Source organism: Candidatus Omnitrophota bacterium (assembly GCA_028717245.1).
GTDB lineage: Bacteria > Omnitrophota > Gorgyraeia > Gygaellales > Profunditerraquicolaceae > JAGUYA01.
On record JAQUOD010000009.1, the window covers coordinates 1 to 56,925 of the forward strand.

65 protein-coding genes (1 of these 65 only partly in view) are annotated in these 56,925 nt (G+C 44.0%); all 65 read left to right on the forward strand.

From position 1 onward, the window contains the following. Positions 1-272: 272 nt before the first annotated feature. Complete coding sequence (locus tag PHV44_05935; protein MDD5592810.1) at positions 273-452, forward strand: hypothetical protein; 180 nt, start codon at positions 273-275, stop codon at positions 450-452. 7 nt (positions 453-459) lie between these two features. Next, positions 460-1,116, forward strand: a complete 657-nt coding sequence (locus PHV44_05940) for a hypothetical protein (GenBank protein MDD5592811.1) — start codon at positions 460-462, stop codon at positions 1,114-1,116. Continuing rightward, positions 1,103-1,471, forward strand: coding sequence for a YkgJ family cysteine cluster protein (locus PHV44_05945; protein MDD5592812.1), 369 nt, complete (start codon positions 1,103-1,105; stop codon positions 1,469-1,471). The genes PHV44_05940 and PHV44_05945 overlap by 14 nt, the downstream gene beginning before the upstream one ends. Continuing rightward, positions 1,468-1,896, forward strand: a complete 429-nt coding sequence (locus tag PHV44_05950) for a hypothetical protein (GenBank protein ID MDD5592813.1) — start codon at positions 1,468-1,470, stop codon at positions 1,894-1,896. The genes PHV44_05945 and PHV44_05950 overlap by 4 nt, the downstream gene beginning before the upstream one ends. Positions 1,897-1,933: 37 nt before the next feature. After that, positions 1,934-2,404 (forward strand): transcription elongation factor GreA, encoded by a 471-nt coding sequence (gene greA, locus PHV44_05955; protein ID MDD5592814.1) that lies wholly within the window; start codon positions 1,934-1,936, stop codon positions 2,402-2,404. Positions 2,405-2,424: 20 nt separating this feature from the next. Then, positions 2,425-2,781: a hypothetical protein gene (locus tag PHV44_05960; protein MDD5592815.1), complete on the forward strand. Its 357-nt coding sequence runs from the start codon at positions 2,425-2,427 to the stop codon at positions 2,779-2,781. Between the two features lie 76 nt (positions 2,782-2,857). After that, positions 2,858-3,364: a peptidylprolyl isomerase gene (locus tag PHV44_05965; GenBank protein ID MDD5592816.1), complete on the forward strand. Its 507-nt coding sequence runs from the start codon at positions 2,858-2,860 to the stop codon at positions 3,362-3,364. Positions 3,365-3,613: 249 nt separating this feature from the next. Continuing rightward, positions 3,614-4,582, forward strand: coding sequence for a tRNA dihydrouridine synthase DusB (dusB, locus tag PHV44_05970; protein ID MDD5592817.1), 969 nt, complete (start codon positions 3,614-3,616; stop codon positions 4,580-4,582). Between the two features lie 265 nt (positions 4,583-4,847). Beyond that, complete coding sequence (locus PHV44_05975; GenBank protein ID MDD5592818.1) at positions 4,848-5,186, forward strand: DUF4870 domain-containing protein; 339 nt, start codon at positions 4,848-4,850, stop codon at positions 5,184-5,186. A gap of 11 nt (positions 5,187-5,197) precedes the next feature. Further along, positions 5,198-5,518 carry a hypothetical protein gene (locus PHV44_05980; GenBank protein ID MDD5592819.1) on the forward strand — a complete coding sequence of 107 codons (321 nt, stop codon included), beginning with the start codon at positions 5,198-5,200 and terminating at the stop codon, positions 5,516-5,518. A gap of 26 nt (positions 5,519-5,544) precedes the next feature. Next, positions 5,545-6,021, forward strand: a complete 477-nt coding sequence (locus PHV44_05985) for a BatD family protein (protein ID MDD5592820.1) — start codon at positions 5,545-5,547, stop codon at positions 6,019-6,021. Positions 6,022-6,027: 6 nt separating this feature from the next. After that, the gene (gene recG / locus PHV44_05990) at positions 6,028-8,115 is read left to right on the forward strand and encodes an ATP-dependent DNA helicase RecG (protein MDD5592821.1); all 2,088 of its coding nucleotides are present in this window, start codon (positions 6,028-6,030) and stop codon (positions 8,113-8,115) included. A gap of 5 nt (positions 8,116-8,120) precedes the next feature. Continuing rightward, positions 8,121-8,705: a 16S rRNA (guanine(966)-N(2))-methyltransferase RsmD gene (rsmD, locus tag PHV44_05995; GenBank protein MDD5592822.1), complete on the forward strand. Its 585-nt coding sequence runs from the start codon at positions 8,121-8,123 to the stop codon at positions 8,703-8,705. Position 8,706: 1 nt separating this feature from the next. Further along, complete coding sequence (gene coaD / locus PHV44_06000) at positions 8,707-9,192, forward strand: pantetheine-phosphate adenylyltransferase (GenBank protein ID MDD5592823.1); 486 nt, start codon at positions 8,707-8,709, stop codon at positions 9,190-9,192. After that, positions 9,192-9,599, forward strand: coding sequence for a DUF177 domain-containing protein (locus PHV44_06005; GenBank protein MDD5592824.1), 408 nt, complete (start codon positions 9,192-9,194; stop codon positions 9,597-9,599). The genes coaD and PHV44_06005 overlap by 1 nt, the downstream gene beginning before the upstream one ends. A gap of 35 nt (positions 9,600-9,634) precedes the next feature. Continuing rightward, positions 9,635-9,838 carry a 50S ribosomal protein L32 gene (gene rpmF / locus PHV44_06010; GenBank protein ID MDD5592825.1) on the forward strand — a complete coding sequence of 68 codons (204 nt, stop codon included), beginning with the start codon at positions 9,635-9,637 and terminating at the stop codon, positions 9,836-9,838. An 88-nt stretch (positions 9,839-9,926) separates the two neighbouring features. After that, the gene (gene plsX / locus PHV44_06015; GenBank protein ID MDD5592826.1) at positions 9,927-10,913 is read left to right on the forward strand and encodes a phosphate acyltransferase PlsX; all 987 of its coding nucleotides are present in this window, start codon (positions 9,927-9,929) and stop codon (positions 10,911-10,913) included. A 58-nt stretch (positions 10,914-10,971) separates the two neighbouring features. Then, entirely contained in the window at positions 10,972-11,949 is a 978-nt protein-coding gene (locus PHV44_06020) for a ketoacyl-ACP synthase III (protein MDD5592827.1), read from the forward strand. Continuing rightward, positions 11,943-12,875, forward strand: a complete 933-nt coding sequence (fabD, locus tag PHV44_06025) for an ACP S-malonyltransferase (GenBank protein ID MDD5592828.1) — start codon at positions 11,943-11,945, stop codon at positions 12,873-12,875. Before PHV44_06020 ends, fabD begins: the two co-directional genes overlap by 7 nt. A gap of 92 nt (positions 12,876-12,967) precedes the next feature. Continuing rightward, complete coding sequence (gene fabG, locus PHV44_06030; protein ID MDD5592829.1) at positions 12,968-13,711, forward strand: 3-oxoacyl-[acyl-carrier-protein] reductase; 744 nt, start codon at positions 12,968-12,970, stop codon at positions 13,709-13,711. Between the two features lie 140 nt (positions 13,712-13,851). After that, positions 13,852-14,091: an acyl carrier protein gene (acpP, locus tag PHV44_06035; GenBank protein ID MDD5592830.1), complete on the forward strand. Its 240-nt coding sequence runs from the start codon at positions 13,852-13,854 to the stop codon at positions 14,089-14,091. Between the two features lie 175 nt (positions 14,092-14,266). Then, a complete protein-coding gene (fabF, locus tag PHV44_06040; GenBank protein MDD5592831.1) occupies positions 14,267-15,511 on the forward strand; it encodes a beta-ketoacyl-ACP synthase II in 1,245 nt (414 codons plus the stop codon). Positions 15,512-15,628: 117 nt separating this feature from the next. Then, positions 15,629-16,903, forward strand: coding sequence for a 3-isopropylmalate dehydratase large subunit (gene leuC / locus PHV44_06045; protein MDD5592832.1), 1,275 nt, complete (start codon positions 15,629-15,631; stop codon positions 16,901-16,903). 9 nt (positions 16,904-16,912) lie between these two features. Continuing rightward, positions 16,913-17,467, forward strand: coding sequence for a 3-isopropylmalate dehydratase small subunit (locus PHV44_06050; protein ID MDD5592833.1), 555 nt, complete (start codon positions 16,913-16,915; stop codon positions 17,465-17,467). Positions 17,468-17,480: 13 nt separating this feature from the next. Next, complete coding sequence (locus PHV44_06055; protein ID MDD5592834.1) at positions 17,481-18,545, forward strand: 3-isopropylmalate dehydrogenase; 1,065 nt, start codon at positions 17,481-17,483, stop codon at positions 18,543-18,545. Between the two features lie 91 nt (positions 18,546-18,636). Continuing rightward, positions 18,637-19,659 carry an aspartate-semialdehyde dehydrogenase gene (locus tag PHV44_06060; GenBank protein ID MDD5592835.1) on the forward strand — a complete coding sequence of 341 codons (1,023 nt, stop codon included), beginning with the start codon at positions 18,637-18,639 and terminating at the stop codon, positions 19,657-19,659. A 498-nt stretch (positions 19,660-20,157) separates the two neighbouring features. After that, entirely contained in the window at positions 20,158-20,934 is a 777-nt protein-coding gene (truA, locus tag PHV44_06065) for a tRNA pseudouridine(38-40) synthase TruA (protein ID MDD5592836.1), read from the forward strand. A 50-nt stretch (positions 20,935-20,984) separates the two neighbouring features. Further along, entirely contained in the window at positions 20,985-21,416 is a 432-nt protein-coding gene (gene rplM, locus PHV44_06070; GenBank protein ID MDD5592837.1) for a 50S ribosomal protein L13, read from the forward strand. Positions 21,417-21,422: 6 nt separating this feature from the next. Beyond that, a complete protein-coding gene (gene rpsI / locus PHV44_06075; GenBank protein MDD5592838.1) occupies positions 21,423-21,818 on the forward strand; it encodes a 30S ribosomal protein S9 in 396 nt (131 codons plus the stop codon). Between the two features lie 274 nt (positions 21,819-22,092). Then, positions 22,093-23,115 (forward strand): N-acetyl-gamma-glutamyl-phosphate reductase, encoded by a 1,023-nt coding sequence (gene argC, locus PHV44_06080; GenBank protein MDD5592839.1) that lies wholly within the window; start codon positions 22,093-22,095, stop codon positions 23,113-23,115. Beyond that, the gene (gene argJ / locus PHV44_06085) at positions 23,112-24,251 is read left to right on the forward strand and encodes a bifunctional glutamate N-acetyltransferase/amino-acid acetyltransferase ArgJ (protein MDD5592840.1); all 1,140 of its coding nucleotides are present in this window, start codon (positions 23,112-23,114) and stop codon (positions 24,249-24,251) included. Before argC ends, argJ begins: the two co-directional genes overlap by 4 nt. Before the next feature lie 11 nt (positions 24,252-24,262). Then, positions 24,263-25,117, forward strand: coding sequence for an acetylglutamate kinase (gene argB / locus PHV44_06090; protein ID MDD5592841.1), 855 nt, complete (start codon positions 24,263-24,265; stop codon positions 25,115-25,117). Between the two features lie 35 nt (positions 25,118-25,152). After that, complete coding sequence (locus PHV44_06095) at positions 25,153-26,397, forward strand: aspartate aminotransferase family protein (protein ID MDD5592842.1); 1,245 nt, start codon at positions 25,153-25,155, stop codon at positions 26,395-26,397. Positions 26,398-26,501: 104 nt separating this feature from the next. Then, on the forward strand, positions 26,502-27,416 hold the full coding sequence (gene argF, locus PHV44_06100; protein ID MDD5592843.1) for an ornithine carbamoyltransferase: 915 nt from the start codon (positions 26,502-26,504) through the stop codon (positions 27,414-27,416). A 67-nt stretch (positions 27,417-27,483) separates the two neighbouring features. Further along, positions 27,484-27,909, forward strand: coding sequence for a prepilin-type N-terminal cleavage/methylation domain-containing protein (locus tag PHV44_06105; protein MDD5592844.1), 426 nt, complete (start codon positions 27,484-27,486; stop codon positions 27,907-27,909). Between the two features lie 17 nt (positions 27,910-27,926). Next, positions 27,927-29,117, forward strand: a complete 1,191-nt coding sequence (locus PHV44_06110; protein ID MDD5592845.1) for an argininosuccinate synthase — start codon at positions 27,927-27,929, stop codon at positions 29,115-29,117. Between the two features lie 43 nt (positions 29,118-29,160). Next, positions 29,161-30,504, forward strand: coding sequence for an argininosuccinate lyase (gene argH / locus PHV44_06115; protein ID MDD5592846.1), 1,344 nt, complete (start codon positions 29,161-29,163; stop codon positions 30,502-30,504). Positions 30,505-30,668: 164 nt separating this feature from the next. Then, positions 30,669-31,961, forward strand: a complete 1,293-nt coding sequence (gene lysA, locus PHV44_06120; GenBank protein ID MDD5592847.1) for a diaminopimelate decarboxylase — start codon at positions 30,669-30,671, stop codon at positions 31,959-31,961. A gap of 1 nt (position 31,962) precedes the next feature. After that, the gene (gene dapF / locus PHV44_06125; protein ID MDD5592848.1) at positions 31,963-32,763 is read left to right on the forward strand and encodes a diaminopimelate epimerase; all 801 of its coding nucleotides are present in this window, start codon (positions 31,963-31,965) and stop codon (positions 32,761-32,763) included. Beyond that, positions 32,756-33,631 carry a 4-hydroxy-tetrahydrodipicolinate synthase gene (gene dapA, locus PHV44_06130; GenBank protein ID MDD5592849.1) on the forward strand — a complete coding sequence of 292 codons (876 nt, stop codon included), beginning with the start codon at positions 32,756-32,758 and terminating at the stop codon, positions 33,629-33,631. Before dapF ends, dapA begins: the two co-directional genes overlap by 8 nt. Before the next feature lie 100 nt (positions 33,632-33,731). Then, the gene (gene dapB / locus PHV44_06135; GenBank protein ID MDD5592850.1) at positions 33,732-34,442 is read left to right on the forward strand and encodes a 4-hydroxy-tetrahydrodipicolinate reductase; all 711 of its coding nucleotides are present in this window, start codon (positions 33,732-33,734) and stop codon (positions 34,440-34,442) included. A gap of 40 nt (positions 34,443-34,482) precedes the next feature. Beyond that, entirely contained in the window at positions 34,483-35,985 is a 1,503-nt protein-coding gene (locus PHV44_06140) for a hypothetical protein (protein ID MDD5592851.1), read from the forward strand. Between the two features lie 65 nt (positions 35,986-36,050). Next, positions 36,051-37,211 (forward strand): LL-diaminopimelate aminotransferase, encoded by a 1,161-nt coding sequence (locus PHV44_06145; protein ID MDD5592852.1) that lies wholly within the window; start codon positions 36,051-36,053, stop codon positions 37,209-37,211. Between the two features lie 90 nt (positions 37,212-37,301). Beyond that, on the forward strand, positions 37,302-37,700 hold the full coding sequence (gene folK, locus PHV44_06150) for a 2-amino-4-hydroxy-6-hydroxymethyldihydropteridine diphosphokinase (GenBank protein ID MDD5592853.1): 399 nt from the start codon (positions 37,302-37,304) through the stop codon (positions 37,698-37,700). Continuing rightward, positions 37,697-38,557 (forward strand): pantoate--beta-alanine ligase, encoded by an 861-nt coding sequence (panC, locus tag PHV44_06155; protein MDD5592854.1) that lies wholly within the window; start codon positions 37,697-37,699, stop codon positions 38,555-38,557. The genes folK and panC overlap by 4 nt, the downstream gene beginning before the upstream one ends. 45 nt (positions 38,558-38,602) lie before the next feature. Further along, positions 38,603-39,421, forward strand: coding sequence for an aspartate dehydrogenase (locus PHV44_06160; protein MDD5592855.1), 819 nt, complete (start codon positions 38,603-38,605; stop codon positions 39,419-39,421). A 129-nt stretch (positions 39,422-39,550) separates the two neighbouring features. Beyond that, positions 39,551-39,793, forward strand: a complete 243-nt coding sequence (locus PHV44_06165; GenBank protein MDD5592856.1) for a hypothetical protein — start codon at positions 39,551-39,553, stop codon at positions 39,791-39,793. 81 nt (positions 39,794-39,874) lie between these two features. Beyond that, entirely contained in the window at positions 39,875-42,718 is a 2,844-nt protein-coding gene (gene uvrA, locus PHV44_06170; GenBank protein ID MDD5592857.1) for an excinuclease ABC subunit UvrA, read from the forward strand. A 21-nt stretch (positions 42,719-42,739) separates the two neighbouring features. Continuing rightward, entirely contained in the window at positions 42,740-45,238 is a 2,499-nt protein-coding gene (locus tag PHV44_06175; GenBank protein MDD5592858.1) for a tetratricopeptide repeat protein, read from the forward strand. 100 nt (positions 45,239-45,338) lie between these two features. Next, entirely contained in the window at positions 45,339-45,971 is a 633-nt protein-coding gene (locus PHV44_06180) for a MotA/TolQ/ExbB proton channel family protein (GenBank protein ID MDD5592859.1), read from the forward strand. A gap of 11 nt (positions 45,972-45,982) precedes the next feature. Beyond that, positions 45,983-46,384 carry a biopolymer transporter ExbD gene (locus PHV44_06185; protein MDD5592860.1) on the forward strand — a complete coding sequence of 134 codons (402 nt, stop codon included), beginning with the start codon at positions 45,983-45,985 and terminating at the stop codon, positions 46,382-46,384. Then, on the forward strand, positions 46,381-47,016 hold the full coding sequence (locus PHV44_06190) for a hypothetical protein (GenBank protein ID MDD5592861.1): 636 nt from the start codon (positions 46,381-46,383) through the stop codon (positions 47,014-47,016). The genes PHV44_06185 and PHV44_06190 overlap by 4 nt, the downstream gene beginning before the upstream one ends. Next, on the forward strand, positions 47,009-47,236 hold the full coding sequence (locus tag PHV44_06195) for a hypothetical protein (GenBank protein ID MDD5592862.1): 228 nt from the start codon (positions 47,009-47,011) through the stop codon (positions 47,234-47,236). Before PHV44_06190 ends, PHV44_06195 begins: the two co-directional genes overlap by 8 nt. A 44-nt stretch (positions 47,237-47,280) precedes the next feature. Continuing rightward, positions 47,281-47,487 (forward strand): winged helix-turn-helix domain-containing protein, encoded by a 207-nt coding sequence (locus PHV44_06200; GenBank protein ID MDD5592863.1) that lies wholly within the window; start codon positions 47,281-47,283, stop codon positions 47,485-47,487. 7 nt (positions 47,488-47,494) lie between these two features. After that, positions 47,495-47,869 (forward strand): hypothetical protein, encoded by a 375-nt coding sequence (locus PHV44_06205; GenBank protein MDD5592864.1) that lies wholly within the window; start codon positions 47,495-47,497, stop codon positions 47,867-47,869. Between the two features lie 201 nt (positions 47,870-48,070). Continuing rightward, positions 48,071-48,268, forward strand: coding sequence for a helix-turn-helix domain-containing protein (locus PHV44_06210; GenBank protein MDD5592865.1), 198 nt, complete (start codon positions 48,071-48,073; stop codon positions 48,266-48,268). Continuing rightward, positions 48,265-49,812, forward strand: coding sequence for a pilus assembly protein PilM (pilM, locus tag PHV44_06215; protein MDD5592866.1), 1,548 nt, complete (start codon positions 48,265-48,267; stop codon positions 49,810-49,812). The genes PHV44_06210 and pilM overlap by 4 nt, the downstream gene beginning before the upstream one ends. A 4-nt stretch (positions 49,813-49,816) precedes the next feature. Beyond that, complete coding sequence (pilO, locus tag PHV44_06220) at positions 49,817-50,395, forward strand: type 4a pilus biogenesis protein PilO (GenBank protein ID MDD5592867.1); 579 nt, start codon at positions 49,817-49,819, stop codon at positions 50,393-50,395. Beyond that, complete coding sequence (locus PHV44_06225; protein MDD5592868.1) at positions 50,392-50,799, forward strand: hypothetical protein; 408 nt, start codon at positions 50,392-50,394, stop codon at positions 50,797-50,799. The genes pilO and PHV44_06225 overlap by 4 nt, the downstream gene beginning before the upstream one ends. A gap of 13 nt (positions 50,800-50,812) precedes the next feature. After that, positions 50,813-52,462, forward strand: a complete 1,650-nt coding sequence (locus PHV44_06230; protein MDD5592869.1) for a secretin N-terminal domain-containing protein — start codon at positions 50,813-50,815, stop codon at positions 52,460-52,462. Between the two features lie 12 nt (positions 52,463-52,474). After that, positions 52,475-54,196 carry a GspE/PulE family protein gene (locus PHV44_06235; protein ID MDD5592870.1) on the forward strand — a complete coding sequence of 574 codons (1,722 nt, stop codon included), beginning with the start codon at positions 52,475-52,477 and terminating at the stop codon, positions 54,194-54,196. Beyond that, a complete protein-coding gene (locus PHV44_06240; protein ID MDD5592871.1) occupies positions 54,196-55,434 on the forward strand; it encodes a type II secretion system F family protein in 1,239 nt (412 codons plus the stop codon). Before PHV44_06235 ends, PHV44_06240 begins: the two co-directional genes overlap by 1 nt. A gap of 250 nt (positions 55,435-55,684) precedes the next feature. Then, positions 55,685-56,119 (forward strand): type II secretion system protein, encoded by a 435-nt coding sequence (locus PHV44_06245; protein MDD5592872.1) that lies wholly within the window; start codon positions 55,685-55,687, stop codon positions 56,117-56,119. A gap of 12 nt (positions 56,120-56,131) precedes the next feature. Next, complete coding sequence (locus tag PHV44_06250) at positions 56,132-56,566, forward strand: prepilin-type N-terminal cleavage/methylation domain-containing protein (protein ID MDD5592873.1); 435 nt, start codon at positions 56,132-56,134, stop codon at positions 56,564-56,566. A gap of 12 nt (positions 56,567-56,578) precedes the next feature. Then, positions 56,579-56,925: the 5' portion of a prepilin-type N-terminal cleavage/methylation domain-containing protein gene (locus tag PHV44_06255; protein MDD5592874.1), read on the forward strand. 88 nt of this gene lie beyond the right edge of the window; only the first 347 of its 435 coding nucleotides appear in the window; its start codon is at positions 56,579-56,581; the stop codon falls past the right edge of the window.

Genomic DNA, 56,925 nt, shown 5'->3' on the forward strand with positions numbered 1-56,925 from the left:
ACTTTAAGAACGAACGCAGCCTTAACCTTTGGATATTTGGCCTTATTAAACACATAAACCTAAGGCCGATTCAACAACCTAAGAGGATGCTTCAATACGAAAGTGCGAAATAATCCTTGCACTACTAGAGAGTAATTTTACTTGCCCCGTTAGAAATTATGGTGTAAAGTAATAGCAGTATTTCTAATGGGGCTTGGATTTTTGGTTTTAACGGATATAATATAGCTGCTGTGGTAAACAATAACCGGAAAAAAGAAAGGGAGGTAGCTGCCGTGGATAACGAAAATCAGGGTTGTATAGTTGAACGCGGGGAATATAAAGGTAAACCGCTGCTTATTTTAAAGAGGAGCGAAGAGGATAAATATCCGTTTTCCTTTGGCATAAGTAAAGCCAAACTTATCCTGGATAATCTGGATGAAATAAGGAAATTTGTCCAGGAGAACGGCGGGTGATAGAGATATGAATATCTTTGTAGGGAATCTGGCCTTTGAGGCAAAAGAGGCGGATGTGTATAAACTCTTTATGGGTTTCGGAAGAGTGGCTTCTGTATCCATCGTAATGGATAAGAAGGGAAAAAATTCCCGCGGGTTTGCTTTTTTGGAGATGCCCGAGGAAGAAGAAGCGCAGGCTGCCATAACTGCTTTAAATAAAAAAGTATTTATGGCCAGGCCCATTAATGTTGAACCAGCGCGTTCTAAAATAGAGGCAGGTAGGGATAGCAGAAATATAGATAGCGGGAGTAAAAACCAGGCAGCTTTGGGGTTTAATCCGGGTTTAAAAAGAACCGGCAGATATAAGCAAGGCAGGCGTACGCTTAGCTTTTTGAAAAAGCGTGCTCAAGCCGGAATTGAAGGGCCGGTAGTGTCTCCTAAGAAACACCTTGATAATCCCATGCGTTGGCGTAAAAAACGAGAGCAACTAAAGGCTTGGCAAAGAAAGCAGGAAGAATCTAAGCCTTGGCAAAAAAGCCAGGGAGGGCCTAAGCCTTGGAGAAAAACCGAGGGAGAGCCCAGGCATAAAAGCCAGGGAGAGGCTAAGCCCTGGCGGAAAATCAAAAAAAATCAGGCGAGCACGGGATCAAAGAGGTTTAAGGGGCCTGCACATGAAAAGAAATAAGAAGGTTGAATGCCGCGCCTGTAAGAACCAAGAGAAGTGTTGCCGGCTGGGGGCATGGGTAGATTTGGGAGAGGCAAAGAAGATACTGGCGCTGGGGATAAAGGGCGGAGATTTTTTTCATCTGGAGAAAGATGATGATTATCCTTCCGGCTACAGGGTCGGCACGAGCGTAGAGGATGAACCGTGTTCTTTTATCACTCGCGACGGCCTCTGCGCTATCCATAAGATTGATTACAACCTCAAGCCCGCTCATTGCAGGGAGTTCCCCTACGAAAAAGGCAGGCTATCCAGCATTGCCAAGTATCTGTGCGTTGTGGTAAGGGCAAGGCGTAAAAAAAGTAAGGAGGGTAAATGAAGAATAGAATAAAACCAGCTCTCTTAATTTATCTTATATTCCTTTCTATCATATTTATTTTTACTCCCTATTCTTATAGCCGTATGCCTATGGGCAGGAATTCCGAATTTATTGCCGCAGTAACGCTGCTTTATCCTACTACTGATAATGTTGTTTTGACGGGAAAAGATTACCTGGAATTCAGGTGGGAGAGGATCAATACGGCGAACATAGACCATTACGATTTTCGCTTGTATAAAGGATACAATACTACCGCAGAGGGCCTGATTCTAAAACAAAAATTTCCCTCGAATACCTACCCGGTTAAAATCCCCGTTTCGCAATTTGAAGAGGGCCAGGCATACAGCTGGTCTTTGATGCAGGTGCTTTACGGGGGAGCAAAGAGCGACCGCAGCTTCGCTTCTTTTAAAATAATAAAAAAATGACGGGCGCAGGAGCCATTATTATAAAAGAGGATGGTATATGGACGAAGTATATCTGACCAGAAGCGGTTATGAAAAATTAATGGCAGAACTGGAATTTTTAAAAGGGGAAAAACGCAGGCAGCTCAGTAAAGCTATAGGAGAGGCCAGGGCGCACGGCGATATCAGCGAGAACGCCGAATACGACGCGGCAAAAGAAGCGCAGGGAATGAACGAAAAGCAGATCGCGGAGTTGGAATATAAATTGGCAAACGCCCGGATTATTGATGATGAGAATATGCCTAAAGATGAGGTTCTCATAGGAGCAAAAGTCACGCTTAAGGACATGGATTCGGAGAAAACCTTAGAATACACCCTGGTTTCAGAGGTGGAGGCAGATTACGCCGAGGGGAAAATCTCCGTTACCTCTCCCATAGGAGCAGCTTTATTAGGCCATAGGAAAAAAGAGATAGTAAAGGTTGATGTCCCGGCGGGGGCTTTAAGATACGAAATATTAGAAATATCGCGATAGCCGCACCAGGAGATAAAGAGATGAAAAGGTTCCTGTTGTATTTGTTCAGGTGGCAGTTGAGCACGCCGATATTATGGCTGGTGGTCAGGCGCTTAGGGGCAGGCCTGTGGTCCACGGTCTTAGCCAATCTTATCGGAGGAGCGATATTTTTCTGGGTGGACAGGTTTATCTTTACCTCAAAGGCCCTGGAGGTCTGGCATATAAAAGAAGGCAGGTGCGATAAATGCGGGGCTACGTCGCATCTGTGGAGGCTGGTGAAGGCCGCAGGTTATGATAAAAGCGATGCCCGCCCGGTTTTTCTTTGTATGAAGTGTTCCAAGGAGAAGACCGATGAGTTAAGGGCCATGGGTATACCGGTAAGAGGCAGAAGCAAATAGGGGCGGGCTATTGAAGCACGCAAAAGGAGTGAAGATGATAAAGAGGATTTTAGGAATTATATTTTTTATCTTTTTTATGAACAATATTGCGCAAGGAGCCTCGGATATGGAGAATAAAATTATGGTACTGGAAACAAACCAGGGGATAATCGAAATCAAGCTGATGCCGCAGGCAGCGCCAAAGGCCTGCGAAAATTTTACCAAGTTGGCGCAGGAAGGTTATTATGATGGCCTGATTTTTCACCGGGTCATAAAAAACTTTATGATTCAGGGGGGAGACCCCACGGGGACAGGCTCAGGCGGGGAATCCGTCTGGCGCGCCCCTTTTAAAGATGAAGTAAGCACAGATGTCAAATTTGACCGGCCCGGCATACTGGCCATGGCGAACGCCGGCCCGAATACCAACGGGAGCCAGTTTTTTATTACCACAGCGGCGACCCCCTGGTTAAATATGCATCATACGATTTTCGGCGAAGTCATCTCGGGTTTTGACGTGGTGCAGAAGATTGAAAACGCGCCCACCGGAGCCAACGACCGGCCGCAGTCAGAACAAAAAATCATCAAGGCGTATTTGAAAAAGTAATAGTATGATAAAGGATATTAGCGGGTGGCTTGGGTGTTTTCGAACAGCATCTTGAAGATGCGAGCGGCCAGGGTTCACCCGCTAATACGAAGTTAGTGAGAGCGAGCAGAAACTTCAAGCGATCCGCCGTAGGCGGAGAGCGGTGCTGGGAGAAAATACCCAAGACAGGACCCGCTAATAGTTTAATCTATATCCCGAGTTGGTTTTACTTGGGATTTTTATTTTAAGGCAGTATAATTTTTTTAAAATATGTTAAAAATCGGCACCTTAAAACTCAATTCCAACCTTATCCTTGCGCCTATGGCGGGAATAAGCGATCTGCCTTTTCGCATGCTCAACCGTAAATTCGGCTGCGAGCTGGCTTTTGTAGAGATGATTAATTCCCGTTCGGTCAGCTACAAAAGCAAACGCACGCAAAAGATGCTCTCCTCAAATAAAGACGACCAGCCTCTGGGGGTGCAGCTTCTGGGTTGTGAAATAAAATTTGTGCAAAAGGCCATAGATGTGCTCAATAAATACAAATTTGACCTTTTAGATTTTAACGCTGCCTGTCCGGCAAAAAAGGTTATCCGCCGCGGCGAAGGTTCAGGCTTGCTGAAAAACCCCAAGAAATTAAGTGAGATTTTAAAGATCCTGGTGAAGAAAGCCAGGGTTCCTGTGACCGTAAAGATCCGTTCTGGCTGGGATAAGGATTGCGTAAATGCCAAAGAAGTCGCTTCCTATTGCCAGGATGCCGGGGTATCCGCGCTTTTTATCCACGGCAGGACCATGACACAGGGTTATAGCAGCGTAGTGGATTATTGCGCCATCGGGGAAGTCAAAAAGACATTAAAGATTCCTGTGATTGCCAGCGGCAATATCCTTAGCCCCCAGCTGGCCAGGAAGATGTTTGAGGAGACAGGTTGTGACGCTATCATTATTGCCAGGGGCGCTTTGGGTAATCCCTGGATATTTAAAGAGATAAACGAATTCCTGAAAAACGGAAAAATTATTGCCAGGCCTCCTGTAGAAAAGATTGTTCAGGTGATGCTTGAGCATCTGGTTGCGGTGATTGATTTTTACGGAGAGAGGAATGGCGTAGTTATTTTCCGTAAATTCTTCAGCTGGTATACCCGGGGATTCCGTAAGATCAGGCCTTTAAGAGAACTCATCAGCCGGACAAAGACGAGGCAAGAGATGCAGGAAGCTATCCAGAAATGCGTTGGCCTACAGCCATAAACAAAAAAACCCCCGAAATCCCGGGGGTAATTTTGTAGGTGATAGGCCTATGTTAGCTTAGCGCTATCCTCGCCCACCTCCTGTTACAAGTAAAGAGTAAACGCTTATATTAAAATATGTAATATATTTTAGTAAAAATCAAGGCTAAATCAACACTTTTGAGAAAGCGTTTCCTCATAAATTCACCCTTGATTTATGGCTTCCCATGAGGTAAAATAGCTTATATATGGCATGTTTTTTAAGTTATGGCGAAAAGGAGGCAATAATGCCTGAAAAAGATTTAGGTAAGACCTCAATCGGGATGAATGCGAACATTGCTGCGGTTTTAAGCTATCTATTAGGGTTTGCCAGCGGGATTATTTTTTATCTCCTGGAAAAAGAGAATAAGTTTGTGCGTTTCCATGCTATGCAATCTATAGTCACCTTTGGGTTCTTATGGGTGCTGAGCTTTGTGATTATGGTTGTGCCTTCCTTGGGCTGGGTCATTGCGCGGTTTATTTATCTGATAGAGGTCATCCTTTGGGTTATCCTTATGTTCAAGGCCTATCAGGGCGAATATTTCAAGCTACCTGTTGCTGGAGATATAGCTGAAAAAAATTCTTAAAGGAGACTACTGTGGATTTTAAAGAGGCAAGAAAAGAAATCAATAGCATTAATTTTGATACGCTGCGTACGGATGATAAGGATTATCTCGAGGCCGTGCTGGTCAAGGAAGAGATAGATAAACTGAAAGAAAGGCTGAAGAAGATCTTTGGCGACCCCCAGGCTGAAATATCCCCTAAGATGGAGGATACCGTAAAAGGTTTCGGCGGAATCATGCGCGGCCAGACCCTGTATTTCTGGAATGAGGGGCAGAGCGCATTATTTGCCATGCTCTGGCCCTGGCAGGACGGTTCTCACACCACGCTAAAGATGGGAAGAAAGAAAATAGCTTAAAGACCCCGCCCCTTCAAAATTAAAAGATGAGGAAAATAGAATTTTTATCACTAATATTCATTCCCCTGTTTTTATTTACCGTAGCAAACCAGGTAGAGACTTTCTTCAGGGCAGAGGTAGATAAGACCAGCTTAACTACGGACGAAGCCCTTACCTATAAATTGGCGGTTACTTCTTCGGCCAAGATAATCCCGCAGCCTAAATTACCTGCTTTTGAAGGGTTCTCTGTTTTATCTAATGCCCAGACTTCCCAAGTCTCTATTTCACAGGGAATACAGAAAATAACAGCAAACTACGTGTTTGTTTTAGTGCCTGCCGATACAGGTAAATTCAAGATCGGGCCGAGCGAAATTGAAATAGAAGGCAAAAGATATTCCAGCGATGCCTTTGAAATAGAGGTAAAACAGGGTAAGGCCAGGACCAAGGGCGAGAAGCCCGGATTAAAATCACCCCTTCCTCAGAAATCCCAGCCAGAAACAGATAGCCCGCAGTTTACTATTTAATCCGTGATGGAGAAAGCCCTCAATGCATCCATTCAATACCTAAAAGGCATAGGCCCCAAGAGGGCTAAGGTATTTAGTGGGGCCGGGATAAATACCATAGAGGACCTCCTGTATTATTTCCCCAGGCGTTATGAAGACCGCACCAACTTTATCAGTATTTCCAAGTTACAGGAAGGCTCTACCTACACCATAAAAGCCGAGGTCTTGGCCAAAGGAGAACGCCATTCTTATAGGCGCAGGGGATTTGGTATTACTGAAGTAGCTGTAGGGGATGCTACCGGAAAGATATTCTGCGTCTGGTTTAACCGGCCATATCTGAATGAATATTTTAAGGTAGGCCAGACCCTGGTTTTATACGGTAAGATAGAAAAATATGACGCTAGGCTGCAGATGAATTCTCCGGAGTTTGAGATTGTCTCCGCAGGGCCTGACAAATCTTTGAACATAGGCAGGATTGTCCCTATTTATTCTTTACCGCAAAGACTGACCCAGCGCAGTTTGCGGCAGCTGATAAAATATGCGTTGGATGAATACCTGCCTAAGATTAATGATACCCTGCCTTATGATATCCGCTCCCGCAATAACCTGCTTAATTTAGCTAAGGCCCTGCTCAATATTCATTTTCCCGAAAGCCCAGAGATGCAGAAGGAGGCTTACAACCGGCTCTCTTTTGAGGAATTCTTTCTTTTCCAACTGCCCCTGGCCTTAAGAAAATTAAAAAAGAAAGAAAAACCCGGTATTGCCCATCAAGTAGACGGTGAACCGGCCCGGATTTTTATGGAAAATCTCCCCTTTAGTCTGACTTCCAGCCAGCAGAGGGTGGTTGCCGAGATTAAATACGATATGGCCCGGCCAACTGCTATGCAGCGGCTACTGCAAGGCGATGTGGGTTCAGGTAAAACCGTGGTAGCTACTATTGCGAGCTTGATGGCCATTCAGGGAGGATACCAGGTGGCCTTTATGGTGCCCACGGAAATTTTAGCCAGACAGCATTATGAAAAAATCAGGTGTCAGGTGTCAGGTGTCAGGTGTCAGGAAAAAGAAATAAGAATCGGGCTGCTTACCAGCAGCCTGGAGAATAAAGAAAAGGTTTATAAAGAGATAAAAGAAGGGGATATAGATTTAGTAATCGGCACGCATGCTTTGATAGAAGAGGCGGTAAAATTTAAAAAATTAGGCTTAATCGTGATTGATGAACAACATAAGTTTGGCGTGGGCCAAAGGGCATTATTACCGGCAAAAGGGCCTAATGCCGATATTTTGATTATGACTGCCACGCCTATTCCGCGCACCCTGGCAATTACTCTATATGGGGACCTGGATATTTCAGTCATTAACGAAATGCCTAGCGGCCGCGGCTCAATCAAGACGCTGCTTTTCACCCAAGAGGAACAAGCGCAAGCCTATCATATTGCCCGGGAGCAGATAAAACAGGGTAACCAGGCCTACATTGTTTATCCGGTGATTGAGGAATCTTATTCTCTGGATATAGCCGGCGCCAAGAAGATGTATGAAGAATTTAAGAAAAGCGAATTCAAGGATTTCAGGTTAGGGCTCATCCATGGCAGGTTAAAACAGGCAGAGCAGAACGCGGTAATGTCTAAGTTTAAGAATAAGGAGTTGGATATCCTGGTTTCTACTACGGTGTTGGAGGTGGGCATTGATATACCTGCGGCAACCTGCATGATTGTCCAGCATGCCCAGCGTTTTGGCCTGAGCCAGTTGCATCAGCTGCGCGGGCGCATAGGCCGGGGCCCCCGCGAATCATTTTGTATACTCATTTCTAACACGGATACGCCGCAGGCTAAGGCGCGGCTGGATGCCATGGTGAAATATAATGACGGATTCCGTATTGCTGAAGAAGATTTGAAGATCAGGGGCCCGGGTGAATTCTTCGGCAGGCGGCAGCACGGATTAAGCGAATTAAAGATCGCTAATCCTCTATCACAGATGCAATTACTGAAAAAGGCCAGAGAAGAGGCGATAAGACTGGTTTCTCTTGATCCCAAGTTAGGCCTGCGGCCGAATATTCCTTTACGGGAAAAACTCTTGCAAAGGTTCCCGGAATATGAGAAGTTGATGGTTGTAGGGTAGTTTGAATGTTTGAAAGTTTGAATGTTAAAAAAAGGGTGGGGAGCTTGCGTATAACTACAGGACAATATAAAGGCAGGGTAATCCGGATGCCCAAAGGTATCCGGCCGACGCAGGATAAGGTGCGTAAGGCTATCTTTGATATTTTAGGCGATATAGAGGGCTTATCATTCTTGGAGTTGTTCGCTGGCTCAGGGGCAGTCGGTTTTGAGGCTGCATCGCGGGGCGTTAAAGATTTAATCCTGGTAGAATACAACCAGGATTGCCGTCTGGCCATCAATAAGAACATAGAGTCCCTGAAGCTAAGGGCCTGTACCTTATACCCCAAAGAGGTAGAGGTTGCTATCAAGCAGTTCCACCGGGATGGCAGGAATTTCGATATTATCTTCCTCGATCCGCCCTATTATCAGGGCCTTTCAAAAAAAACCTTGCAAACCCTATCTCTTTATGATATATTAGCGCCCGTTGGTTTAATAGTAGTGCAGCATTTTAAAAAAGACATTCTCCCGGATACGCAGGGAGAATTAACTTTATTTAAGCAATCAACTTACGGCGACACGCTATTGTCGTTTTACAGAAAAAGGGAGAGTTAAGGTGTGCCAGAAAGCGATTTACCCGGGCAGTTTTGACCCGGTTACCTACGGCCATATTGACCTGATCAAGCGGGCGCAGGAGATATTCTCGGAAGTTATCGTAGCCGTGGCACACAACCCCCATAAAAAGCCGCTCTTTAGCGTGAAAGAAAGAATAGATATGCTTAAAGAGGCAACTAAGGGCCTGAAAAATATCGTCATTGACGATTTTGACGGTTTAGTGGTGGATTATGCGGCCAAGCATAAAGCGCGCGTGTTAATCCGCGGGTTGCGTATGATTTCTGACTTTGAATACGAATTCCAGATGGCCTTGACCAACAGAAAGCTTAATCCTCATATAGAGACCATCTTTTTGATGCCCCATGAGTCCTACAGTTACCTTTCCTCAAAACTTTTAAAGGAGGCATCCTCTTTGGGCGCAGACTTATCCTCTTTTGTCCCGGATTTCATAGAGAAGGCCCTGAAAGAGAAGCTGCGTAAGGTTTAGTGAAGATAGATATAAATAAAATACCTCTAGAGGGACTAATCATAGAGGAAGAAGTTAGCCCCGCGAAGTTAGATCTGGATACAGACAGCATCAAGTTTCAAAGGCCCATAAAGGTCAGGGCAGATATCTCCAAGATTACTAACGCTGTTACTGCCCGGTTGAGTTTAGAGGGCACAATGCATTTAATCTGCGGCCGTTGCCTGAGCGAATTTGAAATTGAACTAAAGAAAGATTTCGAGTTAGGTTATCAGGCGGATAAGTTTAAGCCTCTGATTGACCTGGACCAGGATATAAAAGAGGAGATAATTTTAGATTACCCGCTAAAGCCTTTATGCAGGCCGGATTGCAAGGGGCTCTGTCCTAAATGCGGCAAGGATCTTAATGAAGGAGCATGCAATTGTCGATAGTTTAAATAATGTTTTGGTAACTAACGGAGGAAAAAGTGCCATTACCTAAGAAAAGACATTCTAAGGCGCGCGGTAGGAAGCGCCGTACGCACTGGAAAATAAGCCAGGCTGATCTTATGCTCTGCCCGCAATGTAAACAGCCAAAACTTTCGCATAGGGTTTGCGGCGTGTGCGGCTATTATGGCGGCAAGCAAGTCATTGAGATAAAGGTAAAAGAGAAGAAAAAGAAAAAACAATAAAAAATCGTTATAGCGTTATAGGGTTATAGCGTTATAGCGTTTGTCAACGCAAGTAACCCAATAACGCAAGTAACGCAATAACGAAAATATGAAAATAGTAGTTGACGCCATGGGCGGAGATCATGCGCCCAGGGTGGTGATTGAGGGGGCGATAGCTGCGGTTAAGGAATACGGCGTGGAGATTATCCTGACCGGAAACGAGGCCCAAATAGCGCCCCTGCTTAAGAAAACAAGGTATAGAGGCAGCGCCATCACTATAGTACATACCGAGGAAGTGATCGGTATGTCTGAATCCGCGGCTACCAGCGTGCGCAGGAAGAGAAATTCTTCTATTGTCGTGGGTTTGGAATTAGTAAAAGAGGGCAAGGCAGAGGCTTTTTTCAGCGCCGGTAATACCGGGGCAGTAGTCTGTGCCGCAGCCTTAGGCTTAGGTTTATTGCCGGGCATTGAACGGCCGGGCATTGCCTTAGTTATCCCTACCTTAAAAGGCATATCCCTGGTGATAGATGTAGGCGCTAATATTGATTCTAAGCCTTCGCAATTATTACAGTACGGGATCATGTCCGACGTCTACTCGCGTTGTATATTAAATAAACCCAATCCCAGCGTAGGCCTATTAAATATCGGAGAAGAAGAAACTAAGGGAACGGAGTTTATGAAAGAGACGCACGAACTTTTTGAGAAGAGCAGGCTTAATTTCATCGGCAACGTGGAAGGCAAAGATTTATTTTCCGGTAAGAGCGATATTATTGTCTGCGACGGCTTTATAGGTAATATAGCCTTGAAGGTTTCAGAGAGCGCTGCCGAGGCCATGGGTGTTTTTTTGAAGCGCCACCTGATGAATAATCCTTTAGGGAAATTAGGTTTACTTTTATTAAGGGGCAGCCTCATGCGTTTTAAGAAAGAAATGGATTATTCGGAATACGGCGGGGCGCCCTTATTGGGAGTCAACGGCGTAGTGATTATCGGCCATGGCCGCTCTAATACCAAGGCCATAAAGAACGCTGTTCGCGTAGCTAAGGAAGAGGTTGAGCGTCAGTTCAACGAAAAGGTCTTGGAAGCGATAAAGCCTTAAAAATGAACCTTTTGACTACGCTCGGGGTTCATACTGAGCGAACGAAGTGAGTCGAAGTATGAAAAAAGTAGGCATAATAGGTGTTGGGGAATATTTACCAAAGAAAGTCCTGACCAATAAGGATTTAGAGAAGATGGTCGATACCTCTGATGAATGGATTACCACGCGCACGGGTATAAAACAGAGGCGCCTTGTTTCCAGCAGCGAAGCAGCTTCGGATTTGGCGATAAATGCGGCCAGGGGGGCGTTGAGGGATGCCAGGATAAAAGCGCAGGATTTGGATTTAATTATTATAGCCACCATTAGCCCGGATATGCAGTTTCCTTCCACTGCTTGTTTGGTACAGGCTGCTCTAGGCGCAAAGAACGCCGCCTGTTTTGATATCTCTGCTGCCTGCGCAGGATTTATTTACGGTATCATTATCGCCCAGCAGTTTATTGCCCGCGGCAGCTATAAGAATGTTTTAGTAGTAGGCACAGAGGTTTTATCCTCCATAACCGACTGGCAGGACAGGAATACCTGTGTTTTATTCGGAGACGGCGCAGGTGCTGCTGTTCTTTCGGAAGTCAAGTCCGGCGGTATCATTTCTACTTATTTAGGCAGTGACGGCGCCTTGGCGGATTTATTAAAGCTCCCCGCAGGCGGTTCGCGTAATCCGGCTACCCATAAGACCATAGATAAAAGGCTGCACTATTTAAAAATGGAGGGCAATGAACTCTTTAAGTTAGCAGTGAAGATTATGACCAATGCAGCACAGATCGCCTTAAAGAAAGCAGGATTAGAGTGCAAGGATATAGATTTAGTTATTCCGCATCAGGCCAATATCCGGATTATCATGGCTATGGCCAGGAGACTGGGTCTGCCCGAAGATAGGATCTATCTGAATATAGAAAAATACGGCAATATGTCTTCTGCTTCTACTGCTACCGCGCTTTGTGAAGCGGTCAGGGGAGGCAGGATTAAAAAGGGCGATATCGTTCTTTTGGATGCTTTTGGCGCGGGTTTGGTCTGGGGCGCCTGCCTGATTAAATGGTGATGGATAAGTCCGCTCTTTTATTTGCCGGACAGGGCGCTCAATATATCGGTATGGGAAAGGATTTATACGAATCTTTTCCTGAAAGTAAATCGGTCTTTGATAAGGCAGATGAGGTTTTGGGTTTTTCTCTTTCCCAACTCTGTTTTGAGGGGCCACAGGAAGAACTGATACGGACCCAGAATTGCCAACCCGCGATATTAACCGTGAGCGTGGCTGCATGGGAAGCCTTTAAAAATAGTGTCAAAGTGTCAGAGTGTCAAAGTGTCAGTTATGTGGCAGGTCTGAGCTTGGGCGAATATTCGGCGTTGGTAGCAGCAGAGGCAATAAGTTTTAGAGATGCCGCGTATCTGGTGAGAAAACGCGGGGAGTTTATGGAGCAAGAGGCCCAGTCCCGGGCGGGTAGTATGGCTTCTATTATAGGATTGGATATCACGGCAGTAAGAGATATCTGCCGTAAGACTAAGACAGAGTTAGCTAATATCAATTGCCCTGGCCAAATCGTTATTTCCGGCGGTAAACCGGAAATTTCCGAAGCCCAGAGATTAGCCGAAGAAAGTGGCGCAAAAAAAGTAATCTTATTGGAAGTAAGTGGGGCGTTCCATTCTTCTTTTATGCAGGGCGCCTCTTTAAAATTAGCCGGGGAATTGGAGAAAATTAAAATAGAGACGCCCCGGATACCGCTGGTGAGTAATGTTACGGCTAGGCCCATGATTAATCCCGCGGAAATCAAGGATAGCTTGATTAAGCAGGTTACGGCCAGCGTCCTTTGGGAAGATTCAATGGAGTTCATTCTCTCTGAGGGTATAAATCAATTTTTTGAGTTCGGGCCAGGTAAAGTCTTAAAAGGCCTGATGCGCCGTATTGATGATAAGGCGCAGGTTGTTAATATAGAAAAGAAAGCAGATATTTTAAGTTTTAAGCCGTAAGTTATAAGCTTTAAGCTAAAAAATCAAAAGCACAGGGATTTTTTTAAAAAGCTTACAACTTAAAGCTTACAGCTTACAGCTGAGGAGAAACAATGAGATTAAAAGACAGGGTAGCTTTTATCACCGGTGGCGCTCAGGGTATCGGCAGGGAGATTGCCTTGAAGCTGGCTGATGAGGGGGCGGACATTGCGGTAGGAGACATAAATCTGGCCAAGGCAACCCAGACTCAAGCTGATATCCAAGCAAAAGGCAGACAGGCCATGGCTATAGAGCTGGATGTTACCGATTCCATGAAAGTCACCGAAGCGGTAAACAAAATTCTTGACAAATTCGGGAAGGTTGATATATTAGTTAACAACGCCGGCATCACAAAAGACGGCCTGATTCTCCGTATGGGAGATACCGAGTGGGATGCGGTCATCAGCGTCAACCTTAAAGGCACTTTTAACTGTACTAAGGCCGTATCCAAGGTGATGATAAAACAGCGTTACGGCAGGATCATAAATATTGCTTCAATCATCGGCATAATAGGCAATATCGGCCAGGCAAATTACTCTGCTTCCAAGGCAGGGATAATCGCTCTTACAAAAACCACGGCTCGTGAATTAGCCAGCCGTAATGTGAATGTTAATGCTATCGCTCCGGGTTTTATCCAGACGGAGATGACCGCCAAGCTTCCCGAGGACCTTAAAGCAAAGATGCTGGGGGTAATACCGCTGGGGAGGTTCGGTAGCCCGGTAGATGTTGCAGCTGTCTGCGTATTTCTGGCATCCGAAGAAGCCAATTATATTACAGGCCAGACTATAATCGTAGACGGCGGCATGGTAATGGTATAAGTGAAGACATAAGTTATGGAGCGTAAGCGACATAACTTATGAGTCTGAACTTATCCGCCTTCGGCGGATTTAATTCGCACCTATAACTTACTCGCACTCCGTGCTCGTAAGTTATGTGCTCATTTAAGGAGGAGAAAAGAATGGCAGTACAAGATAAAGTCAAGGCTATAATAGCAGAGCAGCTGGGGGTAAAACCCGAAGAAGTAACTCCTGAGGCATCGTTTATTGATGACTTGGGCGCAGATTCCTTGGACACGGTAGAGTTGGTCATGGCGTTAGAAGAGGAGTTCGGCATTGAAATATCCGACGAAGACGCGGAAAAGATCGCTACCGTAGGCGACGCAGTCAAGTATATCGAGGAAAAAGCCGGAAATAAATAATTTTTAATATAGATATGTACTTTATGCCCCGCCCCTTGCTTTCGGCGGGGCATTTATACGTTCGCGGCCAAAAAACCGCGCCATTCATGGCGCGGATGAACAATTGAGCCGCTTCAGTATTCCGCCCAATGAACCTCGGGCTTAAGACCGGGTGGGCTCCATTATCGTTAAACTTATGCCAGAAAATAGAGTAGTCATTACAGGTATGGGGATAATTTCTCCGGTGGGTAATAGTGTCCCGGATTTTTGGGGGGCCGTGAAGACCGGAAAGAGCGGTGTAGGTATGCTTACGTCTTTTGATGCTACCGGCTTTGATTCGCGTATCGCCGCTGAAGTCAAGGGTTTTGACTCGGCCTTATACGGTATATCTGCTAAAGACTCAAGGCGCATGGAGAAGTTTGTGCAATACGCTATTGCTTGCGGCCATCAAGCCCTGCATGATTCCGGTATGGACTTGAATAAAGAAGACCGGCATAGAATGGGCGTTTTAATCGGCTCAGGCATAGGCGGTTTATACACCATAGAAGAGCAGCATAAGATTTATATGAATAAGGGGCCTTCCCGTTTGTCTCCGTTTCTTATACCGATGTTAATTGTTAATGAGGCCGCAGGACAGGTGGCCATCAGTTTTGGGTTAAAGGGCCCGAATTCCTGCGTGGCTACTGCCTGCGCTTCGGGAGCGCATGCCATAGGTGATGCCTACCGGATTATTCAGCGCCAAGATGCGGACGTAATGGTTTGCGGTGGGTCAGAGAGTTGCATCGTGCCTACGGGCGTAGGCGGTTTTTGTGCCTTGAGGGCGCTTTCTACCAGGAATGATGAACCAGAGAGGGCCAGCCGTCCTTTTGACTTAGAGCGCGACGGTTTTGTTATGGCTGAAGGTTGCGGCCTGGTAGTCTTGGAAAATTTAGAACACGCCAGGAAGAGAAAAGCCCATATATATGCAGAGTTCTGCGGTTATGGCATGTCTTGTGACGCGTACCATATTACCGCGCCTGACCCCGATGGAGAGGGCGCTGCCCAGGCAATAAATATGGCGTTAAAAGACGCCAAACTTTCTCCGCAGGAGGTAAATTACATTAATGCGCACGGGACATCTACCAAGCTTAATGATAAAATCGAGACGCTGGCAATAAAGAAGGCCTTAGGCAGTTATGCCAAAAAGGTCATGGTTTCTTCTACTAAATCCATGACCGGGCATTTATTGGGAGCATCCGGCGGAGTAGAATTTGTGGTTTGCGTTTTAGCGATAAAAGATGGCGTGATACCCCCCACCATAAATTATGAACATCCTGACCCCGAATGTGACCTGGATTACGTGCCTAATACTGCCCGCGAAATAAAGGTTGAAGCCTGCCTTTCTAATTCGCTGGGTTTTGGCGGGCACAATGCTACGCTTGTAGTAAAAAGATTTAGATAATTAAAGTTCCATAATGTTCCATAAGGTTTCATAACGTTACATAAGGTTACCTCAAAAAAAAGCAACCTTATGGAACATTAGGTAACCTTAGGCAACCTTATGGAATTTGATAATAAAATGCCTCATACTATCGCAGAAAAAATATTGATGGCTCATACCGGCAAAAAAGACATCCAGCCGGGAGAATTCGTCGAGGCCAGAGTAGACCTGGCCTTAGGCAATGATATCACCGCGCCCTTTGCTATAGAAGAATTCAGGAAATCGGGCGCAAAAAAAGTCTTTGACAATAAAAAGATAGCGCTTGTCCCTGATCATTTTGCCCCGGCCAAAGATTTAAAGAGCGCAAATCAATGCAGGATACTGGCAGATTTTGCCCGTGAACAAAAAATAAAAAATTATTTTGAAATAGGCTGTATGGGAATTGAACATGCCCTGTTGCCGGAGATGGGTCTGGTTTCGCCCGGGGATTTAGTCATCGGCGCGGATTCCCACACCTGTACCTACGGCGCGTTAGGCGCTTTTGCCACGGGTGTCGGCTCCACGGATTTAGCCCGCGCCTTTATAGACGGTAAATGTTGGTTCAGGGCGCCGGCTACCATAAAATTCATATATAAAGGTAAGCCAAAGCCATGGGTGGCTGGTAAAGATTTAATCCTTTATACCATAGGCCAAATCGGCGTGGACGGCGCGTTAGAGAAGGTGATGGAATTTAGCGGGCCGTTGATGGGTAAATTAAGCATGGATGATAGATTTACTATGTCCAATATGGCTATTGAGGCAGGAGGAGTTACTGGTTTGATTGAACCAGATGGAATTACGTTAAGATATATAAAAGAAGTTTCAAAGTTTAAAAGTTTAAAAGTTCCAAAGTTAAAATTTAAAAATTTGAAATCAGATAGAGATGTGCAGTATGAAAAAATATACGAATGGGACATTTCTAAATTAGAACCGCAGGTGGCCTGTCCGCATTTACCCGGTAACGTGAAAGCTGTTTCCGGCTTGGGAAAGATAAAACTTGATCAGGTGGTGATTGGCTCCTGCACTAACGGAAGGATCTCGGACTTACGGATTGCGGCTAGGCTATTAAAAGGCAAGAAAGTAAAGGCCGGATTAAGGCTGATTATTATTCCCGCAACCCAAAAGATTTATCTTCAGGCGGTAAAAGAAGGCCTGGCGGAAATATTTGTGGAAGCAGGCGGCGTCTTTTCTACCCCTACCTGCGGCCCGTGCCTCGGCGGGCATATGGGGATACTTACAGAAGGGGAGACATGCCTGGCCACTACCAACAGGAATTTCATCGGCAGGATGGGCAGCCCCAAGTCATTCGTTTATCTGGCTAGCCCGGCAGTAGCCGCAGCTTCGGCAATAAAAGGGAGAATATCTCATCCTTAAAGAAGCATTATGATTATAAAAGGTAAAGTTCATAAATTCGGAAATGATGTAAATACCGACGACATCATCGCTGCCAAATACCTGGTTTCTACCGATGAAAAAGAGCTGGGCAGGCATTGTATGGAAAATATCGCGCCTGAATTTTGCAGTAAAGTAAATAAAGGCGATATCATCGTAGCCGGGAAAAACTTTGGTTGCGGTTCGTCGCGGGAACACGCCCCCCGGGCATTAAAAGGCTGCGGGATTGCCGCGGTGATTGCCCGTAGTTTTGCCGGAATATTTTTCAGGAATTCCATAAATGTAGGTTTGCCGTTTTTGCAATTAGATGAGACAGAAAAAATAAATGACGGCGATTCGCTTGAAATAGATTTGGCAGGTGGTATAATAAAAAATCTGAGCCAAAATCAAACTTATAAAACCACGCCCTTCCCCGGGTTTTTACAGGCGATTATTAAGCGGGGCGGTTTAATGAATTATATAAAAAACCACAGCCGTAGGGACTGTCCCCGTAGGTATCGAACCCGATTAGAAATCAAGGGGACTGTCCCTACTAAACGAGATTAGTCAGGATTGTAAGATGAGCCAAAAAACGTACAGAATAGCAGTAATCCCCGGAGATGGGACCGGCCCGGAGGTAGTAAACGAAGGCCTTAAGGTCTTAGGGGCAGTTAGTGGTAAGTGTAATTTTAAGTATGAGACCAAGGTCTTTGATTTTAGCGGCGAGCGTTACCTCAAAACCGGAAAGACCCCGGAAGATAAAGATATTGAGGAGCTGAAAAAATATTCTGCGATTTATCTGGGCGCAGTAGGGCACCCTGATGTTAAGCCCGGAATTCTGGAGACAGGGGTGCTGTTAAAATTGAGGTTTTCTCTGGACCAGTATATCAACTTACGGCCGGTAAAACTTTATAATGCTACATTCTGCCCCCTGAAGGACAAAAAGCCTGAAGATATTGATTTTGTCGTCGTGCGTGAAAATTCCGAGGGGCTTTATAAAGGCATGGGAGAATTCAAAGATAAAGGCACTAAAGATGAGGTAGCGATTCAGATTTCTTACAATACACGTAAAGGGGTAGAACGCTGCCTGCGTTATGCCTTTGAATATTGCCGCAAACGCAATAGAAAAAAGAAGCTTACTCTTTGCGGGAAAACCAATGTCCTGACCTTTGCCTGGGATCTGTGGCAAAGAATGTTTAATGAAGTTGCTACAGAATACCCTGACATTACCACGGATTATGCCCATGTGGATGCTACGACCATGTGGTTTGTGAAGAACCCGGAGTGGTTTGACGTGATTGTTACGGATAATATGTTCGGGGATATCATTACAGATTTAGGCGCCATGATTCAAGGCGGTATGGGTATTGCTGCCGGAGGTAATATCAACCCGCAGGGCGTATCCATGTTTGAGCCTATCGGCGGAAGCGCGCCTAAATATACGGGTAAGAATGTAATTAATCCCCTGGCTGCGATTTGCGCGCTGGGGATGTTATTGGAGAACTTAGGCGAAGCCAAGGCCGGTAAGGCAGTTGAGGATGCCGTGATAAAGACAGCGAATAAAAAACTAAAATCCCTCGCTGCCGGGAAGATGGGTTATTCTACGACTGAAGTCGGAGATTTAGTTATTAAATATCTAAAATAGCACAGCAGTAGGGACTGTCCCCGCAGATATCGAACCCAATTAGAAATCAAGGGGACTGTCCCTACTAAACGAGATTAGTCAGGATTGTAAGATGAGCCAAAGAAAATATAATGTCGCAGTAGTGGGTGTGGGTGCAGTAGGCATTGAGATGCTGCGTTGTTTAAGACGGCGTAATTTCGCTATCGGAGAATTACGCGTGTTTGCGCGTTCCGGAAGGGCAATACAGGTTGACGGACAGAATTATTCCGTGCAGGCTATTTCACCGGAAGGTTTTCAGGGTATAGATATAGCTTTATTCGCCGGCACCGAAGGCGAAAAAGGCGCAGCTGTTATTTATGCTGTTGAGGCGATCAAAAGAGGGGCGGTGGTAATTGATAATGGCGCGGATTTTCGTATGGACCCCAAAGTCCCTCTGGTAGTCCCTGAAATAAATGCCCAGGACATCAAGAAACATAAAGGGATTATTGCTAATCCGAATTGTTCGACTATCCAGATGGTGATGGCCCTCTGGCCGATTTATAAAAAAGCCGGTATAAAAAGAGTCGTGGTAACAACTTTGCAGGCGTCTTCGGGCGCGGGTAAGGGGGCGGTGGAGCAATTAAGAGAAGAAAATTCTTTGATCGCTTCGGGTGGATACCAGGATCTGCATGTCAAAGCGGGAAATAAAAGTATGCCGCAGCAATTGGCCTATAATGTTTTTCCGCATATCGGCAGTTTCGCCGAAGAAGGCTATACCAACGAGGAATGGAAATTAGTCAAGGAGACCCATAAGATTATGCATGACGCGAAAATAAAAATCTCTGCCACTACTGTTCGAGTTCCGGTCAGGGCCGGGCATTCAGAGGCAGTTTATATCGAAACCGCTAAACCTCTGGCGCCGGAAAAGGCAAGAGATATTCTTTCCCGCTCAGCGGGTATAATCGTGATAGATGATCCCAAAAACAACCTTTATCCCATGCCTAAAGATATAGAAGGTAAAGATGAAGTCTTCGTCGGCCGCATCAGGCGCGACCCCTTCGTTAAGTGCGGCCTTTGGCTGTGGGTAGTCTCGGATAATCTCCTCAAAGGCGCTGCCTTAAACGCCGTCCAGATCGCCGAGTTATTAATAAAATAGCCCTAAAATGAATCTGTTGCTTTTCTCGCTTGTAAGGTAGTGGGGCCTGTCAAGGCTATTTTCTCACAGCACCGCTCGATTTTCCCCACCGAGGAAAATCTCGTCCTTCGGCAAGCTCAGGACGAGCCCTGAGCGAAGTCGAATGGGCTCGCTTGAAGTTTCTGCTCGCTCTCACTGACTACGTATTAGCGGGTGAGCCCTGGCCGCTCGCATAAACTACATGCTGTTCGAAAACAGCCTTGCCACCCACTAAACCCTTACGTTAGCTAGAAACCGCCAGAGTCATTTGTAAAGTAATAGATTCATTTTTAGCGGGTGACGAGGCATGTTTTGAGCAGCATCTTGAAAATTCGAGCGGGCACGGTTCGTTTCGTCATTTAGTTGTTTCCGAGAGCGAGAATTTTCACCGAAGTGCAGCGAGCCACGCTGGGGCGAGCAAACGGTGCAGCGAAAAATATGCCTCGGCAGGACCCGCTAAAAGAGTTATCTATATAATATATGCGTAATATCAAATTAACTATAGAGTACGCCGGCACTAAATACGCCGGATGGCAGGTCCAGGGCAGAAGGCACAGGACTATCCAGGGAACGTTAGAAAAAGCCCTCCAGAAAATACTTCGGGAAAAAATACATTTAATCGGTTCAGGCAGGACTGATGCCGGGGTGCATGCCTTTGGACAAGTAGCTAACTTTAAGACCGATTCCGGCGTGCCTGTTTGGAAAATACAAAAGGCCTTAAATGCGAACTTGCCAGGCGATATTGTAATAACTAGCGTAGAGGACGTAAATTTTGATTTTCATAGCCGCTTTGACGCCAAATCAAAAGTATACCGTTACACTGTTTTAAACAGGGCTTATCCCCCGGCAATATTGAAAGATAAAGTTTATTTTTATCCTTACCCTTTAGATGTGGAGTTAATGCGTAAAGAAACAAAGTCTCTTTTAGGCCGGCATGATTTTAAATCATTCTGTGCCAGCTCAAGCAGCGTTAAAGACACCATACGCACAATAAAAAATATAACTATTAAAAAATCGGCTTACAGCTTACAGCTTACAGTTTACAGTTTAAAAAAGCCCTCTTTGATTACCATTGAGATAGAGGCAGACGGCTTTCTCTACAATATGGTCAGGAATATTACAGGTACGCTGCTTGAGATAGGCAGGGGTAAACTTCCCGCAGGCAGCCTTAAGAGGATATTACTGGCAAAAAACAGAAGGCTCGCCGGCCCTACGGCCCCTGCCCAAGGATTATGCCTACTTGAGGTTAAGTATTGAGGATAAAATTTATTTGACTTAACTGATAAATATGTTATACTTTATGTCTTATGAATAAGACATACGTAGCCAAGAAAGAAGATATTAAAAGGCGCTGGTACCTGGTAGATGCCAAGGATAAGATATTAGGTAGGCTTGCCGCGAAAGTCGCTGTAATTTTAAGGGGCAAGCACAAGGCCATATTTACCCCGCATCTGGACACCGGAGACGGCGTCATTGTCATAAATGCGGCCCAGATCAAGGTAACAGGCAGGAAGCCGCAACAGAAGGTTTATCGGCGCTTCTCGGGCTATCCCGGCGGTTTAAAAGAAATACCCCTGGAGACTATGCTTAAAAATAAACCGGTAACCGTGATTAGGTTGGCAGTAAGCCGTATGTTACCCGGCGGGTCTTTAGGGAGTGACACTATAAAGAAATTGAAGATTTACGCAGACGATAAACATCCCCATAAGTCGCAGAATCCGGTTCCTTTGGAGGTTTAGTTAGATATGGATGAAGTTATCAAGCATACGGCGATAGGCAGACGTAAAGAAGCAACCGCCAGGATTTGGCTTTTACCCGGTAACGGGAATATTATAGTGAATGAGAAGCCGTACGATAAGTATTTTCTCCGGGAGACAGACCGGATTATCATAAAACAACCTTTGGAAATGACCAATACCTTAACTAAATACGATATCAAAGCTAATATCACAGGCGGCGGTCTTACCGGACAGGCAGGCGCTTTCCGGCAGGGCCTTGCCCGCGTCTTAGTTCTGGCTGAACCGGAATTGAAGGATGCATTGCGTAAGCAGGGTTTTCTTACCCGCGACCCGCGCATGAAGGAACGCAAGAAGTATGGCCAGAAGGGCGCGCGTAAACGCTTCCAGTGGACAAAGAGGTAGGTTATGAGTTAGAAAGTTAAAAAGTTCAAATGTTCAAATGTGAAAGTCCCGCTGGAAGAGCGGGATTTTTTATTGATGGTCTTATCGTTTTTCTCGCTTACGAGGTAGCGGGTCCTGTCCCGCCATGAATCGTGGCGGGCCACCCGCTAAATTCTTACGTCAGCTCGAAAAACGCCAAGCCCATTTTGTTTAGTGATATCTCGACGAGAAAATGCTTGACTACGCTGAGTTTTTATCTTAATATGAGCGTATAAAAAAATAAGAGGAGAGGCGCATGGTAAGGGTAGGGATTGTAGGGGCGACGGGTTATGCGGGCGAGGAATTAATCGGTATACTTTTAAGGCACTCGCAGGTAAGAATAACGAGCGTATCTGCCAAAATCGATAAGCCCGAGGGTATAGAAAAGATATTCCCTAAATTCAAAAATAAGATTTCCTTGGTTTGCAAAGAGCCGGATATAAAAGAGATCGTCGCTGAATGCGACCTGGTATTTTTGGCATTACCCCATACCGTCTCCATGGAGATTGCGCCTAAATTATTGGGCGCCGGTAAAAAGGTAATTGATTTAAGCGCCGATTACAGGTTAAAGAATACCGCAACCTATACGCAGTTCTATAAGGCAAAACATAAGGATAAGGTAAGCCTCGTTAAGGCAGTATACGGCCTGCCGGAACTGTATAGGGCTAAAATCAAGAATGCCCAGCTTATTGCTAATCCCGGATGTTATCCGACGGCAGCGATATTATCCCTGGCGCCGCTGGTAGCTTTTAATCTGGCCGATTCAGGTTCTATAATTATCGATGCCAAGTCCGGGGTAACCGGCGCCGGTAAAAAGGTAGCAGAGAGTTTTCTCTTTTCAGAAATCAACGGGGATTTCAAGGCCTATAAGGTCAATGTGCATCAGCATATGCCGGAGATTAATCAGGAGCTGTCAAAGCTGGCGGCTAAAGGGATAAAAGTAATCTTTGTGCCGCATTTGTTGCCTCTGAACAGGGGGATATTAGAGACGATATATGTTAAAAAAGGGCAAAGGGCAAAGGGCAAAGGGCAAAAGTTAATAAGTTTATACAAAAAATTCTATAAGAAAGAGCCGTTTGTGAGAATAAAAGACGAGGGCGATTTTCCAAGAATAAAAGACGTGGTGGGGACGAATTTCTGCGATATCGGGATTAAAGAAAGCGCAGATTCCATAATTATCATTTCTGCCATAGATAATTTATTGAAAGGCGCTTCGGGCCAGGCAGTGCAGAATATGAATATTATGTATAAGTTTCCGGAATACAGCGCGTTAATATGAAAGTATATAAAAAAGCAATTTTGCCTCTGGGTTTTAAAGCTAATGGCGTGGCCTCAGGCATAAAAGAATCCGGAAAGTTAGACCTGGCGCTGTTTTATTCTGATATCCCTGCCAAGGCCGCTTGCCTTTTTACTACTAATAGAATCCAGGCTGCGCCTATACAGGTAAATAAAATCCACCTTAAGAGGGGTAAGGGATATCGGGCAATAATCGTCAATAGCGGCAATGCGAATTGTTTTACCGGAGAATCCGGTTTAAGGGATGCCCAGGCAACAGCTAAAAGTTTAGCCGCCGCCTTAAAGATTAAAAAAGAGAATACCCTGGTTGCCTCTACCGGTATTATCGGCAGGAGATTGCCTTTGATAAAGATTGAAAAAGCCGTGCCCGCCTTAGTAAAAGGATTATCCGGGACTGGCATAGATAAGGCAAAAAGAGCAATCATGACTACGGATACGTTCAGTAAAGAGGCTACTGTGAAACTGGCTATCGGTAAAAATATAGTTACGATTTGCGGTATTGCTAAGGGCGCTGGAATGATTGCGCCGGATATGGCGACCATGCTGGTATTTATTTTTACCGATGCCTTAATTTCACAAATGGCTTTAACCCGGGCCTTAGGGGCATCTACGGATAATTCTTTCCACTGCATTACCGTTGACGGGTGTATGAGCACAAACGATAGCGTTATGATGTTAGCCAACGGCCGGGCAAAGAATACCCTTATAGATAAAAATGGCAGGAATTTTACTGTTTTTGTCCAGGGTTTACAGGCGATCTGTATTGAGTTAGCTAAGATGATTGTCAGGGATGCCGAAGGCGCAAGTAAATTTATTCAAATACAGGTAACTGGGGCAAAAAATTTTAAACAGGCAAGGCAAGCAGCTTTAAGCATTGCTAATTCCAATCTCTTTAAGACTGCCGTTTACGGCCAGAATCCTAATTTCGGCAGGATTATCGCCGCTGTCGGCGCAAGCGGGATAGATGTCAGAGAGGAAGAGATCAGGATAAGGGTAAGCCCCTTGGATAGGAAAGAAATAAAAGTGGACGTGTCTCTTAACAGGGGTAGTGCCTGCGCTACGGTTTATACTTCGGACTTGACACCCGAATATATCAGGATAAACGCAGAGTATAACTAAGGAAGAGGAAAATGGAAGAAGCAATCAAGAAAGCGGATGTATTGATTGAGGCATTGCCTTATATCAAGAGGTTCCATAAGAAGGCGATTGTCATTAAATACGGCGGGAGCATCCTGGGAGAAGAAAAAATCAGGAGAGGAGTCCTGGAGGATATTGTTTTTTTAAGTTTTATGGGTTTAAAGCCGGTATTGGTACATGGGGGAGGCCCGAATATAAGCGAGCGTATTCGTTCAGAAGGGAAGAAGGCGGAATTCGTAGACGGTATACGCGTCACCGATGCAAAGACACTGACTGTTGTGGAAGAGGAGTTGCAGAAATTAAACGATATTATTGTCAATGAGATAACTGAATTAGGCGCAAACGCCGTGGGTTTGAACGGCCAGGATAAAAAGATAATCCAGGTAAAGAAGAAGAAAGCAGAGGTAGACCTGGGGTTAGTCGGCCATATTACTGAAATAAATGCCGAACCGATACTGGAAGAATTTAAGTCTGATACAGTAGTCGTTGTGCTGCCGATGGGCAAAGGCCAGGATAAAAAGGCGTACAATGTCAATGCCGATGAGGCAGCCGCCAATATTGCCGCTGCCCTTAAGGCGGAGAAATTAGTTTTGCTTACTAATGTAAAAGGCATTATGCGTAATCCTGATGACCCGAATTCTTTTTTATCTACTTTAACGGTAGATGAGGCAAAGGGGTTAATTGAAAATAACATTGTCCAGCAGGGGATGATCCCCAAAGTGATGGCCTGCGTTGAGGCATTAGAGAAGGGCGTAAAAAAGACGCATATTATTGATGCGCGCACGCCGCACGGTTTGCTTTTAGAGATATTTACGGATATGGGAGTAGGGACGGAGATTGTAAGATAGTTTAAATGTTAGAATGTTAAAATGTTTAAAAGTTTATGAAAAAAGAAGAGATATTGCAGGCATATAAAGATTACATCATGCCGACCTATACCAAGGTTCCTTTGATTTTTGTCAAAGGCAAAGGCAGCCGGCTCTGGGATATCCATAATAAAGCTTATCTGGATTTTTTCCCGGGTTGGGGAGTAGGTAACCTGGGGCATTGCCATCCTAAGGTGGTAGCGGCAGTGCGGGACCAGATTTCCAAATTGATATTTATACCTAATAATTATTACCATATTGCCCAGGCAAAATTAGCCAAGGAGATAGTCTATTGGACTCACCCCGCTAAGGTTTTTTTCTGCAATTCCGGGGCAGAGGCAAATGAGGCAGCCATAAAGTTTAGCCGGAAATTCGGCACTTCGACTCAGCCTTCGGCTTCGCTCAGTGCCGATGGTGAGCGTAGTCGAACCATCGGAAACGGCAGGTATGAAATTATTACTTTCGAAAACTCATTCCACGGCAGGACCCTGGCTGCTTTGGCTGCTACCGGACAGAAAAAATACCAGAACGGGTTTGCGCCTCTACCGGAAGGTTTTAAGACAGTAAAATTTAACGATATTGAGGAAGTCAAAAAGGCCATAACCGAAAAGACAGTAGGCATAATGCTGGAGTTGATCCAGGGGGAAGGCGGGATTAATGTCGCCAGCCGGGATTTTGTTTCGGCGTTAAGTAAGATTTGCGCTGAGAAGAACCTGCTTTTAATCGTAGATGAAGTGCAGACCGGTATCGGCAGGACCGGGAAATTATTCTGCTATCAGCATTACGGCATAACCCCGGATATAGTGACGCTGGCCAAGTCCTTAGGCGGAGGCTTGCCTATCGGCGTGATGTTAGTCAAGAAAGAGATTGCCGATACCTTAGGGCCAGGGATGCATGCCTCTACTTTTGGGGGAGGGCCGGTAATCTGCAAAGCAGCATTGGCAGTATTCAGGGCCATACAAAAGGAAAAGATGCTTACCAATGCCTCCAGGATGGGAGAATATTTATTTACGCGACTGAATGATTTAAAAAATAAGTATCCGGCGATAAAGGAAACAAGGGGTTTGGGCCTGATGGCCGGCGTAGAATTAAATATTGAGGGGAAAGCCATCGTGGAAAAATGCATAGAAAATGGGCTTTTGATTAACTGCACTCACGATAAAGTTTTGCGGCTTATGCCGGCATTAAATATCAGCAAAAAAGAAATTGATAAAGCGATTAAAATACTGGATAGTGTGTTTGAAAGTTTTTCCGCTTTATAATCTAATTGCGCTAGCGGGATCCCGCTTTAGTATAAGAAGGTCAAGCGGGAAAATGTTTGAATGTTGTAATGTTAGAATGTTTTAATGTTTAAAAGAAGGATGCTATGAAAAAAGATTTTATTTGTATTAAAGACCTGGCCTCAGGAGATATTACGGATATCTTTACCCTTACTGATGGTTTAAAGCAGGATAAGAATAAATACAGCAGGGTATTGGCAGGCAAGGCCCTGGCCCTAATCTTTCAAAAACCTTCGAACCGCACGCGGGTTTCTTTTGAAGTAGGCATGTATCAGCTGGGAGGATATTCCATATATTTAGGGCCTGATGAAATCAATCTGGGGGTAAGGGAATCTATTAAAGATGTAGCCAGGACTCTTTCCAGGTACGTAGACGGCATAGTATTAAGGACCTTTGAGCATAAAAATATTTTAGAGCTGGCTAAATTTTCCGCTCTGCCGGTAATAAACGGTTTGTCAGACTTGTTGCATCCTTGTCAGGCCCTGGCTGATATTTATACCGTCAGGGAAAAGTTGAAGAATATTAAAGGCGTAACCTTAGCCTATGTAGGAGACGGCAATAATGTCTGCAATTCTTTATTGTATGCCTGTGCCAGCGTAGGTATGAATATGCATGTGGCTACACCTAAAGGATATGAACCGGATAAAGCGGTTTTAAGAGAAGCGCAGATAATCGCTAAAGAAAACGGTTCAACCATAAATCTATTTATCAAACCCCAGGAGGCAGCCAGGGGTGCGGATGTCATTTATACTGATGTCTGGACGAGCATGGGCCAGGAAAAAGAAGCCCAAATTAGAAAGAAGGTATTTAAGGAATACCAGGTGAATAAGAGACTCATGCAGTCAGCCAAAAAGGGTGTTTTAATTATGCATTGCCTGCCGGCGCACAGGGGCGATGAGATCACGGATGAGGCCATTGACAGTGAGAATTCCGTGGTTTTTGATCAGGCAGAGAACAGGATGCATATACAGAAGGCGATCCTTATTAAGTTGCTAAAGTGATTTTATAAAACGTTAAATAAGAATAGGCTAAGGATTTAAAGACGCGTTAATAAGAAAGGAAAAACAGATGAAAAAAGGTTTTACTTTAATTGAGGTCATTGTTGTCGTTATTATTATTGGCATCATCGCCTCCTTGTATCTTTCATCTTTCGGCACTACGAAGGAAGGCGTCTTAGATAAAGAGGCCATTTCAAATTTAAAATTACTCCAAGTTATGGAAAAGACATATGAGATGGATACGGATACTTATTATCCTGCCTCAGAAGGTTCAGTATCGGATATAGTCACTATCAACAATAACCTGCATCTTTCTTTGCCTGCAGGTTCCGGACGTAGTTGGGACTACGAAGTCTGGAGCACGGGTTGTGTCCAGGCCACGCGAAAGGGCGATGATGAAAGGTCTTGGTATTTTAAGATTGAAGATGACGGGTCTACGGCTAATTGCGCGACCGATGGAGAGCCGAATAAAGATGATTGTTATACCTGTCCATAAGAAATAGGAGTTTTTAAATGACGGATAAGAAAAAGATAGTTCTTGCTTATTCCGGGGGGCTAGATACCTCCTGCGCAGTAAGGTGGCTTAAGGATCAAGGATACGAAGTAATCTGTTTTGCCGCGGATTTAGGCCAGGGTTTAGGAGGGGGTGAGGATTTTGCGGCAATAGAGGCACGGGCCTTAGCTGCCGGCGCTTCCAAAATATATATTAAAGACCTTCAGGATGAATTTGTAGAGGATTTTGTTATCCCGGCTTTAAAGGCAGGCGCTATTTATGAAGGTAAATACCTGCTCGCTACAGCATTGGGCAGGCCTTTGATTGCCAAATATCTGGTAGAAATAGCGCATAAAGAAAAGGCCGAGGCCGTAGCCCATGGTTGTACCGGTAAAGGTAATGATCAAGTCAGGTTTGAGGTGACTACGGGAATATTAGACCCAAAATTAGAGATTGTCGCTCCGGTGAGGGCCTGGGATTTTAAGTCGCGGGAAGAAGAAATAGAATACGCGCATACGTATAATATCCCTATAGATGTCAGCAAAAAGAAGCCTTACAGCATTGATAGGAATATCTGGGGTATTAGCATTGAAGCGGGCATCCTGGAAAATCTGGAGCAGGAACCGCCTGAGGACGCTTACCTGATTACCAAGAGCCCGACGGGTGCCTCTACATACCCTAAATATATAGAAATTTCTTTTGAAAAAGGCGTGCCTAAAAAAATAGACGGCAAGATTTATAAACCGAAGAATTTAATCAACCATCTGAATGAGATAGGCGGGCTTTACGGCGTCGGCAGGAGTGACCTGGTTGAAAATAGATTAGTAGGCATTAAATCCAGGGAGATTTACGAAGCGCCTGCGGCGACCATATTGCATATTGCCCATAAAGAATTAGAGAGTATAGTTTTAGACAGGGAACTAGCGCATTTTAAAGAGATAGTTTCGCTTAAATATGCGGAGCTGGTTTATTATGGGCTCTGGTATTCTCCTTTAAAAGAGGCGCTGGATGGCTTTGTGGATTCTACGCAAAAGTATGCCAGCGGTTCGATAAAAATGAAATTATTCAAGGGTAACTGTGTGGCTGTGGGTAGAAAGTCACATCATTCGTTGTATAAAAAGGAATTGAGCACTTACGGCAAAGAAGACAAATTCGACCAGAAATTAGCCGAAGGGTTTATTAAGATATGGGGAATGCCTTATAGGAAATAAGCCGTAAGCTGTAAGCCGTAAGTTATAAGATCAAGGAGATGAAATGGCGAAGAAATTATGGGGCGGAAGATTCAGCAAAAAAACAGACCCATTAGTAGAGGAGTTTACTAAGTCGATACAATTTGACTATAAGCTAGCTAACTGGGATTTAGTTGGTTCAAAATTACATGTAATTATATTAGAAAAAGCCGGATTGTTAACGTCAACTGAGGCATTAAAACTAAAAGAGGGATTGGGGGCTATTCATGCTCAGCTAAGAAATAAGGAGTTTAAAAAGACAGATAGAAACGAAGATATCCATACTTATATTCAGAATGCACTGCAAAATAGAATTGGAGATTTGGCTTTGAAACTACATACTGCAAGATCCAGGAATGATCAAGTTGTATTCGCAACTAAATTATACTGTAGAGAATGCATTCTTTGTTCTTGTAAACTCATCTTGGAGCTTACAAAAGAGATTATAAGTTTAGCAGAGAAAAATTCGGATATTGTTATTCCTGGGTTTACACATCTACAGCATGCTCAGCCGGTATTATTGCAGGATTACTTAGAAGCATATGAAGACATGCTTATCAGGGATACAGAGAGGTTAACATCTATTGCTAAGAATATGAAGGCTATTATGGGCGCAGGAGCGCTTGCAGGTACGCCTATTAGTTCCAATGAATATAAAATTAAGGCAGGAGAACAATTAAAAAAGATAGGCATTGATTTTATAGAAGCGATTGAAAATTCACTTGATTCGGTCAGCGATAGGGATTTTGTTATTGAAACCATCAGTGCTCTATCGATCCTTGCAATGCACCTATCTAGATTAGCTGAAGATTTAATTATCTGGTCAACAAAAGAATTTGATTTTGTGGAAATCAATGAATCTTTCTGCACCGGTAGTTCGCTGATGCCACAGAAGAAAAATCCTGACGTATTAGAACTAATTAGGGGCTATGCTGGCAGGTTGTATGGTAATTTAGTGAGCGTATTAACGATGATGAAAGGTCTGCCTCTGACATACAATAGAGATATGCAGTTAGATAAAGAACCGCTATTTAATTCTTTTGAAATAGTCTCCAGCGAATTGAAAGTATTAAGCGGTTTAATTAAAACGTTGAAATTCAATAAGCCCAAGATAGAAGAGCACCTGAAAGATGAAGGCCTCTATGCAACTGACATTGTGTATTACCTTGTAGATAAGAAGATTCCTTTTAAGGAAGCGCATACTATTATAGGAAAACTAATAAAATATTCGCTTGGTAATGAGATCAAAATTAAAGATATGCCGGAGAATTTATTAAGGAAGTTTTCCAATAAATTTGTTAAGAAAGAAATAGTTAAGTTATTTGATCCTTTGGTTTCGGTAAAGTCTAAGAAGTCAATTAAGAGGTAATATTTTTAGCGGGTGGCTTGGTTTGATTTCGAGCAGCTTGAAAGGGGACCCCGCGAGTGGGTGTGGGCGAGGAAAATTTGACGAGCACACACCCTAAAAGCAGGGGATAATTTGAATCCCTGCGAGAAAGCAAGGCAAGGTAGCCGCTAATAAGGATAAACTAAATGCACGAATTCAAATATAAAGGAAGCCATCTTTACTGTGAGAATGTTAGGGTTGAGGATTTAGCCAGGCGTTTCGGCACGCCGCTTTATATCTACAGCTACCATACTCTCATCGGCCATTTTCTGAAGCTGAAAACTGCCTTCGCTCCTATACAACCGCTCATTTGTTATTCGGTGAAGGCGAATTCCAACTTAGCTATTTTAAAAGCTTTAGTAGATAAAGGCGCGGGATTAGATATCGTTTCCGGCGGAGAGCTCTTCCGCGCATCGCAAGCCGGTTGTCCGGCAGATAAAATTGTCTATGCCTCAGTGGGTAAAACAGGCCGGGAGATAGAGGACGCCATAAAAAAAAGAATCCTCTTTTTCAATGTGGAGTCTATCCCTGAATTAGAGAATATTAACCGCATATCTAAAAGGCTAAGCAGGGTTACTCGGGTGGCCATACGCATCAATCCTGACGTGGAGCCCAAGACCCACAAATTCATTACTACGGGTAAAATTACCAATAAATTCGGCATAGATTTTAAAAATGCCTATAGAATACTGCTTGCGCGCGATAAATTCGCCAATTTAAATATCTGCGGTTTGCACATACATATCGGTTCGCAGATTACCGAGAGCGCGCCTTACCTCGCCGCCATAACCAAGATAGCGGATTTCATCTGGCAGTTAAGGCGAAAAGGCATAGAATTGGAATATCTGAATATAGGAGGAGGCCTGGGGATTATCTATAATAAAGAAACCCCTCAGACCGCTCAGATATTTGCCAAAAGGATTACACCCTCATTAGAAAAAACAGGGCTAAAAATAATTCTGGAGCCCGGAAGGTTTATCGTAGGTAATGCCGGCATCCTGGTGGCTAAAGTTCTGTATATTAAAAATACGCCCAAAAAGAAATTTGTGATTATTGACGCAGGGATGAATGATTTAATCCGGCCCGCTTTATACGATGCTTATCATCAAATTTTACCATTACGAGTTACGAGTTACCTGCCTGTCCGGCATGCAGGTGAGTTACGAGTTACGAGTAAAGTAGATGTAGTCGGCCCTATTTGCGAAAGCGCAGATTTCATCGCCAAGGATAGAAAATTGCCCCGCGTTAGAGAAGGGGATCACCTGGCGGTAATGGGCGCGGGTGCCTACGGCTTTAGCATGTCTTCTAACTATAACTCCCGGCTGAGGGCACAGGAAGTTTTGGTAGTTAAAGATAAAGTTTTTACAATCAGAAAAAGAGAATCTTACGCGGATTTGGTCCAGAATGAGGTAATTCCGCCTTTTCTTTTTGGTTTGTAATATGCGAAAGATTGATTTTACCAAAATAGTGGCATCAGGAAACGACTTCGCGGTTATTGAGAACAGTCGTCAGTTGTCAGTTTTTAGCTTTCAGTCTTTAGCCAAAAAAATATGTGAACGGAAATACGGAGTAGGCGCTGACGGGTTACTTATTTTAGAAAAATCCAGGGTTGCCGATGTAAGAATGCGCATTTTTAATCCCGATGGTTCGGAGGCCCAAATGTGCGGCAATGGGGCCAGGGCAACCGCGCTCTATAAAAAATCCAGTAAAGTAAAAATCGAAACCAAAGCAGGGATAATCGAATCCGAGGTAAAGCGGGATAACGTAAAAATAAAACTCACTGAACCAAAAGAAATAAAGTTGGATTTACCCGTTAGGCTCAGGAATAGAACTTTACGCGTAAATTTTATCAATACCGGTGTTCCGCATGCCGTAATCTTCGTCGCAGATTTAGACAAGATAGATGTGACAGATTTGGGTAGGCAGGTACGTTACCATAAACAATTCGCTCCGCAAGGGACCAATGCCGATTTTATAGAGGTGTTGGATAAAAGGAATATAAAACTTAGGACTTATGAAAGAGGCGTAGAAAATGAGACCCTAGCTTGCGGGACAGGGGCGGTCGCCTCAGCTTTAATTACAGCTTACAGCTTACAGCTTACAGCTTACAGCAGGATAAATATACATACCAAGAGTGGAGAAATATTAAAGGTCTATTTTGAAAAAACAGGCCGGAAATTCAGCGATGTCTGGTTAGAAGGTAAGGCCAGGATAGTTTACAAAGGAGCGTATTATGTTTAGGGGCTCAATTGTAGCAATAGTCACCCCATTTAACAATGGAAAAGTCGATGAAAAGAAGCTGAGGGGCCTGATAGAGTTCCAGATTAAAAACGGGACATCCGGCATCGTGCCCTGTGGGACAACAGGCGAGTCTGCGACTTTATCTTTTGAAGAACATGACCGTGTCATTGAAATTACCATAGAACAAGTAAAGAAAAGAGTCCTGGTTATTGCCGGCACAGGTTCAAATTCTACGGAAGAAGCAGTGATGTTAACTAAACATGCTGCCAAGGCCGGGGCAGACGCGTCTTTACAGGTTTCGCCTTATTATAATCGGCCTACGCAAAGAGGCCTTTATGCGCATTTTAAGGCCATTGCTGATTCTGTTGATATACCCATCATACTTTATAACATCGCTTCGCGCACCGGCGTAAACATAGAGCCGGAGACGATCGCCCGATTAAGCTGCGATTGCAAAAATATAGTAGGAGTCAAAGAGGCTTCGGGGAACCTTGACCAGATGTCATGCATAAAAGCATTATGCGGGCAAAATTTTGCCTTGATTTCAGGAGACGACAGCCTGACGTTACCGGTATTAAGTATCGGCGGCACAGGTATTATCTCGGTAGTGGCTAATATTGCCCCTAAAGATGTAGCGGATATGGTCAGTGAATTCGAGAAAGGAAATATCCAGAAAGCCCGCGCATTACACTATAAATTATTACCTTTGATAAAGGCGGTCTTTCTGGAAACTAACCCCATACCGGTAAAAACAGCCATGGGATTAATGAAACTCTGCGAGCCGGATTTAAGGTTGCCGATGTGCCCCATGTCCGAAGAGAATTTGGGAAAACTAAAAAAGGCATTAAAAGACTACGGTCTATTGTAGTTTTTCGCACCAGGTGCAAATCCAATCGGGCACCTGGTGCGGAATTGAGATTGTACCTGTCCCGTTATTAGCTTTACACCAGGTGCAAGATGGAGGGGAGATGATTAAACTTGGTATTGCCGGTGTCTGCGGGAAAATGGGCCGGCGGATATTTAAATTAGCATCCGCGGATAAAGATTTTGAAGTTACCTTTGCGCTGGAAAAAAAAGGTACGCCCGCCATCGGTAAGGAATTGGGTAAATTAAAAATCTCATCTACTCAGGATGGCCTGTTTCTGGTGGACGTGTTCATTGATTTCACTACGCCGGAAGCTACTGAAATGAATTTGGATTATGTCGCCAGGCACAAAAAAGCCCTGGTATTAGGCACTACCGGATTAAGCGAGGCGCAGATTAACAAAGTAGAAGAGGCCTCCAAAGTTGTCCCGGTAGTATTCTCTCCGAATATGTCGGTAGGCGTGAATGTGTTATTTTCCATACTTGCGGAAATAGCCAAAAAACTGGGGCCGGAGTATAGCATTGAGATAGTCGAGGCGCACCACAAGGCCAAGAAGGACGCGCCTTCGGGGACAGCCAAAAAATTTGCCCAGATTTTAGCGGATACCACTAGGAAAGAAATTCCTACGCACGCCATCAGGTTAGGTGATATTGTAGGCGACCATACAATTATCTTCTGCGGCAATTCCGAACGCATTGAGATAAAGCATCAGGCGCATTCCCGCGATTTATTTGCCTTAGGGGCATTGAAAGCTGCTAAATGGGTAATGGGTAAACCCGCAGGCCTGTATTCCATGCAGGATGTCCTGAAATAACAGGCCCGGCACTGCGCTAAGGGAACTTTACGGATAGAAAATGAATTATTTTAGAATAATAAATAATGAGAAATGGCTGTCTAATTTTGCTTTGGTTTTAGTCTTGGCCTCTATTATTATTTATTCTATATTCATCCAGTTTCTGCTACCGACCTTCCACGAAGCGGATGAATATTACCATATAGCCGCTTCAAGCTTTTTAAAAGACCTCGGGCCGCGTTATGATTTCCATTGGGCTCAATTCTCCACATTTAAAAGGTTCTTTTCAGACAAAGAGTTTTTGTTCCATCTTCTGACCATCCCATTTTTGTCGCTTTCCCAAAATCTTGTTTTAGATGGTAAATACGCCATTATTTTCTTTGATATTCTGTTCATTCTTACCTACGCCTTTATATTAAAAAGGTATCTTCCGACATTTTTGGCAGCCTGTTGTCTATTATTGCCTTTCGTAAATTTTACTTTTATTACCTATTTTGTGCGCCTTCGGCCCGTTATTTTAGCTAATATATTAACTATTCTGGGTATTTACTTTTTGATTAACAAGAAATGGATAAGGGTGTTTATCGTGTCTTTTCTTTATCCCCTTACCCATATCTCGTTCCTTACGCTCTTGATATTTGCTTTAGCCTGTGAATTGATAAGGTATATTCTCAATAAGGATTTTTTTATCAGGAATATTTACGCCACAGTTATTGGGGTTCTCTTAGGTTGCGCACTTCATCCCAACAACCCCAATAATTGGCTTTCTATGCATTTAAACGCGATACTGGTGCCTTTTTATACCACCGTCGGCGGCATAGGGGGGTTTGGCAGGGAATTATATTCTGCTTCTTCCAAGGCCGCGCTTGTTTTTAATTTCTCCATATTTTTGGCCTTTTACCTGGTTATATGGATGGCTTTTTTATCAAGAGTAAAATTAAGCCTGGCTACCCTTGTCTGGTGGTTTTGCAGTAGTTTCTACTTAGCCCTTTCGTTTCTCGGTTTTAGGTATTGGCATGTGGCAAATGTCTTATTTTTTATTTTTTTCGCCTCTTATATAAAGGACTGGCTGATAGATAAGCCAAAAGGGTTAGTCATATCGAGGGCGCGCATTTTTATTATCGCCTCTTCATTGATTCTCGGTATATTTTTCTTTCCTAATATACAAACGCAAGCAAACACTATGTTGGCTTCTACAATAAGAAATACCGCTTATGAAAAGGTAGCAATATGGATGAATAAAAATATCCCCCCCGGAGAAACCGTCTACCATACGAGTTGGTCTGCTTCGCCTTATTTTATCTGTTTAAACCCCAAAGATAACTATTTGGTCGTCCTCGACCCTATATATATGTTTTATAAGTACCCCAAAATATACAAACTTTACCTTGATTTAAATACGGGGAATATTAAGAGGCCTTATAAATTTTTAAAACATATCTTTAAAACGGCTTACGGGTATGCCGATAAAAACGGAGGATTATATCGCCAGATCAAGAAGCAGAAAAGTTATTTCAAAATTATTTATGAAAATGATTTTGGTATCGTATTTAAAGTTCTTTAGGGTTTAAAATAACAACGGTTCATCAGGAAAATTCAGTAATTGTTTTTTAATTTTAAGGGGCAGATATGTTTAAACTCTCTAAAAAGTTAGAAAATTTACCGCCTTATTTGTTTCTTGAGATAGATAAGGCTAAAAGGATAGCTAAACAAAAAGGCAAAGATATCATTGACCTGGGTATAGGCGACCCTGACCTGCCGACACCCAACCACATCATTGACAGGTTGTATCAGGCTGCCTGCGACCCCCTGACCCACCGTTATGCCTTAGACCAGGGCCTGTTAGGCCTACGCCAGTCTATCGCCAAATGGTATAAAAACCGTTTTCAGGTCAATCTCGAACCGGAAACCGAAATCCTGCCTTTGATCGGCTCCAAAGAGGGCATTGCCCATTTTCCTTTGGCATTTCTGGATGAGGGCGATTATGCGCTCATTCCTGATCCCTGCTATCCTCCTTATAAAGGAGGGACAATCTTTGCCGGAGGCAAACCTTATCTTATGCCGCTTTTAAAAGAGAATGAATTCTTGCCTGATTTAAAAAAGATACCTTTAAATATACGCAAAAAAGCAAAATTAATTTATATTAATTATCCGAATAATCCCACTTCTGCCGTAGCGGATGAGGATTTTTATAAAGAGGCCGTTGAATTCGCCGGCAAAAATAAAATTATCCTTCTTTCGGATTTGGCCTATTCTGAATTGGCTTATGACGGATACAGGCCGCATAGCCTACTGGAGACCGAGGGTTCAAGGGGCGTGGCTATAGAATTCCACTCTTTATCCAAGACGTATAATATGACGGGTTGGCGTATAGGATGGGCCTGCGGTAACGCACAGTTAATTTCAGCATTGGCCAAAGTTAAATCCAACATTGATTCCGGTATATTTTCTGCGCTTCAGTTAGCAGGTGTGGCTGCCTTAGAAGGCCCCGAACAGCATATCCAAGAGATGTGCCAGATTTATCAACAGAGGCGGGATGCTTTAGTTAAAGGCTTGAATACTCTGGGTTGGCAGGTAACTCCACCCAAAGCCACTTTCTATGCCTGGTTGAAGATACCCAAAAAGACAGATTCCCTGAAGTTTTCTGCGTTATTATTGGAGAAGGCCGATATCGTAGTGACACCCGGCGTAGGTTTCGGTAAATACGGCGAAGGATATATCAGGATGGCATTGACCGTATCCAAAGAAAGGATCCAGGAGGCAACCCAACGTCTAAGAAAAATCCTATAGTTGGTTCTTTGAGTTACTTGAGTTCATTGAGTTGTTTGAGTTAGAAACTCAATAACTCTATAAACTCAACAAACTCTATAAACTAAATAAATGGTAGTTTGTTTTCTGGGGGTAGGTTCTAATTTAGGAAACAGAAGGAAAAATATCGAGAAGGCATTGGATTATTTGGTAAAGACCAAGGGTATAAAAATAGAAAAAATCTCGCGGATTTATGAAACCGAACCTGTGGGCGCAGTCCCTCAGGGAAAATTCTTGAACGCTGCCCTAAAAATCAGGACTTCGCTTGCACCTCTGCCGCTTCTTAAAACCCTTAAAAAAATAGAAAAGGCCTTAGGCCGCAAGAAGGGTATCCGTTTTGGCCCGCGCCCCATAGATTTAGATATCCTGCTTTACGCAGACAAGGCGATAAAGACAAAGGAACTTATGATCCCGCATCCTGAGATGTTCAGGAGGGAATTTGTCCTGAAACCCTTAAGAGACCTGTTATGAAAGTTATCCGCAGCCTAAAACAAATGTCTGCTTTTTCCCGCAGCGTGCATCTTAAGAAGCAGACTATTGGTTTTGTGCCGACGATGGGCGCATTGCACGCCGGGCACCTTAGCCTTATCAGGGCAGCGCGCCGGGAAAACCATAAAGCCGTGGTAAGCGTATTCGTCAATCCCATTCAATTCGCACCCCAAGAAGACTACAAAAAATATCCCAGAGACTTTAAGCTCGATGCCCGCTTATGCAGTAAGGAAGGCGCGGATGTCATATTTTATCCTGATAGCCGCCGGATGTATCCTGATAATTACAAGACCTATGTAGTTGTTCGGGATTTAAGTGATTGCCTATGCGGAAAATCCCGGCCGGGGCATTTTAAAGGCGTGGCTACGGTTGTGGCTAAGCTTTTGAATATAGTTAACCCCGATATCGCCTATTTCGGCCAAAAGGATGCCCAGCAAGCGTTCATTATAAAAAAGATGGCCCAGGATTTAAATATGCCGGTTAAAATTAAGATTATGCCTACGGTACGCGATAAGGACGGCTTGGCCTTAAGTTCGCGGAATATTTATCTTAGTAGAAGCGAAAGAAGAGATGCCGTAATTTTATCTCAAGCGCTGAATTTAGCTAAAGAAATGGTGAGGCAAGGCAAAAAAAAATCTACGCAGATTATCGGCAGGATGAGGCGGTTAATCAGCGCAAAAAAGAGTGTTTCTATCCAGTATATCTCTATCGTAGATTTAGAAAATTTAAGGCCTTTAGATAAAATAAAGGATAAGGCATTGATTGCGCTGGCGGTATATATAGGAAAGACAAGGTTGATAGATAATATTATCGTAAATCGTAATTTACAATTTAGATAAAAATTACGAGTTACCAATTACGAATTACCGATTACGGATTTTAGCATGGCTAAATTATTGAAGATTGGGATAGCAGGTTGTGGCGCCATCGGTTCTTCTTTGGCTGCATCCATATTATCTGATTTCTCCGACAGGGCAGAATTAGCGAGCTTATATGACGTTGATATAGAAAAGGCTTATAGTTTATCGAGTAAACTTGGCAAGAAATTAGCCGCCCTGAACTTGGAAGATTTAATAAATAGGGTAGATTTAGTTATTGAGGCTACCAAAGCGGACTCTAGTTTCGATATCGCCAGAAAGACAATTTCGGCAGGGCGCGATATCATGGTGATGAGCGTCGGCGGCATAATTAAACAGTATGAAGAGTTAAGGCTATTGGCCAAAGAAAAGAACGCGCGCATATTCATACCTTCCGGAGCGATATGCGGCATAGACGGCCTTAAGGCAGCAGCCTGCGGAAAAATAAATAAAGTTACCTTAACTACCAAAAAACCTCCTAAGGCATTTTTAGGCGTTCCTTATGTGGTTAAAAAACAGATACGCCTGGATAATATTGATAAAGATACGGTTATCTTTGAAGGCAGCGCCTCCTCTGCTATAAAGAATTTTCCTCAGAACATAAACGTGGCGGCGACTCTAAGCCTGGCAGGCATAGGAGCAGATAATACCCTGGTGCGTATCGTAGCTTCTCCTCATCTTGAAAAGAATGTGCATGAAGTAGAAATAGAATCAGAGGCAGGCAGGATCACTACCCGTACGGAAAATCTGATTCATCCTGATAATCCTAAGACAAGTTATCTGGCAGTGCTTTCAGCAGTAGCGACCTTAAAACAGATTTTAGAGCCGATTAAAATTGGAACTTAATAGATAAGTTAGTGTCAAGGTGCCAAGTATCAATGTGTCAAAGGAAAAGCAATAAAAGATTTTATACTTTGATACTCTGACACTATGATACTTTGATACATAATCGAAACGAAAGGGGGTGAACAAGGTATGGCACAGAAATTAGTGAAAGTAGGAGTAAAGAGACAGAAGGGTTACCTCTATTATATTGACAAGCACGGCGATGTTTCCTGCGCTAAGATGGCTAGAGGTACGAAAAAGGGAGGCAGCCCCAAGAAAGTAGCAAAATGCGGCATCAAGAGGAAAGAGGGCTACCTTTATTTTGTTGATAAACAAGGCGATGTTTCTTGCGCCAAGATGAAAAGAGGCGGCAAGAAAAAGAAAAAAAGATAAGTATCAAGGCAAAGAAGCCCCTGTAAAATGGTCTCATCTCTAATTTACAGGGGCTTTCTTTTTTGGTATAATCTTACTTCTATGGAAGACGCTATTATTATCAAAGGCGCTAAAGAGCACAACCTTAAAAATATAAACCTAAGATTACCCCGGAATAAACTTATCGTTATTACGGGCCTCTCCGGTTCGGGTAAATCCAGCCTGGCCTTTGATACTATTTATGCCGAGGGCCAGAGGCGTTACGTAGAGAGCCTCTCCAGCTATGCCCGCCAGTTTTTAGAGCAACTGCAGAAACCCGACGTAGAATATATCGAAGGATTATCCCCTGCCATAGCTATTGAACAGAGGACTGCCGGAGGCAATCCCCGTTCTACCGTAGGGACCCAGACTGAAATCTACGACTATTTGAGGATCCTTTTTGCGCGTATCGGTAAGGTCTTGTGTTATCAGTGCGGACAACCCATAGAGAGGCAGAGCGCACAGGAGATAGTAGAGAGAGTTATGGCCTCATCACAGGGTTCTGATATCCAGATATTGGCGCCGTTAGTCAGAGGCAGAAAAGGAGAATATAAAGACATATTTGCCCAGATTCAGAAAGCCGGTTTTGTCAGGGCGCGGGTAGACGGCGAAATTTACGATTTACCTCAAAAGATTAAACTCAAGAAATACAATATCCATAATATCGAAGTAGTGGTAGACAGGCTTATCATCAAACCCGAAGTAAAAAACAGGCTCACCGATTCCATAGAAACAGCGCTTAAGGTAGGTAAAGGCATTGCGATAGTTAGTCAGTTAGCTAGTCCGCCGGTTGGCCGGTTGAACCGACAAACCGGCGAACCGACAAACCGGCAAACTGATATAGTTTTTAGCGAACAATATGCCTGTACCAAATGCGGCATCAGTTATCCTGAGGTTGAGCCGCGGATGTTTTCTTTTAATTCACCCTATGGCGCCTGCCCTGCCTGCCATGGCTTAGGCACTAAGTTAGAATTTGACCCGGATTTAATCATCCCTGATAGGAATAAATCCATAAACGAAGGCGCCATCGAGGCCTGGAAGAGGGGCGGCAGGGGCTATATTCTTTATTACCGCTGGCTCATCCGAGAACTTTCATTTACAATGGGTTTTGATTTGGATACGCCGTTTAAGAAATTAGGCAAGCATGTGCAGAAGGCCATACTTTACGGGGCTGATATAAATGCCGGCGGAAAACCTTTTGAGGGGGTAATCCCTAACCTGGAAAGATTATTCCATCAGACCGAAAGCGATTACCTGAAAGAAGAGATATCTAAGTTTATGTCTAGCCTCCCCTGTCCGGTTTGCCGGGGCGCAAGGTTAAAAAAAGAAAGCCTGGCCGTTACGATTAGCGGCAAGAATATCTGGGAAGTCACGGCGATGTCCATTAAAGAAGCGCGCCAATTTTTTGGAACGTTGGAATTGACACAAAGGCAGAAGATAATCGCGCATCAGGCTTTAAAAGAGATAATCCGGAAATTGCAATTCTGTATTGATGTGGGTTTAGAATATATCACTTTAGACAGAAAGAGCGCCACTCTCTCCGGCGGCGAAGCGCAGCGTATCCGTTTGGCTACGCAGGTAGGCTCGGCCTTAGTAGGTGTATTATATATATTGGATGAGCCCAGTATCGGCCTGCACCAGAGGGATAACGCCAGATTAATTTCTACCCTGAAGACCTTAAGGGACCTGGGTAATACCCTGATTATCGTAGAACACGATGAAGCTACGATACTGGCAGCTGACTATATTGTAGATTTAGGCCCGGGCGCAGGCAGGCACGGCGGAGAAATAGTTTTCTCAGGGGACAGGGAGGATTTATTAAAACGTTCAGATTCTCTTACTGCAAAATATCTTAGAGGTGAACTCAGGGCGTGTAAAATTATACAGAGGAGGCCCTGGCAGAAAAGGAAGTTCTTGGAGATTAAGGGTGCCAGGGAGCACAACCTGAAAAATATAGATGTAAAATTCCCCTTAGGTGTCTTTATCTGCGTTACGGGGGTATCCGGTTCGGGTAAGTCTACTCTCATCGATGAGATATTGTATCGCAGCCTCGCACAAAAATTATATAAATCCAGGGAAAAACCCGGGCTGCATCAGAAGATTACGGGCGTAGAATACGTTGACAAGGTTATTGTCGTTGATCAGTCTCCTATCGGCAGGACCCCGCGCTCAAATCCGGCCACCTATGCCGGAGTCTTTAGCCATATCCGGGATATATTCAGCAGGCTCCCCGAAGCGCGCATTAAGGGGTATAAACCGGGCAGGTTTTCTTTTAATGTTAAAGGCGGCCGTTGCGAGGCCTGCGCAGGAGACGGCATAAAAAAGATTGAGATGCATTTTCTCCCCGATGTCTATGTAAAATGCGATGTCTGTAAAGGCAGGCGTTTTAATGAGGCGACCCTGGGGGTGAAATATAAGGGTAAATCTATTGCCGAAGTCTTGGATATGACCGTGGAGGAGGCGCTGGATTTATTCGCCAATATCCCAAAGATAAAGGGCATCTTGAGCTATCTTTTTGAAGTGGGCTTAGGTTATATACAACTTGGCCAGAGCGCAACCACTTTATCGGGCGGTGAAGCGCAGCGGGTTAAACTTGCCTCAGAACTTAGCAAGCGTTCGACAGGCAAAACCCTTTATCTTTTGGATGAGCCTACTACCGGATTACACTTTGCTGACGTAGAAAAACTTCTTTCTGTCCTGCAGAGATTAGTGGATAAAGGCAACACTATTTGCGTGATTGAGCATAATCTGGAGGTAATAAAGTGCGCTGATTACATCATTGACTTGGGCCCTGAAGGCGGAGAAAAAGGAGGCGAGGTCGTAGCCAGCGGCAGCCCCGAGGAATTGCTTAATAACCACAAGTCATACACGGCGCAATTTTTGAGAAAAGTATTGAAGAAAGAATAAAGAAGTGATATAGTTTTAATCATGAATAAACTCAAAAATCAATTTTTTAAATCTCTTAGAATTCTTTTACCTTTTCTTTTTATTTTCGCTTACAGCTTACAGCTTACAGCTTACAGCTTACATGCCCAGGATTCCTCCAAGGAAGAAGAGGCGCTCTTTGTCGCCGAGAAGGCCTTTGAAGACGGCTTCTATGACGTAGCCTTGGGGCTCTTTGAGCGTTTCTTAAAGAATTACCCTGCTTCTTCCAGGGCAGCAGAAGCGAACCTTTTAATCGGGCAGTGCTATTATCACCAGAATAGGTTCTTAGATGCCCTAGCCAAGTTTGAAGGGCTCCTTACTTGGCCTCCCGCGCAGAATATCAAGGACGAAGTCCTCTATTGGATCGCCGAAGTGCATTTTAAAGGCAATAATTTTACCAAGGCAGGCCAGTATTACAGGATGATAATTGAGGGTTACCCGAAATCTTCTTATTCCGTTTATGCCTATTATTCCTTAGGCTGGTGTTTGTTCCAGGAATCCGATTTTACCGAGGCCGTGAAATACTTTAAAATCACACAGGAGAAATTCCCCAAGGAGCCTCAGGCGCAGGATTCCGCGTTTAAAATAGCGGAGTGCCTCTATAATCTGAAGGATTACACCGGCACCAAAGACAGGCTGCAATCTTATATGAAGGCCTACCCTAAGGATAGCGCGCGCACCGCTTATATTTATTTTTATCTGGCCGAAGCAGATTATTATTTGAACAATTTCAGTGAGGCCATTGATGAATATTCCAAGGCCATAGCCAATACTAATGACGAAAGAATACAGGCGCTCTCTAAGTTAGGCATAGGCTGGGCCTACCTGAAATCAAAAAAATATAAGGAAGCCCAGGATACGTTTTCAGGCATCGTACCCGATAAACTGGAGAAAAAGGGGCAGGATATCCTGTTATTAGGCAAAGCGCTTTTATCCGCAGAGACTAAGAGATTTACCCAGGCCAAAGATACGTATGATGAATTATTAAAGGTATCTTCTGACCCGCTTATTTTAATTCAGGGTTATCTGGGCAAGGCTGAAACGCTTTATAATATTTCCGAATATAAAGAGGCAATAGGCGTATACGAAGAGGCATTAGACAAGATATCGGCATCCATACCCCAGGAGAGCATTGACAAGCTGCATTACGGCCTGGCCTGGGCATTTTTAAAAGAGGGGGAATTCAAAGAAGCAATAGACGAATTCCAGAAGATTGCCAGGCACACTGAAGATAAGATGATTAAGGTAGCCGCGCTCTGCCAGATAGGCGATGCCTACCAGGACTCGGGAGAATACGTCAAGGCAATTGAGGCATACGATACCATATTAAAGGATTATCCGGATACGTTATATAACGATTACGTGCAATATCAGTTAGGCAACAGTTTACTGAAGACCTATAATTACGACGGAGCGATCATGGCTTTCCAGAGCCTGAAAAACAATTTCCCTAATTCGAAATTATCCGATGAGGCAGCTTATGCCTTGGGGATAACTTATTTTCAAAAACAGGACTATAACTCCAGCAAGGAAATCTTCGAAAATTTTAAGGATGAATTTAAAGAGAGCGCCTTAAGGCCCCAAGGCATGTATCTTTTAGGGAGCAGCCTCTATAATTTAGGTGAATTTGCGCAGGCTATCGAGGTCTTTAAAGATATCATCAGGAACTACAACCAGGATACGGAGTCAGTCCAGAAGGCCGAATACGAGATAGCCGATTGCTACTACCAGCTTGGGAATGAAAAAGAGGCCATGGACAGGTTTAAGGTATTGCGCTCCAAATATCCCGATTCCCGGCTCACCCCGGAAGTGATGTGGTGGCTGGGGGAGTACTATTACAGGCATGATGACCTGGGCCTGGCGCGCCGGTATTTCTCCTCGCTAATACAGGACTTTCCCAAGAGTAATTTAATCCCCGATGCCTACTATATTTTAGGTTCTACTTACGCAGAGGAAGGCAAGTATGAAGAAGCCATAGCAAATTTCAAGAAGGCAGCAGAATTAGGTAAATCCGACCTCACCGGCACATCCGGTATTGCCATAGCGGATATATATGCCAAACAAGGCAAAACCGATTTGGCCCTGAAGATGTATAAGGACGTAGCCAGGGAATACGCTAATCTCGCAACTTTGATTTATCCGAAGATCGCAGGCCTCTACCGTAAGTCAGGTAATTATAATGAAGCAATAAATTTTTATAACCAGAGCCTGGATGTAGTCCCGGCGAGAGAAATGGCGGATATCCAATTTAAGATAGCAGAGACTAAAGAGGCGCAGGGTGAATACAGCGAGGCTATCGAAGAGTACTTGAAAGTTACCTACCTTTATGCGGAAAATAACAACTTAGCGGTAAAATCGCTTCTAAGGATAGCCGCGATTTATGAAGATAAAGAGAATTTTAAAGAAGCGGTTAATATTTACAAAAGAATCCGGGCCATGGATGTAGAAGAGGCAAAATACGCCCAAGAGAGGATGGACTGGATAAAGGCGCACGCAAAATAATTGTGTCAAAGTGTCAGTGTATCAAAGTGTCAAAGAAGAAACTTTGATACTTGATACCTTGATACTTTGATACAACCATCGCTATATTAAGGAGGTAGATATGGATTTGTACAAGATGGGTTTGTGGGAGGTGTTTTCAGCGGGAGGCCCGGTGATGTGGCCGATACTCTTATGTTCCATTTTTGCTTTAGCCATAATCCTGGAGAAGGCCTGGCACCTGCATAAAATAAAAATAGATACCCAGGAATTTTTAAGCAGTATTTTAGAAAAGATGAAACACCACCAGGTCAAGGAGGCCTTGGAGATATGCGATAATACCAAAAGCCCCATTGCGCATATACTAAAGGCGGGGATTTTAAAATATGACCGCTCCCGGCCTCAGATTAAAGAAGCTATAGAAGATGCGTCTTTGTACGAGATCCCCCGTTTGGAGAAGAATCTTTCTATGCTGGCTACTATAGCGCATATCTCCCCGCTTCTGGGCCTTTTAGGGACAGTCACGGGAATGGTGCGTTGTTTTCAGACCATTCAGGCCAAGGCTACGGCCTTTCATCCTGTTTCTCCCGGCGACTTAGCCGGCGGCATCTGGGAGGCGTTGCTTACTACCGTGGCGGGTTTAATCGTAGCCATACCGACGTTCATTGCCTATAATTATCTGGTTAACCGGATAAATAATTTTATCCTGGAGATGGAGAAGGCATCTACGGAGCTGGTTAATTTTCTTACTGAATAAGGAGATTAAATATGCATTTTAGACGCCATATGGAATTAGAGCACGGGCTCAAGCAGATAGATATCGCTCCCTTAATAGATATAGTATTTCAGTTATTGATATTCTTTATGCTCACCTCCAGTTTTGTCATGCAGCCCGGCATAAAGGTAAACCTGCCTAAAGCAGTAACCAGCGAAGCAGTCAAGTACGAGAATACGGAAATAATCATATCCAGCGAAAATATCGTTTACTTAAACGGCAAGGTTGTAAACAGCGCCGAATTAAAGACGCTGCTTAAGCAAGTAGCAAAAGCAAAGCAGGGGATTATGATTAAGGCAGATAGAAGGGCATCTTTAGGCAGGATAGTTGAGATCTGGGATTTATGCCGGGATTTAGGCGTGGCCCAGGTTAATATTGCCACAAACCAGGAATGACGGAATATTTTTTAAAACAGGCCATACTTATCTCGTTTGCGGGGCACCTCACCTTATTCAGCCTGTTTAGTTTTTCCTTCGGGCCAAAGGTTCCCCAGGCGGATTTTACGAATATTTCTTTCAGGGGGGCCATCTTGCGCGTTCGTGATTTAACGGATAGCCCTAATCCTCTGATAAGCAACAGGAGGGCCATAGCAGCGGCCCAAAAAACCGAGATGCTGCTGTTAGATAAAATAAACCATGAATCGTTTCCAGAGGCCAGGGATTATGCAAAACCGCAGGTAACCTTAACTTCTTCTGAAGATAAGGCAGTATTTATAAAGGAATTGAAACCGCGCATAACCTTAACCCCCAGGAAAGAACCCCCAATTATATTTTATCCAAAGCTGCCATATAATTTCGCCCTTTATTTTAAAGACAGGCAGGTAGCACACATTGAACTCATGTTTGCGATAATCCCCGCCGCCGAAAGAAATTCGGTGTTGATTAAGAGAAAAATTTCCTCCGGGAACCTGGAAGTAGACCTTTTGACTATGCGTTATATCGGGCATTACCTTTTTATACAAGAGGCGGCATTTGCCCCTGCTAACTGGCAGACGGCCAAAATAGACCTGTCTACGTTGAATGATTAACCTTGATTTTTCTTTAGCCGTATCATTATATATCTTTTTTGTCTTGAATATAACTTTGCTTATTTGGTTATTCAGCAGGAAGCAAAAGGACAAGGATTTATCTTTAGACCATAAGTTTATCTGGTTTTGTTCGGTTTGCACCTATACCTACGTTAACACTAAAGAAGACCTGATTTCTCTTTGTCCCCGTTGCGGCAGTTATAATAAAAAAAGTAGTTGACACCGGCGTCATTTACCTTACAATAAATAGAGAGGACAAAACATATGATTACTGAAATAGGCATAGTCGCAGGCGATATCTGGCATTATTTAGACCAGCACGGAGAAGCGAAACTTTCGGACTTAGCCAGGGGTATTGATAAGCCCAGGGATAATATTTTGATGAGCTTAGGCTGGCTTGCCCGCGAAGGCCATGTGATCGTCCAGCAATTTGGGCACGATTACAAGGTAAGTCTAAAAAATAAGTTTTAAACTTAGAATGGGTAAAAAAAGAGGAGTAGTTTTATTCCTGGTTTTAGCTACTGTTTTAGTAGCGGTAATTTTAGCTAATATTATCCTGAGCTTTGTTTTAAGCCAATACAAGCTTACCCACCATCAGACCAGCCGGATACGGGCTTACTATGCTGCTTTAGCAGGGATGAATCTGGCTAGGGAAAATATAAGATTGGGAACTTCGGGTTGGGTACCTGCCGCAGGCAGCGTTACTAAAACCTTATGCAGTTCTGGTTGTGATGTAATTGATAATGATATACCCTATAAGGTCTCAATAACTATAGGAGCTCCGGGTACTTCCATTGACAGGATAGGCCGTAAAATCAGCATCAAGACTACTTACACCTACGCTGCCCCTTAATTCCTTCCTAAAAATCTATTATAATCTAAGTAAATCTATTATAATCTAAGTAAATAAATTATTATCTTATTAGGCCTTAATTTAAGACTAATTTTAAACATAAGTAAGTTTGAGTAAGTCTATATAAAAAAACACTTGACAAAATAAGTATTTTATGTTTTAATTAAGTCGTTTATTATTTATGGAAGAATAAGGAAAAAGATGATGACCAGGCTGATGGATATTGATGAATTAGCGGATTACCTGAAGCTAAAAAGGCAAACCCTTTATAACTGGTTGCACGAGGGGAAGTTTTCCGGGATTAAAGTGGGCGGGGTCTGGCGGTTTGACCGCCGCGAAATTGATTCCTGGTTAAAGAGCAGAAGGCGCGTATCTAAGTTATCAGGAGAGAACATATGAGTACCTTAGGCGTATATTTTGGCCCTCAAGTAATTAGTCTGGTAGAAAGCGCGGGGAAACGGCCGCTAAAGAATATCCAAATTTCTCAGTCGCTTGTTTCTGTAGCTAAAGGGTTAGAGGAGAAAGTCCCGGAAGAAGTAAAGTTAGTTGCCCTGCTTAAAGAGGGATTGGTTAAAAATGCGTTTGATTCAAGGGAAGCGGCGGTGAGCCTTTCCGGCAAAGATTTAATTGTACGCACTTTTGAAATGCCTATCCTGCCTGCCCATGAACTAAATAGTGCCATCCTTTTCGAAGTAAAAAAATACATTCCCTTTAAGACCGAAGACCTTATCTCGGATTTCCAGTGGCAATTGGATAAGACTATCCAAAGGACGCGGGTCCTCTATGTGGGTATCAAAAAAGAAGCCCTGGATAAGTATATTTATATCCTTAAACAGGCCGGCCTGAAAATAAGTTCCATAGATTATTCCGCTTTTAGTATATTAAGATTATTCAACTTAGCCAACATCAGGGAAAAAGGCATTATTTCGCTTATCGCCGTGGATGTAGCTAAAGATGATGAAGCTAACTTCATAGTCATGGAGAAGGGGTTTCCTTTATTCAGCCGGGATATAACCTTTGCCGCAGGATACAAAGAGGCTGCTAAAGAAGAAAAAGAAGAGCCCGGCATAATCTTAGGCAGGTTGAAAAGAGAAATTCAGATATCCCTGGATTATTATGAACGTAAATTTCCGGGTAAAAATATCAGCAAAATATTCTTTGTTACCAGCCCGGATTATAAAAATGATTTGGAAGCCTTTATGAAAGAAGCGGGTTTTGGCATTCAATTTATTGATATAAATAAGATTACGGCCAGCCCGGATCATTTTTCCCTGGCTTTTGTCAAGGCCTACAGCGCTTCTTTATCCAAAGTGGCTACGGGAGTCAAGATTAATCTCTTATCGGCAAAAGAAAAGACAGAACAAAAAGCAATCCCGGAACAATTCACTTTCGCCTATCTGGAGCACCTATTCAGGATAAATACCAGGTTAATTATGGCCTCTATTTTTGTCTGTGCTGCTGTTTTCTTATTTAGCGTATCCCGCCGGATCCCCCTGCAAAAGGAATTAAAAAATATAATAAATACGCGGCCGCCTGTTTCTACCGTTTCGCCGGACTTAGGTTATGAGGAACTGGCAGCCGTAGATTTTGATTATAAACAGAGAATAACAAATATGGATAACTTCCTTAAACAACGGCCTTACCTGACGCCGCTATTGGACGTGATACCTTCTCTTGTGCCTGACGGTATATGGCTGGTTAATTTATCTTCTAAGGAGGGGACAGAAGGGATTGAACTGACCTTAGAGGGCATGGCTTATCTGGGTGATAGCAAAAAAGAAAGGGAACTCGTGAATGCATTCGTTTCAGCTTTAAAGAAGGATCCCACCTTTGCCCAATATTTTAAGGAAGTATCCCTTGTTTCTGCGGTAAGCATGCAGAGCGGGAAAGCAAACGTCACTAATTTTACTATTTCCTGTCAGTATATAAAAAAAGCAGGCTAACGAAATGAAAATAGAATATCCTAAGGGAGAATTAATCAGTTTATTCAAACAATATAAGGGTAAGATCCCCGCTATTGTTATAATTATATTTACTTTGTTTGCCGCCGCGGGTATTTATAAAAGCCAGGCCAATATCCTTAGATCAATGAACCTGCGCAAGGATAGAGAACTAAACAAAAACAGGGTGTTAGGCGAGATTAGCCAATCAGAGAAAAAGATTGAGTCCTACCAGGGCATGCTTATGGAAAAAAATGCGCCTGCGATTATAGATAAGATAACTAAACTCGCCAAAGATTCTAATATAAAAATTATTTCTATTGAGCCGGGCCCGCAAGAGAAACATCCGTTATATACCAGATACCCTTTTATTTTGGCTATCAATGCGGGCAGTTATCATGCCGTAGGAAAATTTATCAGTAAAATAGAAAATTACTCTGACCTCTATTTTGTAAACGCAGCAACTATAAAACCGGCAGAGGGAAGCGGGGCATCTGGCCAGAAGTCAGATAAAGGTGGGCCGGCAACGGATAAACTAAGGGTTAATTTAACCTTAAGCATAATCGCGTTTACGGGCGAAAAATGATTTGCCTCAGAAAAAAAACAGCAATTTGCCTTTTCATCGGCGTATTTATTTTTCTCCTTAGCGAGGCAGGCTCGGTAGAGGAGAAAAAGGAGCCGGCTAAGAAAATAGAGTATAAAGCAGAAAAGTTAAAAGACCCCTTTCAGGAGGAAAACATAGGAGCGGAAGGAGGAGCCGAAGCCGCGCAAAAACCCTTACCGGCTTTAGCTATCCAGGGAATGGTCTGGGGAGGTACCTTTCCTCAGGCGATTATCAACGCTAAGGTAGTAAAAATAGGGGATACCATAGCAGGGGCCAGGATTATAGATATTTCTAAAAGCGGGGTAACGGTATTATATGAGGATAAAAAATATAATTTAGGGGCGCCTTTGGCAACAGCCCAGGACAATTCTCAAAAGAAACAGTAAGGAGGGATAGCATATGAAAAAAAACAGATTATTTTTATACATTCGCGGCAACAAAACCGCGCCATTTATGGCGTGGATGGAGTTTGGCCGCTCAGTATTTCGCTCCAGGAAATCGCGGGCTTTAGTTCGCGGAGCTTCATTTTTCCTTATTTTTTATTTATTGTCTATAGAATCAAGCGCTACCCAGGAAGTTGCCGATAAAGGAGGCATAGCTTCCGCTGCCGGCGTAACCATATCCATGGATTTTCAGGACGCCAGCCTCAAGGACATATTAAAAATACTTTCTATCCAGTCAGGCCTGAATTTCATTGCTTCCGAGGCAGTGCAAGACAGAAAAATAACCTTGTTTTTAGATAAAGTGCCGCTTGAGGGGGTAATGGATAAGTTATTTACGGCAAATAATCTTTCTTACGAGCTGGACAACAAATCAAATATATTTTTGGTAAAAGACTGGGGCAAGCCCCAGACTGAAACCATTACTAAGGTGTTTTACCTTAAATATGCTACGGTTTCCTCCTCTTCCTTAAAAGCAGAGATGTCCGATCAGATAGGCAGCAGCAGTTCATCCGGAGGCACAAGTAGTAGCAGCGGCAGTAGTTCAAGCGGAGGGAGCAGTTCCAGTAGCGATGGCAAATGGGCAGTAGAAGAGGATGTAGGTATTACTAAGGCGGTAAAAAAGAACCTTTCAGAGAGCGGTTATGTAGTAGAAGATTACCGTACAAATAGTCTTATTGTTACTGATCTGCCTAGCCGTATACCGGTTATTGATAAAGTCATTGCCTCTTTGGATGTGCCTATACCTCAGGTGATGCTTGAGGTAGAGATGCTGGATGTGAGTAAAGCTAGTACCGAGAAGTTAGGGCTTAAATTCGGCCAGACGCCTTTGACCTTTGTATTAACCGGCGCTAAGCGAAGCACGGATTTTCCCTTCAGCTCTACTGTCCTGCCATACGCGGCAGCAAAACAAATGACACCCGGCAGTATGAGTTTTGCTACCGCATATCAAGTGACCTTAGATTTTTTAAAAACCCAGACTGATACAAAATTTTTAGCCCGGCCGCGCTTATTGACTTTAAATAATGAAACCGCAGAGATAAAGATTACCACCCAGGAGGCAGTAGGAGAAATACTAACTGTTTCCGGAGAGAGCGGTAATCTGAGCACTACTACTGAAGCAGAAAGATATGAGACCGGTGTTTCTCTGCGGGTTACCCCGCAGATTAATCTAGAAACCGGAGAGATAACTATGTTTATCGTACCGGCAGTAGCCGAGGCAACTGCCAGCGGTATTACCAGCAGTTCGGGCGTCAAATTTTATAATCCTGAAACCAGGACTACCAAATCCATTGTCTGCGTCAAAGATAATGAAACAGTAGTGTTAGGAGGGTTAATACGCAATAAAAGAACCCAGACCATTACCAAATTACCCTTTTTGGGCGATCTGCCTTTCATCGGGAAATTATTTACCCATAAAGACGTAGACCCGGGCCAGGAACGCGAATTGCTGGTGTTTATTACTCCGCATATAGTAAAAGATACAAGCATAGAATTTGCCAGCGTAAAAAAAATAGAGCCTCTTAATCTTAAGCGGGAACAAAGCATTGGTTCCGCACTCAACCGTCAGATGACCATAGATTCAAGCCTGAATAGCCTGGAAAAATAATAAGGTAAAATTATGCCTGCCAGAGAAAAATATCTAAGATTAGGCGAGCTCCTCCTTAAAGAGGGCATTATCACCGAGGCGCAATTAGAAAAGGCCATCACTGTGCAGAGGCAGGAGGGCGGGCGCTTAGGCGAAATTTTAGTGAAGTTAGGCATACTCAAAGAAGACCAGACCGTCGCCATCTTAAGCAAGCAGCTGAATATCCCCTATTATGGTATGGGTAGCGACTTAAAACCGACCATGGGAGAGAATTTAGAGCAGCTTATCCCTAAAGATTTTGCGCTAAGGAATATGGTGCTTCCTTTATCGCGCACCTTAAGGTCGCTGACCATAGCCATGGCTGACCCCTTGGACCTTATCCTTATTGATAACTTAAGAAAACTTACGGATTGCGAAATTAATCCGGTAATTGCCACCAGAACTGATATTACCAAGGGTATTGAGGGTTTTTACGGCAAGTCTAAAATGTTTGAGGAAGCAGTAGAGGCCTCTTATGGCGGGGCCAGGGAGATTTCGGAAACCGAAGCAGAAGAAGCTACGGACCAGGAGTTGAGCCTGGATAGGCTGATTGCCCGCGCAGAAGAAGCGCCGGTAGTCAAGCTCGTAGATTTGATTATCCGCCAGGCCATTGATGAGCGCGCTTCCGATATCCACATAGAACCCTTTAAGGAAAGGATCTCTTTACGTTACCGTATCGACGGAAAATTATATGAGATCCCGCCGCCGGCCAAGCAGCTGCACTTACCGATTATCTCGCGTATCAAGATATTGAGTAAATTAGATATTGCCGAGAAGCGCCTTCCCCAGGACGGGGCATTCTTAGTGAAGTTAGAGGACCGGCCTATAGACATCAGGGTATCTACGGTCCCTACGATATACGGGGAAAAAATAGTAATGAGATTATTAGATAGAAGCGTTGTGGTTTTAAACCTGGACCAGATGGGTTTTGAGGCCAAGCAATTAGAACTCATCCGCCGCGCCATAAATTTGCCTTATGGCCTGGTTTTGATCACCGGCCCCACCGGCAGCGGAAAGACCACCACCTTATACGCTATCTTAAGCGAGATAAAAAGCCCGAGCAAGAATATTGTGACCGTTGAGGACCCGGTAGAATACAAATTAGACGGGATTAACCAGGTCCAGGTAAAGCCCGAGATAGGGCTTACCTTTGCTAATGCCCTGCGCAGTTTCTTAAGGCAGGACCCGGATATAATGTTAGTGGGCGAGACCCGCGATTTGGAAACCGCCCAGATTTGCATCCGTTCGGCCTTAACCGGGCATATGGTATTTAGTACCCTGCATACTAATGACGCGCCTTCGGCAATAACCCGGCTTATTGATATCGGCATTGAGCCTTATATGGTCGCGCCATCGCTTTTAGCAGTATTCGCCCAACGTTTAGTCAGAAAATTATGCCCGGATTGTAAGGAGGCATATGAGCCTACTTTAGAAGCAACCGGAGGCGTAAAAATCAAGGCGGATTTAATCTATAAGCCCAGGGGTTGCAGTAAATGCGGCCAAATCGGCTATAAAGGCAGGACCTGCGTTTGCGAGGTAATGGTAATCAATGAGCAGATCAGGAATTTGATTAGCCAGGCTGCTTCCTTTCAGAAGATCAGGGATGCGGCTAAGGAAGCAGGCATGTTCACCCTTTATGACTCAGCCATAAAAAAAATTGAAGACGGAATTACTTCTTTAGAGGAAGGCCTCGCCGTGACCCTGGGGGCAGAATAATGGCAAGGTTTACTTATACGGCCAGAGACAATAAAGGTGAACGGCTTAGCGGTTCGGAAGAAGCGGTATCTTTAGATGAACTCACCAGCCGCCTTCAGGCAAAAGGTTTAACAGTAATAAATATAAATATCCTGCCCGAAGCCAAAGAAGAAAAATCTGCTCTTAAGCCGGAAGCAAAAGAAAAAAAACGCCGGTACCGCCATAGCCGCGTTAGCAGCGATGATTTGGTTATTTTTTCCCGGCAATTAGCCGCTCTTTTAGGTTCAGGGGTAACGATTCTAAAGAGCATAGATATCATTTCTAAACAGGTATACAGCCGTAAATTATATAATACGCTTAAAGAAATAGAAGGCAATTTAGAAGGAGGCTTAAGTTTTCACGAAGCCATAGCCAAACAATCGGACGTATTTGCCGATTTATGGGTTAATCTGGCAGAAAGCGGTGAAGCCAGCGGAAACTTAGCCGTAGTTTTAGGCCGTTTAGCTACTTATTTGGAGGTAAGGGCTGCCTTTAAGAAGAAGATTGTCTCTGCTTTGGTTTATCCGGTTATCCTGATGTTTGCCGGAATCGGCGCGTTGCTTTTTTTGACCTTAAAAATCATCCCTACCTTTGCCGAATTGTTCAAGTCCTTTAATGTCACCCTGCCCACGCTCACCAGGATAATTATCTCCTTTAGCAACTTTCTTCAGAAATATTTTCTGGTTATTATAGGTATCATTGTTGTGTTTTCTTTTATATTCAAAAGGTATATCAAGACCAAAGAAGGGAGAAGGAACTTTGAACGGTTCCAATTGAGTTTGCCGGTGTTTGGCGAGTTTTTCCGCGCCCTTATCGTAGAGAGGTTTTCTTCGGAGATGTCCACCCTGATTGAAAGCGGGGTGCCCCTCTTGTATTCGCTGGAGATCACCGAACACAGCGTAAGCAGTTTAACCATGGAAGAAATCGTGCGCCAGATAAAAGAGGATGTGCGTGAAGGCAAACCCTTAAACAGCAGTTTAGATAAGAGCGGTTTTTTTGAGCCGATGGTCATCCAGATGGTCGCTATCGGGGAGGAAATCGGGGAATTGCCCCAGATGTTCAAGCGTATTAATACCTTTTATATGGAATACACCGAGACCTTTTTGACCCGCTTTACCGCGATGTTTGAGCCGCTGATGTTGATATTTATGGGCGGGGTAATCGGGCTGATGGTCGCCGGGATATTTTTGCCCATATTCCAGCTCACCCAGATGAGATAGGAAAGAAATCATTGACATCGGATTAAATTATTGATAAAATTAAAAAACATAAAGGAGGTGGGATAAAAAAATGAAGCTCCACGAGCTAAAGCCCGCGGTTTCCTGGAGCGAAATACTGAGCGGCCAAACTCCATCCGCGCCATAAATGGCGCGGTTTTGTGGCCGCGAATGTATAAAGATAAGCAGGTAGCAGGCACCTAAAACAAAGAAATTAATATTTAGTTAAGTTTATTATACAAGGAGGCTCAAGATGAAAAAAGGTTTTACGCTCTTAGAACTAATCGTAGTCATGATCATCATCGGTATCCTGGCTACCTTAGGTATCCAGCAATACGCCCGGGCAACAGAGAGGGCAAGAGGCGCTGAGGCCAGGCAGGTTTTAGGCCAGATCCGCACTACTGCCGCAGGATTTCGCTTACAGAATGGAAATAGTTGTGCAGGGTTTGGGAATGACCAGGCTGGTATTGGCACTGAGACTGACCGGATTCCCATAGATTGCACCAGAGCGACACACTATTTCAGGTATGGGGTTACAGCCGCTACCGCAGATGCTATTATTCTTACTGCTACACGTTGCACAGGAACTAACGGCAAACAACCGGGCGCTTCAACAGCTTTTCAACTCACTCTAAATACTGACTTTGTATTGGGCACTGATACCTGGGCCGGAAACGGCGGGTATTAATTTAGGCTCAAGATGAAAAAAGGTTTTACGCTCTTAGAGTTAATCGTGGTCATGATCATTATTGGTATCCTGGCTACTTTAGGTATCCAGCAATACGCCCGGGCAACAGAGAGGGCCAGAGGCGCTGAAGCCAGGCAGATTTTAGGCCAGATCCGCAGCACTGCCGCAGGGTATTATTTACAGAATGGAACTTGCGTAGGGTTTAATGATACATTAGCGGGTATTGGCGGGAATCCTGACCAGATCCCTACCGGATGCAGGGCAACACACTATTTTAATTATTATATTAATATCGGATATCTGACTACGGACGTTATGCGGGCTACTGCTACCCGTTGCATAGGAGGTAGGGGTAAACCGCCGAGCGCTTCAACAGCTTTTCAACTCACTCTGACTACTAATTTTGCTAATGGCAATGACACCTGGGGCGGAAACGGCGGGTATTAATTTAGGCTCAAGATGAAAAAAGGTTTTACGCTCTTAGAGTTAATCGTGGTCATGATCATTATTGGTATCCTGGCTACTTTAGGTATCCAGCAATACGCCCGGGCAACAGAGAGGGCCAGAGGCGCTGAAGCCAGGCAGATTTTAGGCCAGATCCGCAGCACTGCCGCAGGGTATTATTTACAGAATAGAACTTGCGTAGGGTTTAATGATGCAGCAGCTGGTCTTGGCGGGAATCCTGACCAGATCCCCAGGGCATGCAGGGCAACCCACTATTTTTATTATTTCATTAATACTGTAAATGCGGACGGTATTTTTGTTGCTGCTGTGCGTTGCTCAGGAACTGATAACGGTAAACAGCC

Excerpts from the sequence above, each read along its gene's own strand:
- PHV44_05940 (MDD5592811.1), top strand. The coding sequence starts at position 460 with ATGAATATCTTTGTAGGGAATCTGGCCTTTGAGGCAAAAGAGGCGGAT.
- PHV44_05945 (MDD5592812.1), top strand. The coding sequence starts at position 1,103 with ATGAAAAGAAATAAGAAGGTTGAATGCCGCGCCTGTAAGAACCAAGAG.
- PHV44_05950 (MDD5592813.1), top strand. The coding sequence starts at position 1,468 with ATGAAGAATAGAATAAAACCAGCTCTCTTAATTTATCTTATATTCCTT.
- greA (MDD5592814.1), top strand. The coding sequence starts at position 1,934 with ATGGACGAAGTATATCTGACCAGAAGCGGTTATGAAAAATTAATGGCA.
- PHV44_05960 (MDD5592815.1), top strand. The coding sequence starts at position 2,425 with ATGAAAAGGTTCCTGTTGTATTTGTTCAGGTGGCAGTTGAGCACGCCG.
- PHV44_05965 (MDD5592816.1), top strand. The coding sequence starts at position 2,858 with ATGAACAATATTGCGCAAGGAGCCTCGGATATGGAGAATAAAATTATG.
- dusB (MDD5592817.1), top strand. The coding sequence starts at position 3,614 with ATGTTAAAAATCGGCACCTTAAAACTCAATTCCAACCTTATCCTTGCG.
- PHV44_05975 (MDD5592818.1), top strand. The coding sequence starts at position 4,848 with ATGCCTGAAAAAGATTTAGGTAAGACCTCAATCGGGATGAATGCGAAC.
- PHV44_05985 (MDD5592820.1), top strand. The coding sequence starts at position 5,545 with ATGAGGAAAATAGAATTTTTATCACTAATATTCATTCCCCTGTTTTTA.
- recG (MDD5592821.1), top strand. The coding sequence starts at position 6,028 with ATGGAGAAAGCCCTCAATGCATCCATTCAATACCTAAAAGGCATAGGC.
- rsmD (MDD5592822.1), top strand. The coding sequence starts at position 8,121 with ATGTTTGAAAGTTTGAATGTTAAAAAAAGGGTGGGGAGCTTGCGTATA.
- plsX (MDD5592826.1), top strand. The coding sequence starts at position 9,927 with ATGAAAATAGTAGTTGACGCCATGGGCGGAGATCATGCGCCCAGGGTG.
- PHV44_06020 (MDD5592827.1), top strand. The coding sequence starts at position 10,972 with ATGAAAAAAGTAGGCATAATAGGTGTTGGGGAATATTTACCAAAGAAA.
- fabD (MDD5592828.1), top strand. The coding sequence starts at position 11,943 with ATGGTGATGGATAAGTCCGCTCTTTTATTTGCCGGACAGGGCGCTCAA.
- fabG (MDD5592829.1), top strand. The coding sequence starts at position 12,968 with ATGAGATTAAAAGACAGGGTAGCTTTTATCACCGGTGGCGCTCAGGGT.
- acpP (MDD5592830.1), top strand. The coding sequence starts at position 13,852 with ATGGCAGTACAAGATAAAGTCAAGGCTATAATAGCAGAGCAGCTGGGG.
- fabF (MDD5592831.1), top strand. The coding sequence starts at position 14,267 with ATGCCAGAAAATAGAGTAGTCATTACAGGTATGGGGATAATTTCTCCG.
- leuC (MDD5592832.1), top strand. The coding sequence starts at position 15,629 with ATGCCTCATACTATCGCAGAAAAAATATTGATGGCTCATACCGGCAAA.
- PHV44_06050 (MDD5592833.1), top strand. The coding sequence starts at position 16,913 with ATGATTATAAAAGGTAAAGTTCATAAATTCGGAAATGATGTAAATACC.
- PHV44_06055 (MDD5592834.1), top strand. The coding sequence starts at position 17,481 with ATGAGCCAAAAAACGTACAGAATAGCAGTAATCCCCGGAGATGGGACC.
- PHV44_06060 (MDD5592835.1), top strand. The coding sequence starts at position 18,637 with ATGAGCCAAAGAAAATATAATGTCGCAGTAGTGGGTGTGGGTGCAGTA.
- truA (MDD5592836.1), top strand. The coding sequence starts at position 20,158 with ATGCGTAATATCAAATTAACTATAGAGTACGCCGGCACTAAATACGCC.
- rplM (MDD5592837.1), top strand. The coding sequence starts at position 20,985 with ATGAATAAGACATACGTAGCCAAGAAAGAAGATATTAAAAGGCGCTGG.
- rpsI (MDD5592838.1), top strand. The coding sequence starts at position 21,423 with ATGGATGAAGTTATCAAGCATACGGCGATAGGCAGACGTAAAGAAGCA.
- argC (MDD5592839.1), top strand. The coding sequence starts at position 22,093 with ATGGTAAGGGTAGGGATTGTAGGGGCGACGGGTTATGCGGGCGAGGAA.
- argJ (MDD5592840.1), top strand. The coding sequence starts at position 23,112 with ATGAAAGTATATAAAAAAGCAATTTTGCCTCTGGGTTTTAAAGCTAAT.
- argB (MDD5592841.1), top strand. The coding sequence starts at position 24,263 with ATGGAAGAAGCAATCAAGAAAGCGGATGTATTGATTGAGGCATTGCCT.
- PHV44_06095 (MDD5592842.1), top strand. The coding sequence starts at position 25,153 with ATGAAAAAAGAAGAGATATTGCAGGCATATAAAGATTACATCATGCCG.
- argF (MDD5592843.1), top strand. The coding sequence starts at position 26,502 with ATGAAAAAAGATTTTATTTGTATTAAAGACCTGGCCTCAGGAGATATT.
- PHV44_06105 (MDD5592844.1), top strand. The coding sequence starts at position 27,484 with ATGAAAAAAGGTTTTACTTTAATTGAGGTCATTGTTGTCGTTATTATT.
- PHV44_06110 (MDD5592845.1), top strand. The coding sequence starts at position 27,927 with ATGACGGATAAGAAAAAGATAGTTCTTGCTTATTCCGGGGGGCTAGAT.
- argH (MDD5592846.1), top strand. The coding sequence starts at position 29,161 with ATGGCGAAGAAATTATGGGGCGGAAGATTCAGCAAAAAAACAGACCCA.
- lysA (MDD5592847.1), top strand. The coding sequence starts at position 30,669 with ATGCACGAATTCAAATATAAAGGAAGCCATCTTTACTGTGAGAATGTT.
- dapF (MDD5592848.1), top strand. The coding sequence starts at position 31,963 with ATGCGAAAGATTGATTTTACCAAAATAGTGGCATCAGGAAACGACTTC.
- dapA (MDD5592849.1), top strand. The coding sequence starts at position 32,756 with ATGTTTAGGGGCTCAATTGTAGCAATAGTCACCCCATTTAACAATGGA.
- dapB (MDD5592850.1), top strand. The coding sequence starts at position 33,732 with ATGATTAAACTTGGTATTGCCGGTGTCTGCGGGAAAATGGGCCGGCGG.
- PHV44_06140 (MDD5592851.1), top strand. The coding sequence starts at position 34,483 with ATGAATTATTTTAGAATAATAAATAATGAGAAATGGCTGTCTAATTTT.
- PHV44_06145 (MDD5592852.1), top strand. The coding sequence starts at position 36,051 with ATGTTTAAACTCTCTAAAAAGTTAGAAAATTTACCGCCTTATTTGTTT.
- folK (MDD5592853.1), top strand. The coding sequence starts at position 37,302 with ATGGTAGTTTGTTTTCTGGGGGTAGGTTCTAATTTAGGAAACAGAAGG.
- panC (MDD5592854.1), top strand. The coding sequence starts at position 37,697 with ATGAAAGTTATCCGCAGCCTAAAACAAATGTCTGCTTTTTCCCGCAGC.
- PHV44_06160 (MDD5592855.1), top strand. The coding sequence starts at position 38,603 with ATGGCTAAATTATTGAAGATTGGGATAGCAGGTTGTGGCGCCATCGGT.
- PHV44_06165 (MDD5592856.1), top strand. The coding sequence starts at position 39,551 with ATGGCACAGAAATTAGTGAAAGTAGGAGTAAAGAGACAGAAGGGTTAC.
- uvrA (MDD5592857.1), top strand. The coding sequence starts at position 39,875 with ATGGAAGACGCTATTATTATCAAAGGCGCTAAAGAGCACAACCTTAAA.
- PHV44_06175 (MDD5592858.1), top strand. The coding sequence starts at position 42,740 with ATGAATAAACTCAAAAATCAATTTTTTAAATCTCTTAGAATTCTTTTA.
- PHV44_06180 (MDD5592859.1), top strand. The coding sequence starts at position 45,339 with ATGGATTTGTACAAGATGGGTTTGTGGGAGGTGTTTTCAGCGGGAGGC.
- PHV44_06185 (MDD5592860.1), top strand. The coding sequence starts at position 45,983 with ATGCATTTTAGACGCCATATGGAATTAGAGCACGGGCTCAAGCAGATA.
- PHV44_06190 (MDD5592861.1), top strand. The coding sequence starts at position 46,381 with ATGACGGAATATTTTTTAAAACAGGCCATACTTATCTCGTTTGCGGGG.
- PHV44_06195 (MDD5592862.1), top strand. The coding sequence starts at position 47,009 with ATGATTAACCTTGATTTTTCTTTAGCCGTATCATTATATATCTTTTTT.
- PHV44_06200 (MDD5592863.1), top strand. The coding sequence starts at position 47,281 with ATGATTACTGAAATAGGCATAGTCGCAGGCGATATCTGGCATTATTTA.
- PHV44_06205 (MDD5592864.1), top strand. The coding sequence starts at position 47,495 with ATGGGTAAAAAAAGAGGAGTAGTTTTATTCCTGGTTTTAGCTACTGTT.
- PHV44_06210 (MDD5592865.1), top strand. The coding sequence starts at position 48,071 with ATGATGACCAGGCTGATGGATATTGATGAATTAGCGGATTACCTGAAG.
- pilM (MDD5592866.1), top strand. The coding sequence starts at position 48,265 with ATGAGTACCTTAGGCGTATATTTTGGCCCTCAAGTAATTAGTCTGGTA.
- pilO (MDD5592867.1), top strand. The coding sequence starts at position 49,817 with ATGAAAATAGAATATCCTAAGGGAGAATTAATCAGTTTATTCAAACAA.
- PHV44_06225 (MDD5592868.1), top strand. The coding sequence starts at position 50,392 with ATGATTTGCCTCAGAAAAAAAACAGCAATTTGCCTTTTCATCGGCGTA.
- PHV44_06230 (MDD5592869.1), top strand. The coding sequence starts at position 50,813 with ATGAAAAAAAACAGATTATTTTTATACATTCGCGGCAACAAAACCGCG.
- PHV44_06235 (MDD5592870.1), top strand. The coding sequence starts at position 52,475 with ATGCCTGCCAGAGAAAAATATCTAAGATTAGGCGAGCTCCTCCTTAAA.
- PHV44_06240 (MDD5592871.1), top strand. The coding sequence starts at position 54,196 with ATGGCAAGGTTTACTTATACGGCCAGAGACAATAAAGGTGAACGGCTT.
- PHV44_06245 (MDD5592872.1), top strand. The coding sequence starts at position 55,685 with ATGAAAAAAGGTTTTACGCTCTTAGAACTAATCGTAGTCATGATCATC.
- PHV44_06250 (MDD5592873.1), top strand. The coding sequence starts at position 56,132 with ATGAAAAAAGGTTTTACGCTCTTAGAGTTAATCGTGGTCATGATCATT.